This window comes from Acinetobacter sp. YH12096, from assembly GCF_013419215.1.
Lineage (GTDB): Bacteria > Pseudomonadota > Gammaproteobacteria > Pseudomonadales > Moraxellaceae > Acinetobacter > Acinetobacter amyesii.
The window spans coordinates 1-57,671 of sequence record NZ_VPAM01000009.1 but is presented as its reverse complement, the minus strand read 5'-3'; the positions used below and the strand labels follow the sequence as shown (position 1 = coordinate 57,671).

General features: G+C 41.2%; 58 protein-coding genes and 2 pseudogenes. 41 read left to right on the top strand and 19 right to left on the bottom strand.

Features of this window, described 5'->3' with window-relative positions:
- The first annotated feature begins 58 nt into the window (after window positions 1-58).
- The 13 genes and pseudogenes from FTU36_RS05765 (at window position 59) to FTU36_RS05705 (ending at window position 10,943) form a co-directional block, all read left to right on the top strand.
- Window positions 59-517, top strand: a complete 459-nt coding sequence (locus tag FTU36_RS05765; RefSeq protein ID WP_180117041.1) for a GIY-YIG nuclease family protein — start codon at window positions 59-61, stop codon at window positions 515-517.
- 85 nt (window positions 518-602) lie between these two features.
- Window positions 603-1,268, top strand: a complete 666-nt coding sequence (locus FTU36_RS05760; protein WP_078191125.1) for a pseudouridine synthase — start codon at window positions 603-605, stop codon at window positions 1,266-1,268.
- 497 nt (window positions 1,269-1,765) lie between these two features.
- Window positions 1,766-2,701 carry a hypothetical protein gene (locus tag FTU36_RS05755; protein WP_180117039.1) on the top strand — a complete coding sequence of 312 codons (936 nt, stop codon included), beginning with the start codon at window positions 1,766-1,768 and terminating at the stop codon, window positions 2,699-2,701.
- Window positions 2,702-2,834: 133 nt separating this feature from the next.
- Complete coding sequence (locus tag FTU36_RS05750; RefSeq protein WP_111884820.1) at window positions 2,835-3,221, top strand: ribonuclease E inhibitor RraB; 387 nt, start codon at window positions 2,835-2,837, stop codon at window positions 3,219-3,221.
- A gap of 341 nt (window positions 3,222-3,562) precedes the next feature.
- Window positions 3,563-3,850: pseudogene (locus tag FTU36_RS05745) on the top strand (SRPBCC domain-containing protein); the annotation flags it as partial.
- 45 nt (window positions 3,851-3,895) lie between these two features.
- Window positions 3,896-4,264: a DUF488 domain-containing protein gene (locus tag FTU36_RS05740; RefSeq protein ID WP_180117035.1), complete on the top strand. Its 369-nt coding sequence runs from the start codon at window positions 3,896-3,898 to the stop codon at window positions 4,262-4,264.
- A gap of 156 nt (window positions 4,265-4,420) precedes the next feature.
- Window positions 4,421-4,762, top strand: a complete 342-nt coding sequence (locus tag FTU36_RS05735; RefSeq protein WP_180041515.1) for a zinc ribbon domain-containing protein YjdM — start codon at window positions 4,421-4,423, stop codon at window positions 4,760-4,762.
- A 162-nt stretch (window positions 4,763-4,924) separates the two neighbouring features.
- Window positions 4,925-5,287, top strand: a complete 363-nt coding sequence (locus FTU36_RS05730; RefSeq protein WP_180117033.1) for a 5-carboxymethyl-2-hydroxymuconate Delta-isomerase — start codon at window positions 4,925-4,927, stop codon at window positions 5,285-5,287.
- Between the two features lie 265 nt (window positions 5,288-5,552).
- On the top strand, window positions 5,553-5,888 hold the full coding sequence (locus FTU36_RS05725; RefSeq protein ID WP_180009306.1) for a YegP family protein: 336 nt from the start codon (window positions 5,553-5,555) through the stop codon (window positions 5,886-5,888).
- Window positions 5,889-6,071: 183 nt separating this feature from the next.
- On the top strand, window positions 6,072-6,755 hold the full coding sequence (locus FTU36_RS05720; protein ID WP_180004734.1) for a DUF2939 domain-containing protein: 684 nt from the start codon (window positions 6,072-6,074) through the stop codon (window positions 6,753-6,755).
- 25 nt (window positions 6,756-6,780) lie between these two features.
- Window positions 6,781-7,227, top strand: a complete 447-nt coding sequence (locus tag FTU36_RS05715) for a nuclear transport factor 2 family protein (protein WP_218946117.1) — start codon at window positions 6,781-6,783, stop codon at window positions 7,225-7,227.
- 137 nt (window positions 7,228-7,364) lie between these two features.
- Entirely contained in the window at window positions 7,365-9,800 is a 2,436-nt protein-coding gene (locus FTU36_RS05710; RefSeq protein ID WP_257220771.1) for an AI-2E family transporter, read from the top strand.
- Window positions 9,801-9,890: 90 nt separating this feature from the next.
- Complete coding sequence (locus tag FTU36_RS05705; RefSeq protein ID WP_180117031.1) at window positions 9,891-10,943, top strand: DUF1176 domain-containing protein; 1,053 nt, start codon at window positions 9,891-9,893, stop codon at window positions 10,941-10,943.
- Window positions 10,944-11,022: 79 nt separating this feature from the next.
- Here the strand turns inward: FTU36_RS05705 and FTU36_RS05700 are convergent, their stop codons facing one another.
- Window positions 11,023-11,790 carry a hydroxymethylpyrimidine/phosphomethylpyrimidine kinase gene (locus FTU36_RS05700; RefSeq protein ID WP_078191115.1) on the bottom strand — a complete coding sequence of 256 codons (768 nt, stop codon included), beginning with the start codon at window positions 11,788-11,790 and terminating at the stop codon, window positions 11,023-11,025.
- Between the two features lie 98 nt (window positions 11,791-11,888).
- On the opposite strand from FTU36_RS05700, the gene FTU36_RS05695 reads away from it, so the two are divergent.
- Window positions 11,889-12,560, top strand: coding sequence for an HAD-IA family hydrolase (locus tag FTU36_RS05695; protein WP_180117086.1), 672 nt, complete (start codon window positions 11,889-11,891; stop codon window positions 12,558-12,560).
- A gap of 28 nt (window positions 12,561-12,588) precedes the next feature.
- Here FTU36_RS05695 and FTU36_RS05690 read toward each other — a convergent pair whose 3' ends face one another.
- A complete protein-coding gene (locus FTU36_RS05690) occupies window positions 12,589-13,038 on the bottom strand; it encodes a hypothetical protein (protein ID WP_180113807.1) in 450 nt (149 codons plus the stop codon).
- Between the two features lie 300 nt (window positions 13,039-13,338).
- On the opposite strand from FTU36_RS05690, the pseudogene FTU36_RS05685 reads away from it, so the two are divergent.
- Window positions 13,339-14,509, top strand: a pseudogene (locus FTU36_RS05685) (low temperature requirement protein A).
- Between the two features lie 93 nt (window positions 14,510-14,602).
- Window positions 14,603-15,016, top strand: coding sequence for a TM2 domain-containing protein (locus FTU36_RS16705; RefSeq protein ID WP_257220987.1), 414 nt, complete (start codon window positions 14,603-14,605; stop codon window positions 15,014-15,016).
- Between the two features lie 40 nt (window positions 15,017-15,056).
- On the opposite strand, the gene FTU36_RS05675 is transcribed toward FTU36_RS16705, so the two are convergent.
- From FTU36_RS05675 to FTU36_RS05655, 6 genes are all read right to left on the bottom strand, one after another.
- Window positions 15,057-15,656, bottom strand: coding sequence for a DUF805 domain-containing protein (locus FTU36_RS05675; protein WP_168378560.1), 600 nt, complete (start codon window positions 15,654-15,656; stop codon window positions 15,057-15,059).
- Window positions 15,657-15,720: 64 nt separating this feature from the next.
- Window positions 15,721-16,329 carry a DUF805 domain-containing protein gene (locus FTU36_RS05670; protein WP_078192309.1) on the bottom strand — a complete coding sequence of 203 codons (609 nt, stop codon included), beginning with the start codon at window positions 16,327-16,329 and terminating at the stop codon, window positions 15,721-15,723.
- A 169-nt stretch (window positions 16,330-16,498) separates the two neighbouring features.
- Window positions 16,499-17,782, bottom strand: coding sequence for a ribonucleotide-diphosphate reductase subunit beta (locus tag FTU36_RS05665; RefSeq protein WP_078191110.1), 1,284 nt, complete (start codon window positions 17,780-17,782; stop codon window positions 16,499-16,501).
- Between the two features lie 396 nt (window positions 17,783-18,178).
- Window positions 18,179-18,307 (bottom strand): hypothetical protein, encoded by a 129-nt coding sequence (locus FTU36_RS16700; protein ID WP_257220656.1) that lies wholly within the window; start codon window positions 18,305-18,307, stop codon window positions 18,179-18,181.
- Window positions 18,308-18,453: 146 nt separating this feature from the next.
- The gene (locus FTU36_RS05660) at window positions 18,454-18,648 is read right to left on the bottom strand and encodes a hypothetical protein (protein ID WP_180004740.1); all 195 of its coding nucleotides are present in this window, start codon (window positions 18,646-18,648) and stop codon (window positions 18,454-18,456) included.
- A 131-nt stretch (window positions 18,649-18,779) separates the two neighbouring features.
- Window positions 18,780-21,611 carry a ribonucleoside-diphosphate reductase subunit alpha gene (locus FTU36_RS05655; RefSeq protein ID WP_180117029.1) on the bottom strand — a complete coding sequence of 944 codons (2,832 nt, stop codon included), beginning with the start codon at window positions 21,609-21,611 and terminating at the stop codon, window positions 18,780-18,782.
- Window positions 21,612-22,199: 588 nt separating this feature from the next.
- On the opposite strand from FTU36_RS05655, the gene bfmR reads away from it, so the two are divergent.
- On the top strand, window positions 22,200-22,916 hold the full coding sequence (gene bfmR / locus FTU36_RS05650) for a response regulator transcription factor BfmR (RefSeq protein ID WP_067764711.1): 717 nt from the start codon (window positions 22,200-22,202) through the stop codon (window positions 22,914-22,916).
- A gap of 44 nt (window positions 22,917-22,960) precedes the next feature.
- Window positions 22,961-24,622 carry a sensor histidine kinase BfmS gene (bfmS, locus tag FTU36_RS05645; protein ID WP_180039654.1) on the top strand — a complete coding sequence of 554 codons (1,662 nt, stop codon included), beginning with the start codon at window positions 22,961-22,963 and terminating at the stop codon, window positions 24,620-24,622.
- A 92-nt stretch (window positions 24,623-24,714) separates the two neighbouring features.
- Here bfmS and FTU36_RS05640 read toward each other — a convergent pair whose 3' ends face one another.
- The gene (locus FTU36_RS05640) at window positions 24,715-25,071 is read right to left on the bottom strand and encodes a hypothetical protein (protein WP_180009319.1); all 357 of its coding nucleotides are present in this window, start codon (window positions 25,069-25,071) and stop codon (window positions 24,715-24,717) included.
- 567 nt (window positions 25,072-25,638) lie between these two features.
- Here FTU36_RS05640 and ndhC point away from each other — a divergent pair.
- From ndhC to FTU36_RS05560, 16 genes are all read left to right on the top strand, one after another.
- A complete protein-coding gene (gene ndhC, locus FTU36_RS05635; protein WP_078191106.1) occupies window positions 25,639-26,187 on the top strand; it encodes an NADH-quinone oxidoreductase subunit A in 549 nt (182 codons plus the stop codon).
- A gap of 6 nt (window positions 26,188-26,193) precedes the next feature.
- A complete protein-coding gene (locus FTU36_RS05630; RefSeq protein ID WP_078191105.1) occupies window positions 26,194-26,871 on the top strand; it encodes an NADH-quinone oxidoreductase subunit B family protein in 678 nt (225 codons plus the stop codon).
- Between the two features lie 87 nt (window positions 26,872-26,958).
- A complete protein-coding gene (gene nuoC / locus FTU36_RS05625) occupies window positions 26,959-28,746 on the top strand; it encodes an NADH-quinone oxidoreductase subunit C/D (protein WP_078191104.1) in 1,788 nt (595 codons plus the stop codon).
- Between the two features lie 14 nt (window positions 28,747-28,760).
- The gene (gene nuoE / locus FTU36_RS05620) at window positions 28,761-29,270 is read left to right on the top strand and encodes an NADH-quinone oxidoreductase subunit NuoE (protein ID WP_078191103.1); all 510 of its coding nucleotides are present in this window, start codon (window positions 28,761-28,763) and stop codon (window positions 29,268-29,270) included.
- The gene (gene nuoF / locus FTU36_RS05615) at window positions 29,267-30,598 is read left to right on the top strand and encodes an NADH-quinone oxidoreductase subunit NuoF (RefSeq protein ID WP_168378564.1); all 1,332 of its coding nucleotides are present in this window, start codon (window positions 29,267-29,269) and stop codon (window positions 30,596-30,598) included. The genes nuoE and nuoF overlap by 4 nt, the downstream gene beginning before the upstream one ends.
- Before the next feature lie 11 nt (window positions 30,599-30,609).
- Window positions 30,610-33,288 carry an NADH-quinone oxidoreductase subunit NuoG gene (gene nuoG / locus FTU36_RS05610; protein ID WP_180117027.1) on the top strand — a complete coding sequence of 893 codons (2,679 nt, stop codon included), beginning with the start codon at window positions 30,610-30,612 and terminating at the stop codon, window positions 33,286-33,288.
- A 3-nt stretch (window positions 33,289-33,291) separates the two neighbouring features.
- Window positions 33,292-34,308: an NADH-quinone oxidoreductase subunit NuoH gene (gene nuoH, locus FTU36_RS05605; RefSeq protein WP_078191100.1), complete on the top strand. Its 1,017-nt coding sequence runs from the start codon at window positions 33,292-33,294 to the stop codon at window positions 34,306-34,308.
- 18 nt (window positions 34,309-34,326) lie between these two features.
- Entirely contained in the window at window positions 34,327-34,869 is a 543-nt protein-coding gene (gene nuoI / locus FTU36_RS05600; RefSeq protein WP_078191099.1) for an NADH-quinone oxidoreductase subunit NuoI, read from the top strand.
- Window positions 34,869-35,387 (top strand): NADH-quinone oxidoreductase subunit J, encoded by a 519-nt coding sequence (nuoJ, locus tag FTU36_RS05595; protein ID WP_171262661.1) that lies wholly within the window; start codon window positions 34,869-34,871, stop codon window positions 35,385-35,387. The genes nuoI and nuoJ overlap by 1 nt, the downstream gene beginning before the upstream one ends.
- Window positions 35,387-35,695, top strand: a complete 309-nt coding sequence (gene nuoK, locus FTU36_RS05590; RefSeq protein WP_067665227.1) for an NADH-quinone oxidoreductase subunit NuoK — start codon at window positions 35,387-35,389, stop codon at window positions 35,693-35,695. The genes nuoJ and nuoK overlap by 1 nt, the downstream gene beginning before the upstream one ends.
- Complete coding sequence (nuoL, locus tag FTU36_RS05585; protein ID WP_180059312.1) at window positions 35,692-37,581, top strand: NADH-quinone oxidoreductase subunit L; 1,890 nt, start codon at window positions 35,692-35,694, stop codon at window positions 37,579-37,581. Before nuoK ends, nuoL begins: the two co-directional genes overlap by 4 nt.
- 1 nt (window position 37,582) lies before the next feature.
- A complete protein-coding gene (gene nuoM / locus FTU36_RS05580; RefSeq protein ID WP_078192291.1) occupies window positions 37,583-39,196 on the top strand; it encodes an NADH-quinone oxidoreductase subunit M in 1,614 nt (537 codons plus the stop codon).
- 3 nt (window positions 39,197-39,199) lie between these two features.
- Window positions 39,200-40,744 (top strand): NADH-quinone oxidoreductase subunit NuoN, encoded by a 1,545-nt coding sequence (nuoN, locus tag FTU36_RS05575; RefSeq protein ID WP_078191095.1) that lies wholly within the window; start codon window positions 39,200-39,202, stop codon window positions 40,742-40,744.
- 126 nt (window positions 40,745-40,870) lie between these two features.
- A complete protein-coding gene (upp, locus tag FTU36_RS05570) occupies window positions 40,871-41,506 on the top strand; it encodes a uracil phosphoribosyltransferase (protein WP_180117025.1) in 636 nt (211 codons plus the stop codon).
- Between the two features lie 85 nt (window positions 41,507-41,591).
- On the top strand, window positions 41,592-41,885 hold the full coding sequence (locus FTU36_RS05565; RefSeq protein WP_078192288.1) for a cold shock domain-containing protein: 294 nt from the start codon (window positions 41,592-41,594) through the stop codon (window positions 41,883-41,885).
- Between the two features lie 108 nt (window positions 41,886-41,993).
- A complete protein-coding gene (locus tag FTU36_RS05560) occupies window positions 41,994-42,746 on the top strand; it encodes a cold shock domain-containing protein (protein WP_180117023.1) in 753 nt (250 codons plus the stop codon).
- A gap of 29 nt (window positions 42,747-42,775) precedes the next feature.
- On the opposite strand, the gene gigC is transcribed toward FTU36_RS05560, so the two are convergent.
- Window positions 42,776-43,660 (bottom strand): LysR family transcriptional regulator GigC, encoded by an 885-nt coding sequence (gigC, locus tag FTU36_RS05555; RefSeq protein WP_180117021.1) that lies wholly within the window; start codon window positions 43,658-43,660, stop codon window positions 42,776-42,778.
- An 85-nt stretch (window positions 43,661-43,745) separates the two neighbouring features.
- On the opposite strand from gigC, the gene FTU36_RS05550 reads away from it, so the two are divergent.
- Window positions 43,746-44,507, top strand: a complete 762-nt coding sequence (locus tag FTU36_RS05550) for a ferredoxin--NADP reductase (RefSeq protein ID WP_180064027.1) — start codon at window positions 43,746-43,748, stop codon at window positions 44,505-44,507.
- A 430-nt stretch (window positions 44,508-44,937) separates the two neighbouring features.
- Here the strand turns inward: FTU36_RS05550 and FTU36_RS05545 are convergent, their stop codons facing one another.
- The 5 genes from FTU36_RS05545 to FTU36_RS05525 all read right to left on the bottom strand — a co-directional run bounded on the left by FTU36_RS05545 (window position 44,938) and on the right by FTU36_RS05525 (window position 48,882).
- Window positions 44,938-45,681, bottom strand: coding sequence for an amino acid ABC transporter ATP-binding protein (locus FTU36_RS05545; protein WP_078191089.1), 744 nt, complete (start codon window positions 45,679-45,681; stop codon window positions 44,938-44,940).
- The gene (locus FTU36_RS05540) at window positions 45,678-46,361 is read right to left on the bottom strand and encodes an ABC transporter permease subunit (RefSeq protein WP_078191088.1); all 684 of its coding nucleotides are present in this window, start codon (window positions 46,359-46,361) and stop codon (window positions 45,678-45,680) included. Before FTU36_RS05540 ends, FTU36_RS05545 begins: the two co-directional genes overlap by 4 nt.
- Entirely contained in the window at window positions 46,361-47,104 is a 744-nt protein-coding gene (locus tag FTU36_RS05535; protein ID WP_168378571.1) for an amino acid ABC transporter permease, read from the bottom strand. Before FTU36_RS05535 ends, FTU36_RS05540 begins: the two co-directional genes overlap by 1 nt.
- Window positions 47,105-47,174: 70 nt before the next feature.
- Complete coding sequence (locus FTU36_RS05530; protein WP_180004747.1) at window positions 47,175-48,122, bottom strand: transporter substrate-binding domain-containing protein; 948 nt, start codon at window positions 48,120-48,122, stop codon at window positions 47,175-47,177.
- Between the two features lie 337 nt (window positions 48,123-48,459).
- Entirely contained in the window at window positions 48,460-48,882 is a 423-nt protein-coding gene (locus tag FTU36_RS05525) for a hypothetical protein (protein WP_078191199.1), read from the bottom strand.
- A 348-nt stretch (window positions 48,883-49,230) separates the two neighbouring features.
- Here FTU36_RS05525 and FTU36_RS05520 point away from each other — a divergent pair, with 348 nt between their 5' ends.
- The 3 genes from FTU36_RS05520 (at window position 49,231) to FTU36_RS05510 (ending at window position 51,814) form a co-directional block, all read left to right on the top strand.
- Window positions 49,231-49,509 (top strand): hypothetical protein, encoded by a 279-nt coding sequence (locus FTU36_RS05520; protein ID WP_078191085.1) that lies wholly within the window; start codon window positions 49,231-49,233, stop codon window positions 49,507-49,509.
- A gap of 274 nt (window positions 49,510-49,783) precedes the next feature.
- Window positions 49,784-51,562 (top strand): mechanosensitive ion channel, encoded by a 1,779-nt coding sequence (locus FTU36_RS05515; protein WP_180117019.1) that lies wholly within the window; start codon window positions 49,784-49,786, stop codon window positions 51,560-51,562.
- 69 nt (window positions 51,563-51,631) lie between these two features.
- Window positions 51,632-51,814 carry a hypothetical protein gene (locus FTU36_RS05510; RefSeq protein ID WP_180117017.1) on the top strand — a complete coding sequence of 61 codons (183 nt, stop codon included), beginning with the start codon at window positions 51,632-51,634 and terminating at the stop codon, window positions 51,812-51,814.
- 380 nt (window positions 51,815-52,194) lie between these two features.
- Here FTU36_RS05510 and FTU36_RS05505 read toward each other — a convergent pair whose 3' ends face one another.
- Together FTU36_RS05505 and FTU36_RS05500 are read right to left on the bottom strand one after the other, a co-directional pair.
- Window positions 52,195-53,394 (bottom strand): NAD(P)/FAD-dependent oxidoreductase, encoded by a 1,200-nt coding sequence (locus FTU36_RS05505; RefSeq protein WP_180064031.1) that lies wholly within the window; start codon window positions 53,392-53,394, stop codon window positions 52,195-52,197.
- Window positions 53,395-53,427: 33 nt separating this feature from the next.
- Complete coding sequence (locus FTU36_RS05500) at window positions 53,428-54,318, bottom strand: 1-aminocyclopropane-1-carboxylate deaminase/D-cysteine desulfhydrase (RefSeq protein ID WP_180117015.1); 891 nt, start codon at window positions 54,316-54,318, stop codon at window positions 53,428-53,430.
- Window positions 54,319-54,598: 280 nt separating this feature from the next.
- On the opposite strand from FTU36_RS05500, the gene FTU36_RS05495 reads away from it, so the two are divergent.
- On the top strand, window positions 54,599-54,802 hold the full coding sequence (locus FTU36_RS05495; protein ID WP_180009849.1) for an NF038215 family lipoprotein: 204 nt from the start codon (window positions 54,599-54,601) through the stop codon (window positions 54,800-54,802).
- A 236-nt stretch (window positions 54,803-55,038) separates the two neighbouring features.
- On the opposite strand, the gene FTU36_RS05490 is transcribed toward FTU36_RS05495, so the two are convergent.
- Entirely contained in the window at window positions 55,039-55,497 is a 459-nt protein-coding gene (locus FTU36_RS05490) for a DIP1984 family protein (RefSeq protein ID WP_180117013.1), read from the bottom strand.
- A gap of 171 nt (window positions 55,498-55,668) precedes the next feature.
- Here FTU36_RS05490 and FTU36_RS05485 point away from each other — a divergent pair, with 171 nt between their 5' ends.
- Entirely contained in the window at window positions 55,669-56,292 is a 624-nt protein-coding gene (locus tag FTU36_RS05485; RefSeq protein ID WP_180117011.1) for a LysE family translocator, read from the top strand.
- A gap of 48 nt (window positions 56,293-56,340) precedes the next feature.
- On the opposite strand, the gene FTU36_RS05480 is transcribed toward FTU36_RS05485, so the two are convergent.
- Window positions 56,341-56,697, bottom strand: coding sequence for a hypothetical protein (locus FTU36_RS05480; RefSeq protein WP_067764607.1), 357 nt, complete (start codon window positions 56,695-56,697; stop codon window positions 56,341-56,343).
- A gap of 333 nt (window positions 56,698-57,030) precedes the next feature.
- Between FTU36_RS05480 and FTU36_RS05475 the strand changes: the two genes are divergently transcribed.
- A complete protein-coding gene (locus tag FTU36_RS05475; protein ID WP_180117010.1) occupies window positions 57,031-57,588 on the top strand; it encodes a restriction endonuclease in 558 nt (185 codons plus the stop codon).
- Window positions 57,589-57,671: the final 83 nt, after the last annotated feature.

Here is a 57,671-nt window from a genome sequence, read left to right as displayed (position 1 = left end):
ATTGTCCTTTTTCACAAAGTTGTTATGCTTAACTATCTAAATTTTAAATAATTTTGTTATGGGTTATCTTGATCAATTGATACAGGATTGTCTGCAGGCACAGCAGACTAAAGCTGAGCGTATATTTGAGTTTTCAAGTTTTGATGATCTTACTCAACACGCACATTATATTTATGTGATACAGCAGGTTGGTGGCGATATACAGCAGACATATCAGGACTATGCTGCATTTAAGGCATTGAAAACCCATGCTTGCGCCAAGTTAAATCAACCCAATCACATTCTGTATGTTGGATCATCACGGACAGGTATAAAGAGTCGTTTAAAACAGCATTTAGGTTTTGGGCCTAAACGAACCTATGCCTTGCATTTGTCACAGTGGTTTCAGGGCGAATATCGCATCACACTACATCAGTATCCTTCAACCACGAGTGCAAGCATCTTACAGTTACTGGAGGATGATTTATCTCATTCATTAGCACCAGCCTTTGGTAAATTGGGGACCAATAATCGTTAGGGTTAGACCTGATCGGTTAAAGTCGATTGACAGCGAATTAGTCAGTTGTTATTTTGCCGACATTCTCCCAGTACACAGTCTGTCCATGCCTTTAGATCCCAACTTTGTCTATGCGCCGCCTCAAGGTCCTCTACGTATTTTGTATGAAGATGCAGACTTGGTTGTCATCGAAAAACCAGCGGAATTGTTGTCGGTTCCGGGACGTTTGCCTGAGCATCATGACAGTGCCTATCTTCGTGTTTTGGAGCAGTATCCTGCTGCAAAAATTACCCATCGTTTAGACATGGCAACATCAGGCATTTTGATGTTTGCGAAACACCGCGATGCAGAAGTGGCGGTGAGTAAAATGTTCCAAGCGAGGACGGTTCAAAAGCAATATGTGGCTTTGGTTCAAGGCAAACTCGAAGGTGAGGGTAGTGTTGAAGTGCCCCTCATTACGGACTGGGAAAATCGCCCACGACAGATGGTGCATTTTGAATTGGGCAAACCCTCAAAAACCTTGTATCAAGCCATTAGCTATGACGCAAGCAAGGACATTAGCCGAGTATTATTAACACCAGTGACAGGGCGTTCACATCAGCTACGTGTACACATGATGCATATTGGGCACCCAATTACAGGGGATCAACTGTATCACCCGAATGCAAAACAGAGCTCACTCGGACGGATGGCGTTACATGCTTGCGATCTGGCATTTACCCAGCCTTTAACTCAACAAGCTGTTCATATTCATTGTGCGGCAGAATTTTAAAGCATATTCATGTGAATGCTCATTGTTCATAAAAACTGCTGCATTGAATTAAAACCTTTGGGACTCGTAAAAAGCGCAGAATATCTACAGCTTTAAATAGGTTTTTCTGCTTAAAAATGATTCATGATATACACTATATCCCCAATTCTGGGGATATATAAATAATTTAAATATCTCTATAAAGTATGTGAAAAATTTAAAAATATTGATATTAAATTTCTTTGTAGCTTTTAGTAAATAAACGCCATTTTTAAGGTTTTATTATATTTTCTAATGAATATTGAATGATTACTTTTTTAATATAAAAATATTTTATTAAAATGATTTAAAACAGCATTTTAGTTAAATTGTGTGCAAGTGTGTATTTGGTCAGATAAATACAGTTTTTTGCATTTATTCTGCTAATATGAAATAAATTATTGATTTTAATTTTTATAAATTAGGTTTGTTTTGGGGAATAAACTTAAATTATTGAAGCTTATTTTGAGGATTGGCAAATGATCAATATTGCTTTAATCGTCCTTATCATCCTATTAATTGTGGCTCTCCTTTTTGTTTATAACCGCAAATTGAAAAATGATAAAACCCTACGTTCACTGCAGGAAAACTTCGATCGTGCGCGGTTAAAACTGGCTGAAACAGAGTCGCAGCAAGATGAACTGAATTATGAAATCAGTCAATTACGCATTCAAAACAGTGGCTTAAAAATCCAAGTCGATAAAGTAGCGAAATATCAACATATTGTGGATATTGAACAATATGTTGAGTATCGAACTTTACAGGCTGATGGTTTGGTGGAAGTCACCAAAGCCAATGCAGATATCATGTTGAATGATATTCGCGCACAGATTGAACAAGTGCGTCAGTATTTGAGCAAATATCAAGAAAGAGCTAAATCACAAATACAGGAACAAGCCCGTGCCGAGTTAAAGGGTTTGTATAGCCAAGCGCTGGATCAGCAGCATTTGGAAAACATCAACCGTGCTTTGGACAACAAAATACGGGGCTATCAGTCAGCATTCTTTTTGCCTTTACAGAGTATTTTAGATCAGCTGATGGATGGCATGAATGAATCTGCGGCAAACCAAAATTTGACTGCGGTACGTTGCAAAATGATTGATGCAATGGAGCAGCAATCGACTGCAAACTGTAATTATGTCGATGAAGAGCGTCGTTTGGCTGCGATGCAATTATTTACATTGGTGTTTAATAGTCGTGCTGATTTGTATTTAGCCCAATTAAATACCAAAAACTTAGGTGAGCTATTGCAGGCTTTGGCGGATGATTTCACCTTGCTCAATGCGCATGGTGTACATTTTAGTCAGGCACGGGTACTCGACAGTTATCTACAATTACGCTTAGAAGAATTGAAAATGGCAGCTTTGGTTTTACATCTTAAAGAAACTCAGGCCCACATGGATGTTGTGGTTTAATTTGAATTGTTATCAGAAAGATCACCTCGGCGGTCTATTTCTGATTAAAGAGATTTAGCTAATGCAAATTGCAACAATTATCCGTTAATCTAAGTCAACAGAATAAAATTCATAAACGATAAGGGAAAGTACAATGACTCGTGATTTTAAACAATTTCCAGATGATGATAATGGCAATGTGCTGTGGCAGATGCAGCAAGATGGTGACGATCTATCTGTGCCGCACGAAATCGAATATTCAATTGCCTTTTCGAACGAAGCGCAGGCTGAACAGTGTGCATTGTATTTATTGAAAGAAGAGCAAAAAATTTCATTGTTCCAAGATGAAGAATCAGATCGCGTGGAATGGATTATCACGGTCTATGTTTATATGGAACCTGATTATGAAGATATCGTTGATTTAGAGCAGTGGTTTATTAAAATTGCGGAACAACATTCGGGCGAATATGACGGCTGGGGTTGTATGGCTTATATCTATGAAGATGATGATCTGGATGAAGATGAAGCACAATTGAGTTAAGTCTCACTATTGCATCTTTAGCAACAAGAACCCAGTGATTCAACTGGGTTTTTTATTATTTAAATTTTAGAGAAATTGTGTAAAATTTTGATTTTTAAATATTTTTATAAAAAAATCAATATGAATGCAGCTCACAAAACATAACACGGCATTGCGTTAAAGTGATGGGATCAATCTGTAGGATTCACTATAGTATTGAACAGCAATGACCTTTCTCGCACGACTCAAAGCTGTTTCATTTAGAACGTTTCAGTATGATAAAAATGGACGATAAAGCGAGGGTGAATGCATGTGGATGATTCAGTGAAAACAATGACAAAAGGACATCATCATGAGCAATCATGTCATTTCAATATTTTTCAACCGGAACCATGCACGCTTTCCATGGTGATTATCATGATGTCGTGCCCAATCATCTACTGCGCTATACAGACCAATTTGATATGCCTAAGTTGGCCGGTGAAATCGAAATCACTGTTGAGTTTAAAGCGGTATCAGTAGGGGCCGAAGTGACGATTGTACAGGCAGGTTTGCCGAGCGTTATTCCACCTGATGCCTGTTATTTGGGTTGGCAGGAGTCTTTACAGTTACTGGCTTTTTTAGTAAATCCAGCGATCCCCGATGAATAATCTGAAGAATGATCGAAAAACTGCAAATAGATGAGGGAGGGCTTAATGACCGTACACATTAAACGTATTTATGATGAGATCAGCCCAGATGACGGTAAACGCATTTTGGTCGATCGCTTGTGGCCGCGTGGTATCAGTAAAGTGAGCGCAGCGCTAGATTTGTGGCCGAAGGCATTGACTCCATCGACAGATTTACGTCGTTGGTACCATCAAGACGAAGAAATGGTTTCTCGATGGGACGAGTTTAAGCAGCGCTATTTGCAAGAAATACAGACCCATCAAGCTGAGTTAGAACAACTGCGCACATGGGAAAAAGAGGAGCCCCTGACCTTACTTACAGCGGCCAAACATATGGATAAAAATCATGCGCATATCTTAAAAGCGTTGATATTAAACACCTCATTAGAGATCTAAAATTTAAACCGATTAGTGCTGTGGCGTTGTGTTATTTACATCGTCATAACTTCACTAAACCATACGATATTTATGGTTTTTAAGTTTATGAAATACATAAAAATGTTATATTAAGTTTTTATGGATTTTTGCGTCCATCTTTTTTTGAGGTCTTTTATGTCTTTACCCAATTGTCCCCAATGTAATTCTGAATATACCTATAATGATGGCGATTTATTGATTTGTCCTGAATGCTCACATGAGTGGCGTGAGGGCGAAAGCGCTGCAGATGAACAGGTGCTGATTAAAGATGCCAATGGCAATGTATTGACCGATGGTGACACGGTTACTGTGGTGAAAGATCTTAAAATTAAAGGTTCATCTTCAGTGGTGAAAGTTGGCACCAAAGTTAAAAATATTCGCCTTTTAGTCGATGCAACAGATGGTCATGACATTGATTGTAAAATTGATGGTATCGGGGCTATGAAGCTCAAATCTGAATACGTGAAAAAAGTTTAAGTTTCGTTTTTGTTCGCTCCAAAGCAAATTTCAATCATCCTAAGCGAAGGCCACACTTGGCTTAGAATGTCTACTTAAACATGAAATTGATATCTAATCCGCTATAGATTTTACTTTTCAGCCTGCATAATAGACGCATTACAGGTTTGAAATGTCTTTACTATGCCGCATATTCATTTGGAATATTCCAATAACCTTGACGTCGAAGCTCGACCTTTACTTAAAGCGCTAAACGCTGCCTTATTTGAATCGGGTCATGTGAGTGCCATCAATGATATTAAGAGCCGTGCCGTAGCTCAGCAAGATTTTGTTGTGGGCTTGAATGAACACGCTCAACATGCGTATATGCATGCCAAAGTTTCATTATTGACGGGTCGAACGGTCGAAGTGCAAAAGCAAATTTCATTGTTGTTATTGGACGTGCTGAAACAACATGTCACAGCTTCAGTAGTAGAAGTGCAACTTTGTGTGGAAATTTTAGAAATGAATAAAGCGACGTATTCAAAGCAGATCGTGAGTTCTTAAGACATTCATTACATGCAGAAACGCGCATATATTTTGAAATACATCATGCTGTAAAAATGATGAAATCTGACTTCGGTCGGATTATTTTTTATTGGAATTATTTATTAAAAAATCCCTTTTTGATTAAATTTTGAGCTTTATACTGATCAAAAAAGACATTGAAAAATGTGACCGAGTTCATTTATATTCTGTAGATCAGGTTGAATTTCCAACAACAAATCCTGATCGAATAATAGATAAAACAATGAAAATGAAGGGGTAACCTATGTCGGGATGGTACGAGATCAGTCACTCTAATGATCAGCAGTTCCGTTTTGTATTAAAAGCAGGGAACGGTGAAATCATTTTAACGAGTGAATTATACAAAGCGAAAGCATCAGCACAAAACGGGATTGAGTCTGTACAAAAGAACAGTGCAGATGACAGCCGTTTTGAACGACTGACAGCCAAAAATGGCAAACCTTATTTCAATTTGAAAGCGGCAAACCATCAAATTATTGGAACTAGCCAATTTTATGCCAGTGAGCAATCGCGAGATAAAGGCATTGAATCAGTTAAAACCAATGGTGCAAGTACCCAAATTAAAGATCTAACAGTTTAAATTTGCAATAACCTGATAGAGATAGTTGAAAGGGAATAAACCCTGATGGCTCATCAAAATCACTAGGTCAAAAGCAATATGGTTCTCAGATAAGTGCTGTTGGGTTGGACGCTATTCAATCAGATCAGGCTTATTTGACGGTACAAGGAAGTACCACAACTTCACTGGCTAGAGTGGTGAACGATGAATAAGCAGAATCATATTTTGTATTATGGGCTCATTACGATTTTGATCATCGTCATGGGTTGGATGATTGCGTCTCCGTATTGGGTGTTGTATCAAATACGTCAAGCCTATGAGCACAATCAACCTGAAAAAATTGCTCAATATATCGATTTTGCGGCAGTCAAATCGAGTCTAAAACCACAAGTTGAAGACCTCATTCAACAGAAAACTGGGCTACAGCATTTACCCGAATTTGCCCAGTCTTGGGGTGGGCAGCTCAGCACAGTCCTCAGTGCAACGCTAGTCGATAGTCTGGTCAATCCAACCAGTATCATGCTGCTTTTACAAGGCAAAGCATTAAAAGAGTCGATCCAACTACCAGAAATAACCAAACTGACCAATCCGAGCATGATTAGCCCAGGGATTGAACTATTCACGCATGCTGAAAATAAGGTCGCAGAACAACCTTATGCGTCAACACTATCCAAAAATGACGAAACTGCAACCGCTGTTGCTTTAAAGCAAAGCCAGCCACTTGAACCCAAAGCCAGCTATAGCGCTTGGAATCGATTTGATCTGTATGTGCCGCTCCAAGGCCTAAGCGAAGAAAAATATACCGTATTTAGTATGCAACGCCGCGGTTGGAGCTGGAAGATCGTTAAAATTCAACTTCCAAACGCCGCCCAGAACAATGCTTCATAAAAAATAAAATAAATAGGTGCCAGAGATGCAAGATAAAATCAAAATAGTTGGTGACCAACAGGCCGCTGACGAAATTCTGCAATTTTTAGCCAATTGGGATGAGGTCATCTGCCAATTGAAAATTGAAAATATTGCTGAATCCTGCGCAGCAGATGTGTACTTTTTTGATGCCAGTTGTGAAATGCGTGGCTTAATGGCATATCAAAAAATGTGGGAATTTTATCGGGAGTATTTTCGTGAAGGCTTAAAGGTATTTAGGCGGGAATTGGTCATCCATGCAGATCCTGATATTGCCTTTCTGCACTGTTATTCCAAAATTGATGATCAGAGCGGGATACCGACGCCGGGGATCTCGTGGTGTCGTAATACCATTGGGATGAAAAAAACGCAGTCTCAATGGAAGATCGTTCATCAACATATTTCTGTTCCCGTGGATATTGTGACTCATCAAAGTAAAGTGATTACCTTTTAATTCCTCTCGAAACGCAGTATGAAAACAGAGCTATAAAGCTCTGTTTTTTTCTTTGCAAATCATTACATGAAATGCGTATGCAGCCCTAAAACTTCAGCCTAAATTAAAAAATAATGACCATCGTTCAGGATAAGAAAATGGATCATAAAAATAATAAATTAGCGCAAGAATTTGAATCATCACCATCAGGTCAAAAGCAAGGCTTGCAAGACCTGAACGCATCGAAGCAAATGCCCCCTGCAGATTTACATAAAGTGATTCGAATCACAGCAGGGTTTATCATCGGCAGTTTGCTGATTGCCGCCTTATATCTTGGCAAAGATATTTTTATTCCATTGGCACTCGCAATTTTATTGGCTTTTTTAGTTGATCCTTTGGTGATGAAACTACGCGGTTGGGGACTTCCGCAGATGCCATCTATATTTATTGTGGTCGGTTTGGCTTTGGCGATTTTATCCGGCGCGGCCTCTTATTTGGGTTATCAACTGGGGCAATTAAGCCAAGAATTACCGCAATATCAGGGCACGATTCAAAAGAAAATGGATTCTATTCGTCAATTTGCACGCGGCCCGAGTGTTTGGGATGGCGCAAAAACCACCATAGATACCGTTGAAAATTCGATAGATGATGTGGTGCCAGAAGAGAAAAATCCTAAAGTGCAACAAGTGAAAGTGGTGGGGCAACAACAAACCACGGCTGAAGCGGTCATGGCTTGGAGCGAGCGGGTGCTCAATCCCTTGGCAACTGCGGGTATTGTTTTTTTGTTTGTGATTCTGATTTTGGTCAATCGGAAAGATTTGCATGATCGTTTCCTTAAGCTGCTGGGCGGTAATTTAAATATTGGAACTGACGCACTAGATGAAGCGGCCAATCGTATCGGTAAATATTTACGTATGCAGCTGATGGTGAATGTGACCTACGGTATTCCGATGGCTTTGGGACTTTGGTTTATTGGGGTGCCGGCAGCAATTATGTGGGGAATGGTGGCGATTGTGATGCGCTTTGTTCCCTATGTCGGCCCGATGATTTCTGCGATTTTCCCCATTGCACTGGCTTTTGCGGTAGATCCCACATGGAATATGGTGCTGTGGACAGTCGGCTTAATCCTGCTCTTAGAGTTGGTCAGTAATAATATTATTGAGCCTTGGTTGTATGGGGAAAGTACTGGACTTTCAACTTTAGCCATTATCATCGCAGCCATGTTTTGGACGGCGGTGTGGGGGCCAATTGGTTTAATTTTATCGACGCCTTTAACCGCGTGTTTATTGGTGCTTTCAAGCTATGTACCATCCTTAGGTTTTATTAAAACCCTGATCGGTAGTACACCTGCATTGGAGCCGCATGAGCGCTTTTATCAGCGATTGGTCGCTGATGATGTGCAAGATGCCATGGATGTAGCACAGACTTTTATTGCTGAAAAGTTACCGAAAGATGCCACGGATGAAATCAAGGCACGTCGGGTCAATGCGTTTTATGCCAAAGTGGCGATTCCAGCCATACGGATTTTTTCGAGCGGACACAACACCGAGGCCAGTGCAGAGCATCGACTACGCTTACATCAAGGCTTAAAACTGTTTAATCATAGTTTTCAACGGGCATATCCAGTGGCACAGCAGGATCAGAAAGCAGCGGTGTTATGTATCGGCGCACGTTGGGAAATTGATGTTCAAGTATCGGCTATGTTGGCGCATGGGCTAAGTTTAAGCGGTATTCCGGCTCAGGCATTTAGCGACGTATTGATTCAAAATCAGCATCAAAGTATGGATGATATCCAAGAGGATATTCAGATCGTATGTATTTCGATTTTCCATACAGTACCAGAAGCTCAAATTCGCCTTTTAAGCCATGTTTTTAAGGCACAGTTTCCAGATATAAAACTGATTTTTGCACTGTGGAGCTGTGATGAGATATCCCAATTAGATGCGATCAAAGAAAATTTCACCGTCGATGCAGTGGTCAATAATATGAATGACTTGTTATTAACCATTGAAGCTTTTCAATTGAAGCATGGTGAATCTTGGTTGGATGAGCCTGATCCTAGCGTTGAAGCGCAGCGCTTAAAAGCATTAGAAGAACTGAATGTTTTGGATGAGCGGAATTTACCGATCTATGAACAATATATTGAAGAAGCTCGACAAGCCTTCGATGTGAAATATGCGCAAATTTCTTGGGTCAAGCAAGATTGGGTTTATACCCCAGGTAGCCCTTTGGCTGAGGCTACCGAGCAACCGATGCAGGTGCGCCAGTCGAAGCAAGACTCGATCTGTAGCCATTTGGTGTATCAAAATGAACGATTGATAATTGAAGACCTACAACGTGACCCACGCTTTGCGCATTTACCTGAATTGATGCATAACCGCATTCGCTTTTATGCAGGCGTTGCACTTAGAGACCGTAATGGGGTGGCGTTGGGAAGTTTCTGTGTTTTAGATCGGCAGCCGAATCAAATGACCGATGATGATATGAGTCTGTTAAAAGGCCTTGCGGCAGATTTGATGAATACGCTCAGTGATGAAAATGTGAAGCGAAAAAAATGTGAGGAGATACAGCAACTAAATGATTCGTCTTCATAATTTCAAATGATGCAGCAGATCTTTTTAGGCTGGAGTTTCAGTGAAAAGCATTTTAAGATAGTTCTAATATAATTATTTTGAGCCAAAGACATGAACAAAAATAATGTCATCTGGCAACTTCTATTGGGCTACGTTGCTGCATTGGGTTGTAGTATGAGCTTTGCTCAAATTCAAGGAAACTATTTTTCACATAAGGATTGGGAAATCGCTTGTGATAATACGGGGACTTGTCGCGTTGCAGGTTATCAAGCGGAGGGCAATCAGCCCGCTATTTCTGTGTTATTACAACGTGCCGCGGGCGCTCAAGCGCAAGTCAGCGCACGAGTAAAACTCGATCCTGAAACCTTCAATGCGGCAAATCAACCACTTCAACTTTATATTTTAGGTAAAAATCAGGGAACTGTGCAGCTTGATGCCAAGACTGCGGAAGGTCAGTTAAGTGCAGCTCAAACTCAAAAACTGATTCAAGCCTTACAAGCCAATCAACCGATTGTGTGGAAAGGCAACAACAAAACATGGTTATTGTCCGTACAAGGTGCTAGTGCGGTTTTGCTCCGTATGGATGATTTTCAAAAGCGAATAGGGACAAATTCAGCATTATTACGTAAAGCCAATAGTAGTTCGGCCAATGTACTCAAACCGAAAAGTATTCCGAAAGTGAATATTCAAAATTACAGTAAAGGCTTACAAACACGGTATGCCGTCAATGCGCCCACCGCCAAACAATTATTTGGATTGATAAAGAAGAAAACGACAGTGGAAGATTGTCCTCAACTCTTTGATGCAAATTTTTTAGAGGATGATCGGGTCGTGGTGTTTCCAATCAATGGGAAAAATGCCTTGGTCGAAGTGCCATGTTGGCGTGGGGCATATAATAGTGGTAATGGTTATTGGTTGATGGATCGCAACTTAAAGCAAATCAAACAATCCGTGACCTTTTCTGGAAGTGGTTTTAGCGAAGGGCAAATTTTTTCCAATCAACGTGGGCGAGGCATTGGTGACTGTCATAGTACGGGGGAGTGGTCTTGGAATGGTCAGCGTTTTATCCAAACCTATATGGCAAAAACCACACAGTGCAAAGGATTTGCTGGTGGTGCATGGGAAATTCCAACCTTAGTATATCGCGTTCAACTCGACTCTTAATTTGAAAAAGCCCTGATATTCAGGGCTTTAAATGATGCAGCGTTTTATTCTATCGGGTTTAAATAAATAACCGAGTACTTTAAAAACGTTTTGGTATTTTTTGTCCACCGACAACCGGTGATTCAGCGATTTTCAACACACCAAATAACCATGTTTCGGCATGATGAACAGCCGTTTTGAGCTCATCACCTAAGGCTAAACGCCCTGCAATAAAACTCGCCAATGAACAGCCCGAACCATGATATTCCCCATCCAGTCGTGGACAACGGGTTTCAGAGACTAATTCACCCTGAACATATAACGAGTTTTGAATATAGTCAGGCGTATTTTCATGCCCACCTTTTACTAATACCGCTTGAGCACCCATCGCAAAAAGTTGCGCAGTTGCTTTAGAAATATCCTCTTCACCTGTGAGCGCACGTAATTCTACGGTATTGGGTGTAAGCACAGTGGCAAGTGGAATTAGTTCTGCAAAGGCTTTGACCAAAGTTGCTTGATCGCCCAAAGAGCCACCACTATTGGCAACTAAAACGGGGTCGAGAACATAATGATATTCGGGATGTTCACGTAAAAACTCAGCGAGAGCCGCGATATTTTCAGTCGTTCCTAACATTCCTGATTTTACACAGCGAATAGGGAGGTCACCGACGACAGCATGTGCTTGAGCCAGCAATAACTCACGTGAGGTTGCTTCAAATGAATACACTTGTTGTGAGTTTTGAACGGTTAATGCTGTACACGCAATGGCAGCATGTGCGCCACTTTGACCAATGGCTTCAATGTCCGCTTGCAGTCCTGCACCACCTGAAGGGTCAAGACCTGAAAAGCACAGTACAGTAGGGCGCACAATGATGTCCTTATTACACAAAATTTGCGATAGTATAGGCAACTTTGAGCGAACACTCGATAGTATTTTTGCAGAAGTGAATGGATAAGGTAAAAGCTGTGATTAAGAATATATTGATCGATCTCGATGGAACATTAACAGATCCAAAAGTTGGCATTACCACTTCAGCACGCTATGGACTGGCGAAAATTGGACATCCCATTTCGGATGAGACCAATATCGATTGGATCATTGGACCACCTTTGAAAGCCTCTTTGGCCAAAATCCTCAATGTCGATTTGCATAATGTACTTGCAGATCAGGCTTTACTTGGTTATCGCGAGCGCTTTGCCGTTACGGGCTTATTTGAAAATAAAGTGTATCCTGCGGTTGCCGACACTCTAGCAACTTTACAACAGCAAGGCTTTCACTTGTACGTCGCTACAGCAAAGCCGACGGTCTATGCCCGCCAAATTTTAGAACATTTTGATTTGGCAAAATATTTTACTGTGATCTATGGCAGTGAACTGAACGGTGAGCGAACCAACAAAGGCGATTTAATTGAATACATTTTGCAGCAAGAACAGTTGGATGCGAAGGAATGTGTGATGGTGGGAGACCGTGAGTACGATATTTTAGGCGCACGCCGTAATGCAGTGCAGAGTATTGCTGTGAGCTATGGTTATGGTAGTGCAGAAGAAATTCAAATGGCTGCACCAGCGCTAGTAATTGACGGTTTTAACGATTTGATTTCGAGTATTGAGCAATTGCAGCAGCAGAAAGTGTCGTAGTTGCACCGAACCTAATGAATGATGCTGATTATTTAAAGATAATCAGCAAAATGAGCAAGATCACCCCACAGAAAAGCCATTTGAGCAAAGGAGACTCATCATTTTTGATGGTTTCTGCTTCGAGTGCGATACCATGTTTGTCGTAAACAAATACAAAATGTGCATTTGCGCTTAGAGCCATTTCTTGAATGGCTTGTAGCTCGAGTGCGCTGACTTCTTCACTTAAGCGTTCTTTTAACTGAATAAAAATAACCGGCTGTCCAAACTCATACCACTTGAAGTGGATCTGTTGTATGAGTTGGTTGAAGCACTGTTCTGCAACATGATAGTTTCGGACAAAACTTCCACGTTCTATAAAAGCCAGAGGGCAGTTTTGTTCAGCTACAATTTGATGATCACGCGTTAAAACTTGCATTTGATCATAATGAATCTGTACCCAAACTGCGTCAGGAAAAGACGCTAATTTTTCTTTTAACATCACTTTTAGGTTTCATTATTATTTTAGTGGATAGCAGTATGTCATTAAAATTTAGAGAAAAATATAGCTGAGATATAAAAAACACATCGATCTATCGAGTTTTTATCTTAAAACGTCTTTCGCAGTTTTGTCACTTTGAATTTTTAACTTCTACAATTGAAATATCTAAATCTTAAGTGTGTTTTTAAAGCCATTATCCTTTTTCTAGAAAACTGTTTCTCATCTGATTTATGTAATCGATCTTGTAACTGTTTCAGGCTTTTGAAAAAATTCAGACAGAAAACAATAAAGCTGAATGCTATGTCCAAATCATTTTTATTCCCTAGTCAGTGGCTCAAACCTTTGCACCCACGTGATCCACATGAGCATCATCGTGTCGCGACCTCTTTAGAATTGCTTTTTGACTTGATCTTTGTCGTGGCGATCGCAACAGCAGGGCAGCAACTGCATCATGCCATTGTTGAAAATCATTTAGCTCAGGGTTTAACGCTGTATGGCATGGTGTTTTTTGCCTTGTGGTGGGCGTGGATGAACTTTAGTTGGTTTGCTTCGGCGTATGATAATGATGATGCGCTCTATCGAATCTTAACTTTCGTACAGATCATTGGTTCTTTGGTCATTGCTGCAGGTATTCCAAGCGCTTTTCAAAAGCAGGATTTTGACGTAATTGTGATTGGTTATGCCATTATGCGTCTGGGCTTAGTTACAGCAGTGGTTTCGCGTTGCAAAGCATGATCTGTCCCGTCGGAAAACAGCATTACGCTATGCTTTTGGCATCATACTGGTGCAAGTGGGGTGGCTGTTCTTTCATTTTTCACCGCTGCATTTCACCGTTTATCTTTTCATTTTGCTCGCAATTGCTGAACTGTCTATCCCAGTTTTTGCAGAAGCTGCAAGCCGTACACCTTGGCATGCGCATCATATTGCAGAGCGATATTCACTGCTTACCATTATCGTTTTAGGCGAATCTATTGTCGGATGCTCGATTGCCATAACCGATGCATTAACAAATCAGCGTTTTAGTACTGAACTGATTTTTCTGATGGTGGGCGGCCTGATGATGATGTTCACCATGTGGTGGTCTTATTTTGATACCAGTATTGCAGAGCGTCTAAATAGCCGAAAAATGGCATTTACTTGGGGTTATGGACATTTCTTTGTCTTTATTAGTATTGCGGCGATTGGTGCTAGTTTAGCTGCCGCAGTCGATGTGGTTTCGCATGAGGTACTGATTAGTTCTGAAAAAGAAAGCTACTTTGTGGCGATCAGCCTCGTGATTTATACGACAAGTTTATATTTACTCCATGAATTGCATCATCAAAGTGGCTTTAGAAAACTTTTATATCCTTTAACCGTGGTGATTGTTTTGTGTATTCCGTTGTTTATTACTCCTGCGGGTTATGCAATATTTGCGATGGCAGTGGTATATGCATTGAGATTGATGTTTACAAAATGCTATTTGGCAAGATAAGTTAATGATATGATATTCATCAATAATTCGTTATATTGCTGATGAAAATAACGTCCAAGAATCATCAAATAAAGATAAAACATAGAGGATTATATGAAAGGGCAAATACTCGATTTTTCTGTTCAAAATAATACAGGCATCATCAGTGGAGATGATCAGAATCGTTATCAATTTTCTGGAAGTGATTGGAAAGGACAAACTGTTCCTGCTCGTGGACAATTTGTTGATTTTGAGACAAGTGGATTGGGTTACGCAACCGATATTTACTTAGTCGCTGTGCCGAATGCTTTAGGCACGCAATACGGTCAAAAGAGTCGTATTGTTGCTGCACTCTTAGCATTCTTCCTTGGTGGATTTGGTATACATAAATTCTATTTGGGCCGTATTGGATGGGGGATTGTGTATCTGCTATTCTGTTGGACCTTTATTCCATCCATTGTTGCTTTTATTGAATTTATTATTTATCTATGCACTTCAGATGAAGATTTTGCGCGTAAATATGGCTAAAGTTTTTTGTTAAAAGATAAGGCGCATTGTGCGCCTTATTTTATTGTTGCAGATCTCTAGCGGGTTGACCCCATTGGTTGTTCTCGGCTTTGGTGTCTGTAGCCCACCATATAATCAGTGGGATGATCCCAATGATTGTGAGCATTAAAAGTTGCCACCAACCTGAACGTCCCGTGTCATGTAGTCGACGTGCGCCAACAGCTAAGCTAGGAATAAGTAAAACGATATTGGTAATATTTTCTAGCCAAGGTTCACTGCCAATAACGAAATCGCAAATAGAGGCAAGTATAGTGACCAATATACAAAATAGCCAAAAGAACCAGAACTCTTTACGTCGAGCACGTCCTTCAAATTCAGCAAACTTTTTCAGTGGTTTGAATGACCACGCGAAAAAGTCATAGTTTTCCTCTTCTTCACTGTAGTTTGCTCGCGTATTCGTGGAAAAACTTTGTTGGTGTAATGCAATATAGACTTGAATCGCTTGCCCACTTTCATCCAAAGCAAAATCAACCTGTTCTCCACGTGTAGGTGGTCTTTGACCGCGCCATTCATGACCAGCAAATTGATAGTGTTTTCCATCTTCAGCACTAATCACCCCAGTATTAGTTTGAATCGAAAAATCTAGTATTTGTCCTTTCATATTTTTCCTGAGTTAATGTGCTGTAGATAGGGTGGCTACATAAATAGTAGCCACGATTTTTTATTTATTTGGCAGGTTGTCCCCATTGGTTTACTTCAGGTTTAGTTTCTGTTGCAAGCCAAATTAGAACCAGAATTGGTCCAACGAGCGGAATCATTTGTATTAACCAATACCAACCAGATTTATTAATATCATGTAAACGACGTACTGCAACAGAAAGGGACGGAATAACCATTGCTAAGATGAAAATACCTGTGAATATTCCTCTGGTTCTAAGCACTGAATCGACAATCAGAGTAATAATCATTGCGATAAGATAGACCAAAACAAAAAACCAATATTCTTTACGGCGTGCACGTCCAGTAAAGTTGGCATAATTTTTTAGACATTTGACAAACCAATCAATCATGTTGAATTTTGATTCAGCTTGGTCTTGGTTTGAAATTTTATCGAGCTGCTGTGAAATTTGTTGAATAGGATTACTGCTGCCAAGTGCATTGAATACTTGAACCGCTTGACCTTCGGGACTGATATCGAAATCTACATGATCGCCACGTTTAGGTGAGTTCTGGCCACGCCATTCTGCACCTGTAAACTCATAACGGTTTTGATCATCTCCACTGATGATGCCTGAATTGGTTTGTACTGAATAATCTAATATCTGACCTTTCATTCTGTCCTCTTTTTTTATGTGATTTTTATTAATTGATGTATTTTTATACCGTTTTATATTAGCAGAATATGAATTAAATTAAATGCATAGATTTGCTTGGGTGAATGAAATTCTTCATAAAAAAAGCGGAACACTTGGTTCCGCTTTTGATATTTCGCTGAAAAATTTATTACCAGCTTAACGCACCACCAGTTTGGTAGTCAGTTACGCGAGTTTCAAAGAAGTTCTTCTCTTTACGTAAGTCCATCATTTCTGACATCCACTGGAATGGGTTATTAACACCAGCAAATTGTTCAGGCAAGCCCAATTGGCTCAAACGACGGTTACAGATGAACTTCAAGTATTCTTCCATCATGCCTGCATTCATACCCAATACACCGCGTGGCATCGTGTCACGTGCATATTCGATTTCAAGCATTGTGCCTTCAAGAATCATTTGAATGATTTCTTCTTGGAACTCAGCAGTCCATAGGTGAGGGTTCTCGATCTTGATTTGGTTGATCATGTCGATACCAAAGTTCAAGTGCATAGATTCATCACGTAAGATGTATTGGAATTGCTCAGCAACACCATTCATCTTGTTACGACGACCCATAGACAAGATTTGGCTGAAACCACAGTAGAAGAAGATACCTTCAAGGACGCAGTAGAACGCGATCAAGTTGCGAAGCAAGATTTGGTCGTTTTCAGGTGTACCTGTTTTGAACGTAGGATCACTTAAAGATTGTGTATATTTCAGACCCCAAGCTGCTTTACGAGCCACTGAAGGAATTTCACGGTACATGTTGAAGACTTCGCCTTCGTCCATACCTAAAGATTCGATACAGTATTGGTAAGCGTGCGTGTGAATCGCTTCTTCAAATGATTGACGTAAGATGTACTGACGGCATTCAGGGTTTGTGATGTGACGGTAGATTGCAAGAACCAAGTTATTTGCAACCAATGAATCCGCAGTCGAGAAGAAACCTAAAGAACGCATAACAATGGTACGCTCATCTTCGGTCAAGCCATTTTCAGACTTCCAAAGTGCGATGTCATGGTTCATGTTCACTTCTTGCGGCATCCAGTGGTTTGCACAACCGTCTAGATATTTTTGCCAAGCCCATTCGTATTTGAACGGTACAAGTTGGTTTAAGTCAGCGCGGCAGTTGATCATCGCTTTATCGTCAACTTGAACACGCTGAGCACCCATTTCTAACTCTTCTAAGCCAGGTGCAACGTCTAGATTTTCTAGAGCGTTAGATGCTCTTGCCAACGGATCGGTTGGATCTGTTGGTCGATTTGTACTGGTTCGAGCGGGTTGTGCAGCTGCCAAATTCGGCGATGAGTGCTGTGCATTAGATACCACTTGCGAATCAGTCGTTTTTTGCGGTTCGACGGGCGCAGGCTGGTGAGCTTGTGCAGCTTGTTTCGGTTCATCATCTTCGAAATCGTCCCAACTTAGGATAGACATATCAATTCTCACAAATTATACGCTTCACTTATTTACAAAGCATGAATGAGTGTGTGAAAAACAATCAAGCATTTGTAAAGTTAGGCGATTTAGTTATTTAATAAATTTGGGAGCTATTGTAGTTTTTATTGGCCTAATTTGATAGATGAAATAGTTGTTTAATTAACCATTGAGGTAGTAATTGTCATCTAATTTTTTGATTTTAATAATATTAATATTTGTTAATAATTAATTGAAAAAAACAATAAAAATCATTTGGTTATATATTTTAAATACGATTAAAAACCTCGGAATTAGAGGCCTTGTTTTAAATGTAGACTGTGATGAAATGGTCTGTTTTATCAGTTTTTGGACACTTAGCAGGTTTTTTTAAATTTAAATAAATGGACAAAAATATTATTTATTTTGATTACGCGATTTATATGCCTTGAACCAGAAATAGGCGATCGGGACATAAAAAGTCAAAATAAAGGAAACCACCAAGGCAATTAACCCTAACTGATAGTTATGCGTCATATGTGGCATGGTGGTGTCCTTGATTGTTAAATATTAAATCCTCCCCAAACCCCTCCTTTAATAAAGGAGGGGATTTCCGTGAATTATTTTGTTTTCACGGAAGTCCCCCTTTGGAAAAGGGGGATTTAGGGGGATTAGAAATATAATTTGTTGAATTATATTTCCTTGTGAGATTTAGCAACTTGAGTCACTAATGTCTCTTCAATATCTTGAGCTTGAATATCTGAGGAGTGTCCAGCGCTTCCACTTGTCATTAAGTAACAAACTAGAAGTACTCGGTATATAACTCTTTCAGACTCTTCAATAACTACGCGCACTTTCTTCCGAAAATCTTTCAACTTCTTCGACATGTTCGCTCCTAAACGGAATCAATCAATACGAAGTAGCAAGAGTGAGTTCTTATGCTAACCACTCATAAGAATCAACCATTGCTAGATCGCAATGATGAGATAAATCCCGGTTGATTCCTAATTCAGTTAACTTACTGACAAGCCTCACAATCAGGGTTGTCAATTGAACATGCCATTGGCACTGGAGCTGCTTGACTAAAACCTTCTTCTTCAGCAGCAACTTCAGCTTTAGGTTCTTCTTTCGCAACAGCTGTTACAGGTGCTGCAACAGTAGCAGGCTTAACTGCGTTCAATGCGCCAGTGTTAATGGTTGATTTCTCAGCAGAAGTCGCACCCAATGCACGTAGGTAATAAGTCGTTTTTAGACCACGTAACCATGCCATTTTGTACGTCATGTCGAGTTTCTTACCGTTTGCACCAGAGATGTAAAGGTTAAGAGACTGAGCTTGGTCGATCCATTTTTGACGACGTGATGCAGCATCAACAATCCAACGTGGCTCAACTTCGAACGCAGTCGCGAAGATTGCTTTAAGCTCTTCAGGAATACGTGCAATTTTTTGAACCGAACCTTCGAAGTGTTTCAGGTCGTTGACCATTACAGAATCCCAAAGACCGCGATCTTTTAACGCACGTACTAGGTACGGGTTGATCACTGTGAATTCACCAGAAAGGTTAGATTTCACATACAAGTTTTGGAAAGTTGGTTCGATTGACTGTGATACGCCACAAATGTTCGAAATGGTTGCAGTCGGTGCAATCGCCATCACGTTTGAGTTACGCATACCGTCTTTTTGAACTTTAGTACGTAAAGTATCCCAGTCCAAACGGGTTGTACGGTCAACTTCGAACATACGGTCAGGACGTGCTTTTTGTACGATATCTAAAGAGTCAATTGGCAAGATACCTTGATCCCAAAGTGAACCTTTAAATGTCTCGTAAGTACCACGTTCAAGTGCCAAATCGCTAGATGTTTGAATCGCGTAGTAAGAAATCACTTCCATAGATTCGTCAGCGAACTCAACCGCAGCATCAGAACCATAAGCCAATTTCATTTCGTATAAAGCATCTTGGAAGCCCATGATACCCATACCGACTGGACGGTGTTTCAAGTTCGAGTTACGAGCTTGAGGAACAGCGTAGTAGTTGATGTCAATTACGTTATCGAGCATTCGAACAGCAGTTTTAACTGTACGAGCAAGCTTTTCACGATCTAACACACCACCTTGAACGTGTTGTACAAGGTTGATTGAACCTAAGTTACATACTGCGATTTCATCTTCGTTCGTGTTCAGCGTAATTTCTGTACACAAGTTAGAAGAGTGAACTACACCAACGTGTTGTTGTGGTGAACGTAAGTTACATACGTCTTTGAATGTGATCCAAGGGTGACCAGTTTCAAACAACATAGATAACATTTTGCGCCATAAGTCTTTCGCACGGACTTTCTTATGTAGCATGTTGGTTTCTTTCGCAATGCCTTCATAGTAAGCATAGCGTTCAGCAAATTCTGCACCTGTTAGGTCATGCAAATCAGGTGTTTCAGATGGTGTGAACAGAGTCCATTCAGCATCTTCGAATACACGTTGCATAAACAAGTCAGGAACCCAGTTCGCTGTGTTCATGTCATGGGTACGACGACGGTCATCACCTGTGTTCTTACGAAGTTCTAGGAATTCTTCGATGTCCAAGTGCCAAGTTTCAAGGTATGCACATACTGCACCTTTACGTTTACCACCTTGGTTAACTGCAACAGCAGTATCGTTGGCAACTTTAAGGAACGGTACAACACCTTGTGACTTACCATTCGTACCTTTGATGTACGAGTTAAGCGCACGAACAGGCGTCCAGTCATTACCTAAACCACCCGCCCATTTAGACAACATTGCGTTATCACGCATTGCACCATAAATGTTGTAAAGGTCATCTGAAATCGTTGTTAAGTAACAGCTAGATAACTGTGGACGTAAAGTACCCGAGTTAAATAGAGTAGGCGTAGACGCCATGTAATCGAAGCTAGATAATAAGTTATAGAATTCGATTGCACGTTCTTCACGGTTTGCTTCGTTCAATGAAAGACCCATTGAAACACGCATGAAGAATAATTGTGGTAATTCGAAACGTACACCATCTGAGTGGATGAAGTAACGGTCAAATAAGGTTTGTAGACCTAAATAAGTAAATTGGTTTGAGCGTTCTGGTTGAATCGCAGCAGCCAATTTTGCCAAGTCAAAGTTAAGTAATTCTGGAGAAAGAAGATCAAGCTCGATACCTTTCTTCAAGAAAGTTTCTAAAGCATCGCCTTCATTCGTGTCAGTATCTAAACCTAAGAACTCTAACCCTGTAGCAACAAGGTCGTTACGCAATAAACGCGCAGTCACATATGTATAGTTTGGTTCTTGTTCGATACGTGTACGAGTAGCCATCATCATGGTCGTTGAGATGTCTGACTCTTTTACGCCGTTATAAAGGTTTTTTACAGTCTCATCGATAATCGCTCGAACATCGATGCCTTCTAAACCTTCAGCTGCTTTAACAATATTTGCCTCAAGTGCGCCAAGATCAAGCGGTTTAAGCTGACCGTTTGAACCTGTCACTTGTAAAGTAGGGTGGTGGTGAGCACCAGTTTGTTTACGAGCTTCGGCACGTTGTTCGCGGTAAATCACGTAAGAGCGAGCAACTTTTTGCTCACCTGTACGCATAAGCGCAAGTTCAACCTGATCCTGAATTTCTTCAATATGAATGGTACCGCCAGAAGGTAAGCGACGGTTAAAGGTATTCAATACCATCTCAGTTAATTGAGAGATACGGTCATGAATACGGCTGGAGTCAGCGCTTTGCTGGCCTTCAACGGCCAAGAACGCTTTACCAATCGCCACAGAGATTTTTTCTGCATCAAAAGGTGCAACGTCACCGGTGCGTTTAATCACCTGAATTTGACCAGGGGTTGAATTCGTTACGCTCATGCTAGCATAGCTCCATTTGTCATCTATTTTTATGTTAGGACCGTTTGAACTGGGCAATTTTTATGCCACAGTGTTTGAGGTTTAAACACAAGACCTAGTGGTTTAAAAATTTATTGAACACAAGATACGGGAAAATTCAGGGTATATCAATATTGACATTTTACTAAATGCTTTGAACTTTTCTGGCAGAAATCCATCTCAAAAAATCCCTATTTTTTATCTTTGTTATATATGCCTTATCCGACAAGGGCATAGCATAGCAAAGTCGAAAAAGAGTGCTTATAGATAACATTGTGGATAACTTCAGAAAGCCTAAAAAGTTGTGAATTAATCAGTCAGTTTTTATTCGATGAAAATGTATCCAAATTTATAATTGTTGGTATTGTGAGCAATAGGGCATGGAAATGATTGGTAAATACGGCTGCAAAAATGTAGCAGGTTAAAATTTATTACAAAATACGATATTGATGTATCAGTTTGGTGAATGCCATCTTGTTTACAATGTAAACGTGTGTATATTGCAAATTATGTTTAAGCGTATCTATCGGATTTCAAATAGGATACGCCCAATCAAATAAGGGGCAATCAATGAGCCAAGAAGAAAAGTTACCTAAAATTTTAATTGTTGAAGACGATGAGCGTCTTGCTCGTTTAACTCAAGAATACTTAATCCGTAACGGACTTGAAGTTGGGGTAGAACCAGACGGTAATCGTGCGATTCGCCGTATTATCGCTGAACAACCAGATATGGTATTACTCGACGTGATGCTTCCGGGTGCAGATGGTTTAACCATTTGTCGTGAAGTTCGTCCACACTACCATCAACCAATTTTAATGTTGACTGCACGTACCGAAGACATGGACCAAGTGTTGGGTCTAGAAATGGGTGCAGATGACTATGTTGCAAAACCTGTTCAACCTCGCGTTTTACTTGCGCGTATTCGTGCATTATTACGTCGTACAGACAAAGCACCAGAAGATGAGGTTGCACAGCGCATCGAATTTGATGATCTTGTAATTGATAATGGTGGTCGTTCTGTCACACTCAATAATGAGTTGGTTGACTTTACCAGTGCAGAATATGACCTTTTATGGTTGTTGGCATCTAATGCAGGTCGCATTCTTTCTCGTGAAGATATTTTTGAGCGTCTGCGTGGTATTGAATACGATGGTCAAGATCGTTCAATTGACGTGCGTATCTCGCGAATTCGTCCAAAAATTGGCGATGATCCAGAAAACCCGAAACGCATTAAGACCGTACGTAGTAAAGGTTATTTATTCGTAAAAGAAACCAACGGCATTTAATGTAAAATACCGTCCCTTAGTTTGGCAAAGTAGGACACTTTTACGTGTTTAAACACAGTATATTTTTGCGCGTTTATGCGGGGCTACTGATTTTAGTCTTTTTAGTCGCTACATTTGGCTATTTGCTGGTGCAAATCATTAACTACCAGCGCGCGCAAGAATATCGTGAATCGCTTACTGACGGTTTGGCTTTCATTATAAGTGAAGGTATTGCACGTCAGCCAAATGAACAACAAAAGTCAGATTGGGTGTCAGATGCATCTGATCTACTTGAGTTGCCTATTTATTATGTAAAAGCTAATCAGGTTGATTTAACCCGAGCGGAAACAAAACGTATAGAAGAGCGTAAAGCTGTAGTGCGTTGGGACGCACAAACCACAGCAGCTTATATTATTATTGGTTTAAAAGATGATCCTGCACATCTACTGTATATAAAAGCTGATAATATTTCAGAACGCCAAATGAAGGCGTTGCCTGTCTTTATACTGGATTATTTGGTTTATTACCCAGGTCAAGAAAAACAATATCTTGAAAAAATTCAGCATCATTTTTCATATCCAATTTCAATTCAAAATGTTCAGAGTTTGCCTTTAGATTCTGAGCAAATCGGCCGGCTACGTTTAGATCACAGTATTATTTTGTATCGTGACAGTGCGACGGAACGCGGTACAACTATTTCGATCGTATCGCCAATTCCAAGCTCAACTTCAGAAGTCTTGGTTATGGGGCCGGTACCGCTATTCAATTGGATGCCTTTTCAGTTGGCAGCCGGTATTACGCTACTGAGCTTGTTTGTCTTGAGCTTGGGTGTTTATGGTCTATTGGTGCCGATGCAACGTAAGCTGCGTGCTGTAAATTATGCGTTAAATAAAATGAAGGGCGGGGACTTATCTGTACGTCTGCCTGTCGAAAGTACCGATGAATTTGGTACCTTGGCATCGAGCTATAACTCAATGTCAGATCATATTGAACGTTTAATTGAAGCACAGCGTGAGTTGATGCGCGCGGTATCGCATGAACTGCGAACACCTGTGGCGCGGATTCGCTTTGGTGTAGAAATGATGGCGGATGAAGACGACTACGACTACCGTCAGCAGCAAGTTGAACAAATCGACAAAGATATCGAAGCTCTCAATACCTTGATTGATGAGATCATGACTTATGCCAAGCTCGAACAGGGCATGCCATCTTTAGAGTTTGAAGATGTCAGCTTGTTTGAAGTTTTAGATCAGGTCTTGATTGAAACCGAAGCCTTAAAGACAGGGAAAACCTTGGAATTGCAAGCACCACCGATTGGGGTGATTGTGGAAACCGAGCGTCGCTATTTACATCGCGTTGTACAAAACTTGGTGGGTAATGCAGTGCGTTATTGTGATGATAAAGTGCTGATCAGTGGTGGTGTGAATGATGAAGGCATGGCCTATATCTGTGTTGAAGATGATGGCCCCGGCATTCCAGAAGAAGATCGTAAGCGTATTTTTGATGCCTTTGCACGCTTAGATGATAGTCGTACCCGTGCTTCAGGGGGCTATGGTTTAGGTTTATCGATTGTTAGCCGTATTGCTTATTGGTTTGGTGGAACAGTTGGTATTGATGGAAGTCCAACATTGGGTGGGGCGCGTTTTACCATGACATGGCCTGCGACACGTTTTAAGAAGAATAAGCCGAAGCTAGATGGTAAAGAGCTTAGTGCCAATGAAAGCTAAACAGCCTAAGAAATCTAACTCAGCTGTATTTAGCGAGTGGTACATATAAAAAGCCATTCAATTTGAATGGCTTTTTTACATCAGGTTTTTATTTATTCGGTAATCGTTGCATCAGGTTCAATAATGGGTTTGCCATTTTTCAGAGCAGCAAGGGCATCTGCATTGAAATCGATGAGTAAAGAGTTGTTTTTAGCATCGATAGAATAATTGCTAATGAGTTTTTGGTCGCCGTTTAGAGTCTCAATTTTATATTCATCTACAATATTCATAATCCCGCTAAGGTTGGTGGTTGCAGAAGCTAAATCTTGACGTAATAACTCATAGATATCACGTAAATCAAAAATGGCATTTTGAGCATCAGGGTGCTTATCTAAGTAGTTTTTAATATGGTGAATCACCAATTGCGCAGATAGAAAATAATCAGGTTTATGCGTAAATTCTAAAGTCATTATTGTCTCTCCGTTGTGATTGCTTTTTGTGTTTTAACTACAAATATCACACTCTTTATAGGTCGTGTCAAAGAATTGCAAAAAAGCCACAAGAAGCTAAAAAAATGTCTTTTTACATAGAACCAATACAGCTGGCTTTTCATTTGAAGAAAAGATCAAAAGCAAAAGAAGTGAATAAAGAAACAACAAAGTTGAGGTGGGGGAGTATTTATTTAATAAATGACACAGTTGATAAAAATACGCCAATTTGAACGTGTATGCTGAGAAATGAAGGGTTTGTTGATGAAACTGAACAGTCATAATTTTCTGATAAAATCACATAAATGTAATAATTAATAAAAAAATGCAATCTAATCTAATTAAGCGATTAATCCTAATTTTAAGGGAGTAAACCCAATTTAAATGCTGAAATGATTAAAAAATCATCCTAAAGACGAATACCGATAAGCTAGCAAGAAGCCTCCTCAATCAGGTACAATTGGCGGGATTAATTTTGTGTTTGGTGTATTTGAAGGCCAATACATACATTCTTTGTTAATAAATAGGCCTGCCAGGAGTTATCCCCGCATGAGTGCCATTACTCCATACGATTGGGCAATTATTGCCTTCGTGATCGGCGTTACATTCCTTTGCGTCTTTATGCTGACCGTCCCTTTACTCCTTGGGGGTAAATCATGGGGTCGTGCTAAGCAAGAGCAGTTTGAGTCAGGTGTAGTAGGTGCTGGTGGTGCACGTATTCGCTTGTCTGCGAAATTCTATTTAGTTGCAATTTTCTTCGTCGTGTTTGATATCGAAGCACTTTATCTATATGCATGGTCTACTTCTGTTCGTGAAGCAGGCTGGTTTGGTTTTACTACCGTGGTTATTTTTGTGGTCGATTTATTGATTGCTTTAATTTACGCGGTAAAAGTAGGTGCATTAGATTGGGCGCCTTCTGATAAGCGTAAAGCTGCAGGTAAAGCGTTGAAAATTGGTTCACCAAATATGGACATCGCAGAAATCACACGCTTTAACTCTATTGAAGAGTTGGTTATGGACCCTACAGGTCAAATTCCAGCGCAATCATCTGGTCGTGTGAAATCTAAGTCACCGACTGCATCATCTGACAAGGAGTAAGACGGGATGAAATATACATTAACCCGTGCGAATCCGGATGCTGATCAATATCCACTTCAAGAGCGTCAAATCGTTACCGATCCGCTTGAAGAAGAAGTGAATAAAAATGTGTTCATGACTCGTTTAGAGGATGTTGCACATACAGCAGTAAACTGGGGTCGTAAAAACTCAGTTTGGCCGTTTAACTTTGGTACATCTTGCTGCTACGTAGAGTATGCAACGACTTTAACAGGCGTGCATGACTTGTCACGTTTCGGTGCCGAGGTTATTCGTGCTTCACCACGTCAGGCTGACTTGATGATTGTTGCAGGTACATGCTTCATGAAAATGGCGCCAGTAATTCAACGTTTGTACGAGCAAATGCTTGAGCCTAAATGGGTAATCTCAATGGGCGCATGTGCAAACTCTGGTGGTATGTACGACATTTATTCAGTTGTACAAGGTGTGGATAAAATCATCCCAGTCGATGTGTATATCCCGGGTTGCCCACCACGTCCTGAAGCTTTAATTCAGGCATTGATGTTATTGCAAGACCAGATTCAACTTGAGCGCCGTCCTTTATCGGCCGTGATTGGTGATGATCTTAAGCCAGTGTATAAGCCAAAGATGATGCCAGAACGTGACCGTAAGAACGCACAGCGTATTGCAGTGAAAAACTTACGCTCAATGGATGAAATTAAATAATCACTGCGACGAAATATTGATACACCCGGACTGGGTGTAATTGTCGTTTTGATTGACTGAATTTGTATTAAATAGGAAGCCAAGCCAATGGCTGAAACTGACATTGCTATGCCAGAATCAACTCCAGTTGATTCCCGCCCTGCATTTGCAATTGTAGAAGAGCTCAAAACCAAATTTGGTGAGAACTTCTACGTGCAAACGACTTTTGAAGACTTTCCAACAGTCTGGGTTGAGCGCGCACGTGTACAAGAAGTTTTAATGTTCTTGCGTACGGTGTCACGTCCATACGTGATGCTTTTTGACTTGTCTGCGGTTGATGAGCGTTTACGTACACACCGCGATGGTCTGCCTGCATCTGACTTCACTGTGTTCTATCACTTGTTATCGTTAGAGCGTAACAGTGATATTCGTATCAAGGTTGCATTAGCTGAGAATGATGTAAACATTCCAACGGCAACCAATATTTGGCCGAATGCCAACTGGTACGAACGTGAAGCTTACGACATGTTTGGTATCAACTTCGAAGGGCATCCAATGCTCCGTCGTATCTTGTTGCCAACATATTGGGAAGGTCACCCGTTACGTAAAGAATATTCTGCACGTGCGACCGAATACACGCCTTATCGCCAAAACCAAGCGAAACAGGATTACGAACAAGAACATCTTCGTTTCGTACCTGAAGATTGGGGTATGAAGCGTGGGAACGATGATGAAGACTTCATGTTCCTAAACTTGGGTCCTAACCATCCATCTGCGCACGGTGCCTTCCGTGTGATCTTGCAGTTGGACGGTGAAGAAGTGAAAGACTGTGTTCCTGACATCGGCTATCACCACCGTGGTGTGGAAAAAATGGCTGAGCGTCAAACATGGCACTCATTCATTCCGTATACAGACCGTGTTGACTACTTAGGTGGTTGTGCGCAAAACATGCCTTACGTTCTTGGCGTAGAGCAAATGGCAGGGATTACCGTTCCTGACCGTGCACAATGTATCCGTGTCATGATGTCTGAATTGTTCCGTATCAATAACCACTTGTTGTTCATTGGTACTGCGATTCAGGATGCCGGCGGTATGACCCCTGTATTCTATATGTTCGCTGACCGTCAAAAAATCTATGACGCGATCGAAGCGATCACGGGTTACCGTATGCACCCAGCATGGTTCCGTATCGGTGGTACAGCGCACGACTTGCCAAACAACTGGCAGCACCTCATTCGCGAAATCCTAGATTGGATGCCGAAGCGTATGAACGAGTACTACACTGCGGCACTGAAAAACTCAGTGTTTATCGGTCGTACCCGTAATGTTGCTCAGTATGATGCAAAATCAGCATTGGCTTGGGGTGTAACAGGTACAGGCCTACGTGCTACAGGTATCGACTTCGACGTTCGTAAATATCGTCCGTATAGCGGCTACGAAAACTACGACTTCGATGTGCCTTTAGAGTACGAAGGCGATGCTTATGCACGTGTTCTTGTTCACTTCCGTGAAATTGAAGAATCACTGAAAATCATCAAACAATGTTTAGACAACATGCCTTCTGGTGCATACAAAGCAGACCATCCATTGGCTGTTCCACCACCAAAAGATAAAACTTTACAAGACATCGAAACATTGATTACGCACTTCTTGAGCGTGTCATGGGGTCCTGTAATGCCAGCAGGCGAAAGCTCTGTAATGGCGGAAGTGGTAAAAGGTGCGTCGAACTACTACTTGACTTCAGATAAGTCAACGATGAGTTACCGTACACGTATCCGTACACCAACCTTCACGCACTTACAGCAAATGCCTTCTGTGATTAACGGCAGCTTAATGTCTGACTTAATCATTTATTTAGCGACAATTGACGTCGTAATGGCTGACGTGGATCGCTAAGGGGTAATCGCATTATGATGATTTTGACTGACAAAAAACCACGTGTGAACGTTGAAGGGATTTTAACTGCGGAAGAAATCCACGATATCGAACATCACATTGGTCACTATCCGTACCCACGCGCAGCATGTCTTGATGCGTTGAAGTGTGTACAACGCCGTAATGGCTGGGTAGATGATGCACAGATGAATGCTATTGCTCAATTGCTTAGCATGAGCCTTGCAGACTTAGAAGGTGTTGCTACTTTCTATAACCGTATTTACCGTCAACCAGTTGGTCGCCACGTAATTTTATTATGTGACTCGATTGCTTGTTTCTTGATGGGTGCGGAAACACTTGCTGAAGCATTCCAGCGTGAATTAGGCATTTCATTTGGTCAAACGACTGCAGATGGTCGCTTTACTTTATTGCCAATTTGCTGCCTAGGTAACTGTGACAAAGGTCCGACGTTAATGATTGACGAAGACACTCACGGTTTAGTTGAAGTGACTTCAATTAAACAGTTATTGGAGAAGTATGTATGAATACTGAACCAAAACCAATTTATGGCGACGGTAACCCAGAAACTCACCCATTAACTTGGCGTTTGAGCAAACAGGAACACGTTCGCAGTGCAGATGATTACGAAGCACTTGAAGGTTATGCCGGCTTTAAGAAAGCTGTTGGCATGCAACCGAAAGAAGTGCTTGAAGTGATCAAAGCTGCGACTGTAAAAGGTCGTGGTGGTGCGGGCTTCCCAGCAGGGATCAAATGGTCGCTTATGGCACCAAATGATAACTCAGGTCCTCGTTACCTCATCTGTAATGCCGATGAAATGGAACCAGGTACCTTTAAAGACCGTCTGTTGATGGAAAAACTTCCTCATCAGTTGATTGAAGGTATGTTGATTGCTGCTTATACATTAGAAGCAACACAAGGTTATATCTTCATCCGTGGTGAATATATCGAAGCGGCTCAATACTTAAATGAAGCATTGGACCAAATTCGTGCCAAAGGTTACTTAGGCGAAAACATCCTAGGTACTGGTTGGAACTTTGAGTTACACGTGCATACCGGTGCGGGTCGTTATATCTGTGGTGAAGAAACTGCATTGATTAACTCGCTTGAAGGTCGCCGTGCGAACCCACGTACTAAACCGCCATTCCCACAAGTTGCAGGTGCTTGGGGTCGTCCTACGATTGTTAACAACGTAGAGACTTACAACAACTTACCCGCAATTATGCTTCGTGGCCCTGAATGGTATATCGGTTTATCTGAAGGTAAGTCGAAAGATCCAGGTACTAAAATCTACGGTGCATCAGGTAAGGTAACTTTCCCAGGTCTTTGGGAACTTCCATTTGGTACAACTGCGCGTGAAGTGATTGAAGATCATGCCGGTGGTATGCGTGATGGTTTAAAACTCAAAGCATGGTTACCGGGTGGTGCATCAACTGACTTCCTGGCTGCCGAGCATATCGATCTTCCGATGGATGCGGAAAGCATCATGAAAGCAGGTTCACGTTTAGGTACCTGTCTATTGATGGTGGTTGATGAAACTCAATGTATGGTTTCAGCGACTCGTAACCTCGAAGAATTCTTTGCGCGTGAATCATGTGGCTGGTGTACACCTTGCCGTGATGGCTTACCTTGGGCGGTGAAAGCGCTTAAAGCCTTGGAAGATGGCACAGGTAAGAAAGAAGATATCGATCACTTACAAGAACTTACTCGTAAGCTTTGGATTGGTAAAACTTTCTGTGCGCATGCTCCAGGTGCGATGGAACCGTTAATGGGCGCACTCAAACATTTCCGTGGCGAGTTTGAAGCTAAAGTCGTAAATGCGGCAGCTCAAACTAGCAACGTAGAACAAGCTTAAGGAATTCGACTATGGCTACAATTCATGTCGATGGAAAATCGTATGAAGTCAACGGCTCAGAGAACTTGCTACAAGCATGTCTTAGCCTTGGCATCGACATCCCATACTTTTGTTGGCATCCATCCTTAGGTTCTGTCGGTTCTTGCCGTCAATGTGCTGTGACTCAATACGCGAATCCTGAAGATACTCGCGGTCGTTTAGTTATGTCATGTATGACGCCTGCATCTGACAATACCTACATCTCGATTGAAGATGACGAAGCAAAAAATTTCCGTGCTTCTGTTGTTGAATTCTTGATGACCAACCACCCACACGACTGCCCAGTCTGTGAAGAGGGTGGTCATTGTCATTTACAAGATATGACTGTAATGACTCAGCATGACCGTCGTCGTTACCGCTTCACAAAACGTACGCATTACAACCAAGAGCTAGGCTCTTTCATTTCTCATGAAATGAACCGTTGTATTGCGTGCTACCGTTGTGTGCGTTACTACAAAGATTATGCAGGTGGTACAGACTTTGGTGTGTATGCAAACGCTTCGCGTGTTTACTTTGGTCGTCCAGAATCAGGTACTTTAGAATCTGAATTCTCTGGTAACTTGACTGAAGTGTGCCCAACAGGTGTATTCACAGATAAAACTCACTCTGAACGCTATAACCGTAAATGGGACATGCAGTATGCGCCAAGCGTATGCCAAGGCTGTTCTTCAGGTTGTAACATCTCTCCAGGTGAACGTTATGGCGAACTACGTCGTGTAGAAAACCGCTTTAACGGTGACGTGAACCAATACTTCCTTTGCGATAAAGGTCGTTTCGGTACAGGTTATGTGAACCGTGAAGATCGTCCACGTCAACCACAATTCCGTTCTGGTGCAAATGTAACTACAGTTTCTGTAGACCAAGCATTGGATACCGTAATTGAAAATATCCAAGGCAAAAAAGTATTGGGTATCGGTTCACCACGTGCGTCACTTGAATCAAACTTCGCGCTTCGCGAACTTGTAGGTCAAGACAACTTCTCAACAGGTATGTCTCAAAAAGAGCAAAAACTTGTTGAACTTGCAGCTTCTATTATGCAAACCGAAGGTGTTTATAACCCTGGTATGCGTGAAATCGAAAGCTACGATGCTGTGTTGATTTTGGGTGAAGATCTGACTCAAACTGCGCCTCGTATGGCTCTATCTGTTCGCCAAGCTGCGAAAAATAAAGCTAAAGAAATGGCTGCAGAGCGCCGTACGCAAGAGTGGTTGGCTGAACCTGTACAACGTATTGCTCAAGATGCCAAATCTCCGATTTACATCCTTGCTGCAACTCAAACACGTTTAGCTGATGTTGCAACAGGTGAAGTTGTTGCATCACCTAACGACATTGCACGTTTAGGTTTTGCGGTCGCTGCTGCTGTCAAAGGTGAAGTGATCTTAGGTTTGGATGACGATGCAAAAGCATTTGCACAAACCATTGCTGACACTTTAAAAGCTGCGAAAAAACCATTAATCATCTCTGGTACAAGCTTGCAAGACGCATCAATCATGGAAGCTGCTGCACAAGTTGCACAGAACCTTGGTAATGCGGGCTTAACATTGACTGTTCCTGAAGTGAACTCAATGGGCTTAGCGATCTTTGGTGGTCAAAGCCTAGAACAAGCATTTGCACAAGATTACGATACCGTGATCGTGGTGGAAAATGACCTTTATCGTCGTTTACCAGCCGCTCAGGTGAATGCTGCACTTTCTGGTAAAGAAGTGATTGTACTTGATCATTCTGAAACTGAAACTGTGAAGAAAGCCAACATCGTACTTTCTGCTGCTTCATTTGCTGAAGGTGACGGTACTGTTGTCTCTCAAGAAGGCCGTGCACAACGTTTCTACCAAGTGTATGACCCAAGCTACTATAAACCTGAACTTGCGATCAAAGAATCTTGGCGCTGGTTACATGCCATTGAAACTGGCGTGAAAGGCAAAGCCATTTCTTGGACACTTCTTGATGATGTTATCGAGTCAGTGGCGAAAAACGTTCCTGCACTTGAAGCGATTCAAGATGTCGCACCAGATGCTGGCTTCCGTGTACATGGTCTGAAAGTGGCACGTGAACCACGTCGTTACTCAGGTCGTACTGCGATGCGCGCACCACTTTCTATTCATGAACCAAAACAACCAGTCGATAAAGACTCTGCGTTGACGTTCTCTATGGAAGGTTATGTAGGTAACCAAACTCCAGCTTCACTTGTACCATTTGCTTGGTCTGCAGGTTGGAACTCTCCACAAGCTTGGAACAAATTCCAAGACAACGTGGGTGGTCACTTAAAAGGTGGTGATGCAGGCGTTCGTTTATTTGATCGTTTAGCGAAACGTCCAGCACGTACTTTCGTTGCACCTGCACCTGTTGCGGTTAATGGTGAAAGCTTCCGTCTTGTACCGATGCATCACATCTTCGCTTCTGGTGAATTTACAGTGAAAACACCTGCGATGGAATCACGTATTCCTGAAGCAATGTTTGCTGTGGGTGAGCAAGATGCAGCACGCTTAAATGTTCAAGATGGTCAACGTATCGCTGTGAAAGCAGGGGATGTTGAAATCGTCCTTCCAGTTCAAGTGATTGAATACTTACCTACAGGTTATATCGGTTACCCAGTGGGTCTAGCACCTACAGTATCGCTTGCAGAACCTGTTTCAGTCGCGGTAGGAGTGTAATTCATGGAACAAGAATTAATCCGTCAAACGCCGCTGTGGGCTGAAAACTGGCCAATCGCCTATTCAGTTCTTCAAGCAATTGTGATCTTACTGGTTGTGGTATTGATCGCTGCGTTGATGTCTTTTATTGAACGTCGTTTACTCGGCTTGTGGCAAGACCGTTACGGTCCGAACCGTGTAGGTCCGGGCGGTATGTTCCAGATTGTTGCCGACATGCTGAAAATCATGTTCAAAGAAGACTGGACACCAAAATTTGCTGACAAATTGACTTTCCGTATGGCTCCAGCAGTTGCGATGGCAACTGCGGTGCTATCGTTCATGGTTATTCCTGTTTCACCTTATCTAGGTGTTTCAGACATGAGCATCGGTCTATTGTTCTTTATGGCAATGGCTGGTATTGCGGTATACGCAGTATTGTTCGGTGGTTGGTCATCAAATAACAAATACGCATTACTTGGTGGTTTACGTTCTGCTGCTCAAACCATTTCTTATGAAGTGTTCTTGGGTATTTCACTGATGGGTGTGGTTGCGATTGCAGGCTCATTCAACATGCGTGAAATTGTTGAAGCTCAACGTGATGTTTGGTTTGTTATTCCTCAGTTCTTAGGTTTCTTGATCTTCGTGGTTGCGGGTGTCGCGGTAACTCACCGTCATCCATTTGACCAACCAGAAGCAGAACAAGAATTGGCGGAAGGTTACCATGTCGAATACGGCGGTATGAAATGGGGTATGTTCTTCGTTGCGGAATACGTCAACGTAGTACTGATCTCTGCATTAATCGTGACTTTATTCTTCGGTGGTTGGTTAGCGCCTTTCAACCTAGATATTCCATTCATTCCAGCTGCGTTCTGGTTCATTATTAAAACAGCATTCTTTGTAATGATGTTTGTCTTGGCTCGTGGTTCTTTAATGCGTCCACGTTATGACCAAGTTATGAACTTTGGTTGGAAAATTTGCTTGCCATTGGCGTTGGTTAACCTTCTGGTAACTGGTGCTGTGATTCTGATGAATCAGGCCTAAGACAGCAAGGAGAATAAAATGTTTAAATTTCTAGCTGGATTTGGGTCAATTGTACGTTCGTTGTGGATGGTATTCTCACACGCGACACGTAAACGTGACACCATTTTATATCCAGAGGTTAAAGCGGAAGACATCGTACCACCACGTTTCCGTGGTCGTATCGTGTTAACGCGTGACCCTGATGGCGAAGAGCGCTGTGTAGCATGTAACCTTTGTGCGGTTGCATGTCCAGTCGGCTGTATTTCACTACAAAAAGCTGAAAAAGAAGATGGTCGTTGGTATCCGGAATTTTTCCGTATCAACTTCTCACGTTGTATTTTCTGCGGTATGTGTGAAGAAGCATGTCCTACGACTGCGATTCAAATGACACCTGACTTTGAGTTAGGTGAGTATGTTCGTCAGGACTTAGTTTATGAGAAAGAAAACCTTCTTATCTCAGGTCCTGGTAAATACCCAGACTATAACTTCTACCGCGTAACAGGTATGGCTGTTGCTGGTAAAGATAAAGGTCAGGCTCAACGCGAAAGCACACCAGTTGATGTACGGAGTCTATTACCATGATGTGGCCATTTTATTTGATGGCGCTTGTGGCCATCGTCTCTACCGTTCGTGTTGTAACTAACACGAACCCAGTACATGCTTTATTAAGCTTGATTATCTCTTTACTTGCAGTTGCAGGTATCTTCATGATCGTGGGTGCGCCGTTTGCCGGTGCCCTCGAAATTATCGTTTACGCTGGCGCAATCATGGTGCTATTCGTATTCGTCGTGATGATGCTGAATCTTGGTCAAAATACAGTTGAACAAGAAAGCAAATGGCTGACTTCTTCAGCGTGGGCATATCCTGCGTTGATGAGCTTTCTAATGGGTCTAATCCTTGTTTGGATGTTGAAGTCAGACTACACAACTGCTGGCACTGTCATGGGTGCTCAAGTTGTCGGTCCGAAAGAAGTGGGTACTTCACTCTTTACTCAGTACTTATTGCTGGTTGAAGTTGCTGCGATGTTATTGCTTGGCGCACTTGTCGCTGCATTCCATCTTGGCAAACGTGAGCCAGGTGCAGAAGAGGACAAAGAATAATGGGCAACATCCCTTTAGAACATGGTTTGATCGTTGCAACCATTCTTTTTGCACTGGGTTTTTACGGTGTGATGGTTCGACGCAACCTACTATTTATTTTAATGAGCCTTGAAATCATGATGAACGCAGCTGCTTTAGCGTTCGTTTTGGCAGGAAGTGCATGGGCACAGCCAGATGGTCAAGTGATGTTTATCTTGATCTTAACGCTTGCTGCAGCAGAGGCTTGTATCGGTCTTGCGATCGTCCTTCAGTTCTATCATCGCTTCCATCATCTGGATGTGGATGCTGCTAGTGAGATGCGCGGATGAGTTATTTATATTTAACAGTACTTTTCCCGCTAATTGGTTTTATCCTGTTGGCGGCAGGTCGTAAAAATCTTCCTGAATCAGTTGCTGCAATTATTGGTGCAGGTTCAGTGGGTCTTTCAGCTTTATTTGCATTAATTGCCGGTATCGACTTTGTTAATAATGGTTCAGTTGCAACAACTCAGCATCTTTGGACTTGGTTCAGTGCAGGTAACTTAGCACCGGGCTTCACGCTTCATTTAGATGGCTTATCATTATTGATGATGGGCATGATCACAGGTGTGGGTTTCTTAATTCACATCTTTGCAACGTGGTACATGCGTGGCGAAGAAGACTTTGCACGTTTCTTCTCATACTTCAACCTATTCGTGGCAAGCATGCTGCTTTTAGTGTTGGGTGACAACTTAGCGTTGTTATTCCTCGGTTGGGAAGGTGTAGGTCTATGTTCATACCTATTGATTGGTTACTACTACCAAACACCTGCAAACGGTTTTGCTGCAATTAAAGCATTCACTGTGACACGTGTGGGTGACGTATTCCTACTAATCGCATTGTTCTTGATTTACCAACAATTCGGCACTTTAAACATTGCAGAAGTTGTAGCTGCTGCGCCAACAGTTTTGGCTCAGAGTTCTTCGATTGCAATTTGGACTGCATTGATGTTGTTCTTGGGGGCTGCAGGTAAATCTGCTCAGATCCCATTACAAACATGGTTGGCAGATGCGATGGCTGGTCCTACACCAGTATCTGCATTGATCCACGCAGCAACAATGGTAACAGCGGGTGTTTACCTATGTAGCCGTATGTTCAGCGTGTTTGAACAAGCGCCAGAAGTGATGATGTTCATCTCAATCACGGGTGCAGTGACATTGTTGGTAGCAGGCTTTGCTGCATTGGTACAAACAGACATCAAACGTATTCTTGCTTACTCAACTATGAGTCAGTTGGGTTATATGTTTATGGCTGTAGGTGCTGAAGCTTACCAAGCTGGTCTATTCCACATGCTGACTCACGCATTCTTCAAGGCATTATTATTCTTGTCTTCTGGTGCAGTGATTTTGGCTTACCATCATGAACAAAACATCTTCAAGATGGGTGGTCTATTCCACAAAAACAAATTCTTGTTTGCTTGTTTCGCGATTGGTGGCGGTGCATTGGCTGCGATTCCATTCATCACGATCGGCTTCTTCTCGAAAGATGCGATTCTTGGTGCGGTATGGGTGAAAGGTCAAGCAATAGCAGTTTATGACTGCTTGTACTGGACTGGTGTAGCAGGTGCGTTCTTAACTTCAATTTATACATTCCGTCTTATTTGGGTTGTATTCTTTGGTAAAGAAAACACGCCTTACCATGAAATCAAAGGTGTTACTTACTGGGGGCCATTGGCGATTCTTGCAGTGCTTTCAACTGGTTTAGCTTATGTATTAAAAGCACCAGTAACGAATATTTTAAATGCTGCACAAATCCCAGCGTTTAATATTCCAGAAGCGCTAGAACATGGTATGCATAGCGCTGAATACACAGCTGTTGGTATTGCACTTGCAGGTCTTGTAGTCGGTGTTGTTTTATTTGCATTTGCTTATGGTGCAGTGAAATCGTTCGCGAAAACTTCACTGGGCGCGGGTCTTGCAAATATCTGTCGTAATGCACTTGGTTTCGATGCTTTGTATAACATTGTTTTCGTTAAGCCTTATTTGCTACTGGCTAAAATCTTTGGTCGTGATCCAATTGACGGCTTATGGCTTGTATTGCCTGCACTTGTTAAAGGCGGTAATAGCTTTACAAGTTCACGTCAAACAGGTTCATTGCGTGAATACGCATCTAGTATGGCATTCGGTACGTTTGCATTACTATTGATCCTGGTCGTGATTCAGGTCGTGGGGAAATAAAATGGAAACTCCAAACAATTTAATTCTACCCGCTCTGATCCTTATTCCGTTCATTGCAGGTTTTGTATGCTGGCTTGTCGATAAACTCGACAAGCACTTACCACGCTATATTGCCTTAATTGGTATGCTATTAACGTTGGTGTTAACCGTCGTTTTATGGCAAAGCGGTACTTATAACTACGAGTTGGGTACACAAGCTCCACAGTGGGCCGCTCAATTTAACCTACCGTGGATTACCACTTTAGGGATTAACATTCACCTTGCGGTGGATGGTCTTTCACTGCTTATGGTAGGTTTAACTGCATTACTGGGTGTACTTGCGGTCGGCTGTTCATGGGGTGAGATTCAAAAGAACGTTGGTTTCTTCCACTTAAACCTACTGTGGTCTTTAGGTGGTGTGATCGGTGTATTCTTAGCGATTGACATGTTCCTATTCTTCTTCTTCTGGGAGATGATGCTGGTACCAATCTACTTCTTGATCGCACTTTGGGGTCATAAAGGGGCAGAAGGTAAGTCACGCGTTTACGCTGCAACTAAATTCTTTATCTATACTCAGGTTGCGGGTCTGATCATGTTGATCGGTATCTTGGGTCTAGTGGTTGTTGGCTTCCAACTTCACGGTCAAATCAGCTTTAACTATGACTTCTTGATGAGTGTTGCACACACTGTTGAGGCGAAAGCTCCAGCACTTGCCTATGCATTCATGATCTGTATGTTCATTGGTTTTGCGGTAAAACTTCCAGTTTTCCCATTACACGGCTGGTTACCAGATGCACATGCGCAAGCACCTACAGCGGGTTCTGTCGACCTTGCAGGTATCTTGATTAAAACTGCGGCTTATGGTCTTTTACGTTTCGTAATACCATTCTTCCCAGTAGCATCTGCTCAGTTTGCTGACATCGCGATCATTCTTGGTCTAATCGGTATTTTCTACGGTGCATGGTGTGCATTCCAACAAACAGACATGAAACGTCTGCTTGCGTACACATCTATTTCGCACATGGGCTTCGTACTTCTTGCCTTGTATGCAGGTAACATCCTGACATTCCAAGGCTTGATGATTATGATGCTGGCTCACGGTCTATCTTCTGCTGCATTGTTCATTATGTGTGGTCAGGTTTACGAACGTCTGCATACACGTGACATGCGTTTGATGGGCGGTATTCGTGGTCAGTTCCAATACCTTTCATTCTTCTTAATGTTCTTTGTTGCGGCACTTGTAGGTATTCCGGGTCTAGGTAACTTCATCGGTGAATTCCTGATCTTGATGGGTTCTTATGACAAGTTCCCTGTGTATACAATCCTTGCTGCAGTAAGCTTAGTATTTGCCGGTCTTTACGGTTTAATCCTGATCCACAAAGCGTTGTTTGGTACACCAAACGAAGAACAAAAACAGCATTACGCAAATCCGTTGAAAGACTTAAATGCGCGTGAAGTTGTGATTCTTTTAATCTGTGCTCTTGGTCTAGTATGGCTTGGTCTATTCCCACAAAGCTTCCTTGATATTTCAAATTCAAGCATGGCGTGGATTGCAAATAGCTATATCCCAGTTCAAGAAGTCGTTGATGTTGTGCAGCAGATTGCTGTACAACCTGAAAATGTGGAGATGCAATAAGCCATGGACTTCACAATGTCATTTTCTGAGCTTATGCCATTAGCTCCTGTGATGATCGTGGCTTTAACTGCGATCGTCGTGATGTTGCTAATTGCAATCAAGCGTAACCACAATTTAGTTGCAACGACTTCCGTTATCGGTCTGAACCTTGCAGCCTTTTATATTATTTTTGTTTTCGTTGCAGGGCAGTATGCACCTGCAAACGTAATGAATTTGTTCATCGTAGATCCATTTACGATGTTGTACCAATTCGTGATTTTGATTGCAGCACTTGCTTGCTGCACATTGTCACATGCGTATATCGAAACCTATAAAGATAACCGTGAAGAACTTTATATCTTGATGCTGTGCTCTGTAACAGGTGCATTGTTAATGGTTGCAAGTTCTCACTATGCGTCATTCTTTATCAGCCTTGAACTAATGTCGATTCCTGTATACGGCCTATTGGCTTATACACACCAACGTTCACAGTCGCTTGAAGCGGGTGTGAAATACTTGGTGCTTTCAGCAACTGCTTCTGCGATGTTGTTGATGGGTATGGCTTATGTATATGCGTACACAGGTACAATGGCATTCGTTGCTGAACCAGGCAAAATGTTCACAACATTCAGCCAACCGGGTGTAGTCCTTGGTCTTGCACTGATTGTCTTTGCTGTTGCATTTAAATTGTCTCTTGCGCCATTCCACAAATGGACACCAGACGTGTATGCAGGTGCGCCAGCGCCAATCGCGACATTCTTAGCGACTGTGGCTAAAGTGGCAATGATCGGTCTATTCGTTCGTTACTTCTTGGCTTCTGGCTTAATCCTTTCTGACAGCTTCATCACGATCGTGACCATCATTGCAGTATTGTCTATCCTTGCGGGTAACTTACTAGCAGTACGTCAAGTGAACTTGAAACGTATCCTTGCATACTCTTCAATCGCTCACTTTGGTTACTTACTTGTTGCGATTGTCAGTGCACGTAATACTGACTTTGTTCAAGTACAAGGCTTTGCAACATTCAGCAGCGTCAACGTTTATGTGATTACTTATGTATTAACAACGATTGGTGCGTTCGGTGTTGTGACACTGATGTCTAGCCCTTACAACAACAAAGACGAAGCAGGTAGTCTTGCTGAGTACCGTGGTTTGTTCTGGCGTCGTCCAGTGTTGACTGCAACACTCACTGTCATGATGTTATCTCTTGCAGGTATCCCATTAACAGCTGGCTTTATTGGTAAGTTCCTTGTGATCAAAACAGCAGTTGCTGGTGGTTCATGGTTCTTAGCTGCAATGGTGATCCTTGGTTCAGGTATCGGTTTGTACTACTACCTACGTGTGATGATTGTGATGTACATGACTCCACCAGAAAACCCACGTATCGACGCTGTTGATCATTGGGGTCAAAAAGTGGGTGGTATTATGGTGCTTGGCGCAGCTGCACTTGTGTTGTTGATCGGTGTATATCCAGATCCAATCATTGCAGTATCTCAAGTGGCATACTTTGCGATCTCACCTGAATTACAACAGTTCATTTTTAGCTTAATTCAAAGTGGATTTAACTAATGAATTAAGCAATTAATTTGCTTATTACAAAAAAGCCTCCTGTAAAGGGGGCTTTTTTATTTTTATCATTTGTTAAATAGCTTTATAATGGTTGAAATTTTATCTTAACCTTTTAGGTGTTCTCCCGTGGCTATCCATGAAATCCGTCATCCTTTAATCCGACATAAACTCGGCTTACTTCGTCGTGCAGATATTAGTACTAAAAACTTCCGTGAGCTTGCTCAAGAAGTGACTATGCTTCTGACTTATGAAGCAACGAAAGATTTACCAATGGTCGATCATGAAATTGATGGTTGGAATGGTAAAGTAATTGTAGATCGTATTGCCGGTAAAAAAATAACAGTCGTACCGATTTTACGTGCAGGTATTGGTATGTTGGATGGTTTCTTAAACCTGATTCCAAGTGCGAAAGTATCTGTATTGGGTTTAGAGCGTGATGAAGAAACTTTAGAAGCGCGTACTTACTACAAAAAATTAGTACCAGACGTACAAAACCGTTTAGCCATGATTATTGACCCAATGCTTGCAACAGGTTCATCGCTCGTCGCTGCTATTGACGTTCTAAAAGCCAGTGGTTGTAAAGATATTCGTGTCATGGTGCTTGTAGCAGCTCCAGAAGGCATTAAACGTGTGAATGAAGCTCACCCAGATGTGACCATTTATACAGCATCTGTAGACCAAGGTTTAAATGAAAACGGTTATATCGTTCCTGGTCTTGGCGATGCAGGCGATAAAATTTTCGGTTCAGTTCAAAAAGAATAATTTTTGCATCATGAACAGAAAAGAGGCTTTTATAGCCTCTTTTTTATATACTAAAGACATTGGAATAAATGGAATAGGGTACTTTATGAAGTCCGAACAATATAAAGGTAAAGTGAAGCAGTACAATCCTGAAAAGGGCTTTGGCTTTCTTTCATGTGAAGAAGGTGATGTATTTTTCCATATCTCTGACTTTCCCGCAGATGGTGTCGAGCCAAAACGTAATGATCGTGTGAAATTTAATGTGGTGAAAAATGGTGATCGTTATAAAGCCATAAACATTGAGCGTGAAGAAGACAAATCTGCAAAAGCTAAAAAATCTAAAGTAGTGGCAAATAACCAGTCAATTACTTCAGCTTTGCTTTCGAATTTGCGTAAATAATGTGATTGTAAGATTTCATGGAAATCTTTGAAATTGAAAAAGAGGTCTATAGGGTCTCTTTTTTTATTATCATAAGAGTATTAAAAGAAAAGATGAGAGACAATTTTTATGTTTAAAGAGGGGAAAATCAAAAGCTATAACGTTGAGCGCGGCTTTGGATTTATACAACAAGATCAAGCAAAGGACTTATTTTTTCATATTCGTGATTTTCCTAGCCGACACATCGAACCACGTGTTGGAGAAAATCTCAAATACAGGATTGAAGCAGATCAAGGTAAATTTAAAGCGGTAAATATCATCCGTTTAGATTTGAAAAAAGAGCAGTCCACTCATGAACAGATAAATCCGTCATTTGAATCAATGCTAGATCGAGTGAACGACCAAGTTACGCCTCACGATACAGCCAAAGGCACAGTCTGGGGCAGTAAAATCATCAGCATGATTGGACTTATTGTAATTGTGGTATTCGCTGTGGCTGTTTATGGGAAATATCAGCAGTACCAAGAACAGAAGCAACTACATTTACAACAGCTCATGCAAGAAAATGAAAATATTGTAAAAGAACAACGTAAAGCACAGGGGAATTTACCCGATCGGGTGCTGTCGGAGCAAGGTGAAAAAAATCTATACGGCACAGCTTCAACGCAAGCTCAGTCAGTTGTTCGAGACACTGTGCCAGCTCATGCTTCAAGTGATACGCCAAGGGCGGCAGAGAAAGCACAATTTAGTTGTGATGGGCGTACACATTGTAGTCAGATGAAATCTTATGAAGAAGCGGTCTATTTTCTTCAACATTGTCCAGGCACAAAAATGGACGGAAACAACGACGGAATACCTTGCGAACGACAATTTAATAAATAAAAAAAAAGCGCCATTAGGCGCTTTTTTATTTATACAGATTTTTCACAAAATTGCATAAAGGCTTTGAGCCCTGGTCCTTGGTATTTCTGACGATGTACCAACATGAATAATGGACGGGCAAGTTGCCAGAACGGCGTATCTAAAACCACCAATTGACCTTTTTCACGTAAAGGCTCAATCGCCAGTTTAGAAATACATGACATACCAAGACCACCCGCCACGATTTTTAAAATGGCTTCGTTATGACCTAAAGTTAAACGAATATTGGCATCTGGCAGGTCTTTTAAAATTGCGTTATCAAATACTTCACGTGTGCCTGACCCTTCTTCTCGTAAGATCCATTCCACGTTATCAAAGTCAGCCGCAGTGAGTGTACGATCCAGCTTCGCTAAAGGGTGCTCTGGTGAACAGCACACCGCAAGTTCATCGTCACGCCAGTGAATACATTGTAGCTGTGGCAGGTGGCATGAACCTTCAATTAAGGCCAAATCCAACTGAAATTGGTTTACCGCTTCAATCATTTGGCGGGTATTGCCGACTTGAAGTTGTAAATGTGCTTGAGGCTGAATTTGTAAGAAATCTGCCATGAGGTCTGGCATCAAGTAGTCACTGATGGTTAGGGTCGCACCTAAACGCAGATCAATACTTTGTAGTTCGCCTTTGGCTGCTTGTTCAAAAGCTTCGCAGCGCCCTAAAATTTCCAAAGCTTGTGGCAATAAAAAACGACCCAAGTCATTCAATTGCAAGCGTTTACCAAGTCGGTCAAACAGTGGAGCACCGAGACCATCTTCGAGGTCTGCCAATGCCATACTTGCTGCACTTTGAGTAAGTTTGACAGCATCACTGGCTTTGGTAACGGTACCTTCTTGAGCGACTGCTACAAAAACAGCCAACTGGCGTAAAGTCATGCGCATGAATCAGGCCTTAACATTTAAAAAATATTAATAAATTATGCTGTCATGCTAACATGAGCACAGTCTGTCACGCCACGTTCAAATCATGTCAATTGAAAAATTTAGCTTAGAAAAGGTTTTATCTGTACATCGTTGGACCAATACTTTGTTCAGTTTTACCATGACACGCCCAGCACATTTTAAATTTACCGCTGGTCAATTCGCACGAATTGGCTTGAAAGTGGGCGATGAATTGGTGGTTCGTGCCTATTCTGTGGTGTCGTCACCCTTTGATGAAACTTTAGAATTTTTCTCTATCGTCGTTCCAGATGGTGCGTTTACTTCAAATTTGCAGCATCTACAAGTGGGCGATGAGCTGTATTTAGAAAAAGTTCCATATGGTTTCCTTACCTTGGCGCGTTATCAGTTGCCATTGCCAAAGGACTTATGGCTGTTGGGAACAGGAACGGGTCTAGCACCATTTTTATCGATGCTACAAGACTTTGAAACGTGGTCTAAATACGAAAAAATTAATTTAGTCTACAGTGTGCGCACCGTATCAGAACTGGCTTATGTAGAGCGGATTCAAGAAATCGCTGAGACCTTTGGCGAAGGGCATACGGGTTTTAAATTTATACCTATTGTGACACGTGATCCAAATGCACTGCTGCATGATCGTTTACCAGTTTTAATTGAAAATGGCGAGTTAGAACAGGCGGCAGGCTTAGCGTTTAATGTGGAAACGACGCATGTCATGTTGTGTGGTAATCCACAAATGGTTGATGACACCAAGGCAGCATTAAAGGCGCGTGGTTTGACCATGAACCGCCGTGGTGAAGGTAATATTGCTGTAGAAAACTATTGGTAAGGTGCCATGAAAAAAAGCTCATCGATGGATGAGCTTTTTTATTTTCGGAAAATAAATAACTGATGTTATGCATGCAAAAGTAATTTTGCATTTTTAAAATGATTGTTAAGCCAATTCGACGGAGTCTTACATCAAGGGAATGAATAAAGTGATTAGCCTTCGGCTGGAGGTACTCTTACGAAGCACGCTTCTCATTAGGCAAAATGAGAAGCGAAGCTTCGCAAGGAAACCATCTTGCGGAGCAGTGCTCCTCACCGCAAAACTCGTTCACTAGCGTCTAATTATCTAAAGTATCGCAAAAACATTTTTGATTAGAAGAATTCCTATCTCAAACACTTGCGGATGACGTTACCGCGTATCGTACTTTTATTTGAATCAAATTACGCTTCTGATGTTACTTCGTAACATCAGTTAAATAAACGTTTTGATGTTAATGCAGAATTTTATTTAAGAACTGCTGCGCTCGTTCACCACGAGGAGCATTAAAGAAATCATCTTTGCTGCAGTCTTCTACAATTTTTCCTTGATCCATAAAGATCACTCGGTCTGCAACCTGACGAGCAAAGCCCATCTCATGGGTTACACACATCATGGTCATACCTTCTTTGGCAAGACCCACCATGACATCAAGCACTTCGTTAATCATCTCTGGATCAAGTGCCGAAGTCGGCTCATCAAACAACATGGCAATCGGGTCCATACTGAGCGCACGTGCAATGGCAACACGTTGTTGCTGTCCACCTGATAATTGTGCAGGGAATTTAGCGGCATGCGCACTTAAACCCACACGGTCTAAATAAGCCAAACCTTTTTTCTTGGCTTCGGCTTCTGATCGACCCAAGACTTTAACCTGCGCAATAGTCAGGTTTTCGGTAATGGATAAATGTGGAAACAATTCAAAGTGCTGGAATACCATGCCGACACGACTACGCAATTTATTTAAATCGGTTTTTGGGTCATTAATGGAAATACCGTCGACTAAAATCGTACCGGCCTGAAAAGGCTCAAGTCCATTGACGGTTTTAATGAGCGTTGATTTACCTGAGCCAGAAGGCCCACACACCACAACCACTTCACCTTGTTTAATTTGAGTCGTGCAATCGGTAAGCACTTGAAAATCTTTATACCATTTACTGACATTTTGGAGGTCAATCATCGTTTTTTGATCGGTCATACACTTAACCTCCGTTGTAATTTTTTAACTGCATAGGTAGCGATCATACTAATAGTGAAATACACCAAACCAGCAAACAGAATGTATTGAGTTAACAATGACATAAGGTCGCCTCGAACATAGTTGGTGCGGAAAAAGTCTAACAGTCCGATGGCATAAACCATGGTTGAATCTTGGAACAGAATGATGGTTTGTTGTAAGAGAAGTGGCGTCATTTTGCGAAAAGATTGCGGCAAAATAATTAAGCGCATTGCTTGGCTATAACTCATACCGAGAGCATAAGCTGCAGAAGTTTGACCTTTAGGAATTGATTGAATCCCGGCACGGACAATCTCTGAAAAGTAAGCCGCTTCAAATAGCATGAAGGCCACGATACTCGAAACGAGGGCAGTATCAATCGTCAGATAGTTACCGGTGATCCCTGTGTAGATAAAGGGTACGGCAAAGTAGAACCACATCAGCACCAAGAGCAAAGGAATAGAACGAAAGAGGTTCACATAGCCTTTAGCAAAAATATTAAATGCCTTAATCGAGGACAGGCGCATCAACGCCAATAAAGTCCCAATAAAGACACCACCAATGGTTGCCGTGATCACCACTTTGAGTGTGATGCTGAAACCATGCCATAGCGCAGGGCCAGACGCTTGGAGGTCTTGAATAAAAGAACTGAGCCATTCCATTATTTATCTCCTGCAATTAAGCCAGGAACGCGTAGGCGTTTTTCCAGAAAATTCATGAAACCAATTAAACAGATGTTGATCACGATGAAAATAATGGTGACGTAGGTATAAATTTCGATGGTGTTTTGCGTGTATTCACTGATGGTTTTCATCTGTGAAATGATTTCTGCGACACCGACCAAAGACGCAACTGAGGTGTTTTTGACACAGTTGGTCAACTCAGAGCTCAGTGGTGGCAAAATCGTGCGGAACGACTGCGGTAAGATCACATAGCGATAAAGTTGAGTCGTGCTAAATCCCATGGCATAACCAGCATTGGTTTGCCCCAAAGGAAGCGCTTCAATACCTGTCCTGACTTGTTCACAGACCCGTGCAGCTGTAAAAAGACCCAAACCGACACTTGCAGAAATTAAGGCGGTCGTATTTGCTCCAAGGTCATTCATCCACCAGCTTTTAATCGCAGCAGGGAGGAAGTTAGGTACAACATAGAACCAAATAAACAGTTGAATCAATAAGGGTACATTTCGGAAAATAGTCACGTAGGCCGTACCAATACCTCGTGCTACAGGACTCGGTAGGGTACGCATAATACCCAAGATGCTGCCGAGCACCATCGCAATGCTCCATGCCACCAAAGCGATGACAAACAGCCAGCCGATTCCAATTAAAATCCAATTCAGGTAGGTCGAATCACCTACACCAGTAGATTGGAACAGCACACCCCAATTCCAGCTATAATTCATAGGAACTCCCTATAATGAGCTTAAGCCAAAATCCGTTTGGCTTAAGCATCTTTAGAATGTTTAGGGAAAGTTATTCGTCACGGTCATGTGGATTGCTAATCAATGCTTTTAATTGATCAGACATCGGGAAATTCAAATTGATATTTTTTGGTGGAATTGGCGTTTGGAACCATTTTTTATACATGTCATTGATTTCACCAGAGCTATAGGTCGCTTTGATTGCATCATCAACCACTTGTTTAAAGCCAGTATCGCCTTTACGTAGCATACAACCATAAATTTCTTGAATCGGTGCTGTACCCACGATTTCCCATTTATTTGGATCTTTGGCTTTCGATTTTTCACCCGCCAGCAAAATATCATCCATCATAAATGCCGCTGCACGACCATTTTGTAGCATGAGGAAAGACTCAGCGTGGTCTTTGGCAGAAATGACTTCACCAATACCTAACTCTTTTTCATGTTGACGAATATAACGCTCAGATGTAGTTCCTGCCGTGGTGACTAATTTTTTACCTTTAAGGTCAGCGAAGTCTTTAATCCCAGAGTCTTTTGCAGTAAGTAAGCGTGAACCCACTTCAAAGAAACCTGTTGAGAAATCAACTTGTTGTTGGCGTTCTTTATTGTTGGTGGTTGAACCACACTCTAAGTCGACGGTGCCATTAGAAACTAATGGAATTCGGTTTTGGCTGGTCACTAAGTTATAACGGATTTTTAAATCGGGAAGATTTAATTGTTTTTTTACTGCTTCAACTACTTTTAATTGAAGATCATGCGCATAACCCACAGGTTGGTTTGGATTATCTGCGATATATGAAAATGGAATCGATGAATCGCGATAGCCTAAAACAATCGTGCCCGATTTTTTGATCTTATCTAAAGTCCCTGAGTCGGAAACAGCAGCTTCACTTCCTGCAGCTTTATCCGTTGTAGGTGCTTTATTGTCACTACATGCGCTAAGCCCTAAAGTGAGCGCACTTGCACAGAACAAAGTTGCTAAATGTTTTTTTGACGTCATCGTTAAAACTCCTTTTACCCTGATTTAATATCCACTTTTTATGATCTTGTTACGTATTTAGTTTTATTGCTTTGTTTTTAAGAATGTTTCAACAATAAAAAAGAGATCATTTTCTACATCTTAGGTGATAAATCGAACAAGGCTCAAGCAAAATTTATTGCCGAATTGTTACTAAGAAATGGGATACGTTATGAACATTTTTTATAAGTAAATTTGTTGTAAGTTGTTGAATATCATTTAAATTAATTTGATTGTGAAATAAATCATTAAAATAAAAGGGCATAAAAAAACCTCCAGATGGAGGTTTTCGGGATTAAACTTTAGTTTAATCTCCGTGTTAATGCACAAACATATCCATAAATTCACGAATTTCTTGAATCGCTGTGTCTACGTCTGAAGTCAACCAAGTCGGTTCAAAAAAGCCAGCATAGTGCTCCAGTCGATCTTGGGGAACAACTAAGCGAATCGGGCATTCTTCTTCGAGCAAGCGCCAAGGAATAATAGGCACTTCATTATCTAAAAAAGCCGCAATATTTCGAATATCAATCACCATCGCATTGATGCATTCAGGGAATGGCATCACTGAAAACTCTTCAGTACGTCGGCGGAAATATTCCAAATCACCCCATTTCAACACATAACTTGGCTTACTAAATTCAATAATGCCAATAAGATGCTGATCACGAGTGTAATGAAGGGAACATTGATGAGTGACGTCAGTGTCAAGATCAAGCGTTACACCTTGTTGATGGTACGCCATAGATTTGATAACAGGTGAAAAATAAGGTGCATGATTATAGCTCATTTCATTCATCAAAAGCAGAGAATTCCATCTAGCTCAAAAAAGCATTTATTTTTGCAACACTTGATACTCTGAAAATGAATACGATTGAAATGGTACATTCATTTCATGCTCCGATATTTTTACCTTAGCGATTGATTTTAAATCTAAAATTAAGGGAACTATCTAAACAGAAAAACGGATGTAAATTGAACTGATCTTTTAAGTTACATGTTTTCACGGATTGTAATTGTTCTTCACACAACAAAGGATATTGTATTGCTAGTATAAAAAGTGAACGACGAACAACAAAATAGCGAGGGGAATATGACACACGATTTTAATAAACCGCCCCATACCACCAGCGCAGAAGAAACAACACAAAAAAAACGTATCCCAGTGTATATGCTAATTTTAGTGGGTATCTTCTTAATCGCGTTATTGTTTTATATGTTTGCAGATATGAAACCGTCTGCTTCGGATGCACCACCTGATCATCCTGCACCGAATGCACAAACTGCAACTGCCAATGATACGACTAGCGGTACAGCGGGGGATGAAGCTGTTGCCAATGATTCAAATACTGCAACTGCGACAGATCATTGATGATAAATACATGAGTCAGATTTACATGATTGCAAGATCTGAACCTTAAGCATCTCATCAGAATGACACAAATAAAGCCTTGGTTATGCCAAGGCTTTTTTACATTCAATTGTGAGCTTTTGTTGGAGTTATGCATACTTTGGTTGATTAAAAAATACGCAAAAACTAAGGTGGAAAAGAAAGCTCAAGTTTAAAGCACCAATGCTGTGTGATATCGCGGCATACGTAAAAATGCACATAACAACAGATCATGTATAACAATGAGGGCGAACGTATGAATGATTATCTGGGTGGTCCGCGTGGCCGTTTTGATGCCATGTATTATTGGGAACAGTTTCACCCCATTTTAAGTGCAGTAGCAATTCTCCTGATAGGTTGGGTCATTGCTTTATTGATTGCTGCTGGCGTCAAAAAAGTTCTGCAACAATTAGGTACAAATCAAAAACTTTCAAATGCAACTGGGCACCGTTCCAATGTTGAAAATATAGTCTCCAGAGTAGTGTTCTGGATTATTTTGATCATTGCCGTCATTGGTGCGCTCAATGTGCTGAATTTGACCAGTGTCAGTGGCCCATTCAGTAATATGATTCAGCAGTTCTTGTTATTTATTCCACAGCTCTTGGCTGCGGTAGCTGTAGGTTTTATTGGTTGGATCGTGGCGAGTTTGGTCAAAGTCGGTTCAAAGAAACTGCTTGATAAAACCCAACTCGATGAAAAACTTAGTTCTGAGGTTGGTGTCAGCCCTATCAGTCAAAATATCAGTGAAATTGTATATTGGCTGATTTTGTTACTTTTCCTACCGATTGTTTTATCGATCTTGGGTTTGAACGGTCTATTGTTCCCAATCCAAAATATGGTCACTGAAGTTGTTTCTTATCTTCCCAATATCTTTATTGCCGGTGTCATCGTCTTTGTGGGTTATATTTTGGCGAAGATTGTGCGAGGTATCGTGGAAGGCTTGGTGAACAGTTTGAGTTTGCAGCAGCAAGTCGAAAAAGTGGGCATGTTTAAAAACGCAAAACTTGCTCAAGTTTTGGGTAATTTTGTCTTTGCTATAGTCATTATCACTGCATTAATTGTGGCTTTCGAAGCACTTGGTATCGAGGCGATTTCTCAGCCTGCAACAGCCATGTTACATGAGATCATGTATGCGATACCGAACATCATTGCCGCAGGTTTAATCTTAATCTTGGCCTATGTGGTGTCACGCTTTGTAGCGCGTCTAGTTGTGGATGTGATCTCGGGTACAGGTGTTGATACTGTGCCAGAAAAATTAGACATTCAACGCTTTTTGGGCAAAACCAAAGTGTCGGATGTTGTCGGTTGCCTCATTGTATTTTTCACCATGTTGTTTGCGGTATCTGAAGCTGCTAACCGTTTAGGCTTTGAGCAAATCAGTGCCCTTATTGCTATGTTTATCCAGTTCGGTGCAAGTATTTTACTTGGTGCTGTAATCTTGGTGGTGGGTTTCTGGCTTGCCAATATTGTGGCAAATGTGGTGCAACGAGGGGAATATAACAGTTCACGTTGGTTAGGTAATTTGGTCCGTGTGCTGATTATGGGCTTGGTTGTAGCCATGGGCTTGCGTGCCATGGGTATTGCCGACTCGATCGTGAATTTGGCCTTTGGTTTAACGCTTGGTGCGGTTGCTGTTGCATTTGCTTTGGCCTTTGGTTTAGGCGGTCGCAATCCGGCGGAACGATTGTTATCAGATCTTATCGATAAAGCGAAACGTGAAGCCAACGAACCGAATCCAGTACAGGAACAGGCGAAGGCAAAAACCACCTTTAATACGCAAACATCGTCCGCAGCGAGTCCAACGCCATCAACATCTGTGATGACTTCTGAGGTGAAAACCGATGATGGCTATCCAAACATTCAGCAAGCTACTCCCGGCGTCAGTGAAAAAGAAACTGCGACGCCAGATCAGTTGGATGTAAACCCAAGTGATCAACCACAAAATAATCCATTTGGATCGACAGGCGAGGCTGAAAAACAGGTCGATGCACCTTCGGCACCTTTAACCCCGCCAAAACCAGATGATCCAAATTAAACTATTCTGTCTTTAAAAAAATCGGCCACGCTTAAGTGGTCGATTTTAATGCTTTATAAGGAATATTGTATGGCAAAAGCACCGAATAAATTTTTAGCCCCAGTGATTATTGCAGGGATCACGGTGGGTTTTTTGGCAAGCGCACGACGCTTTATTTTTGCAAAACCAAAACGCACTAATTTGGAGCAGGCAGAACAATCACCGCCAAAAAGTGAAAATAATGATACCAATCAGTCCAAAAATAATGATTGAAATTTACTCGAAAATTGGTATTTTAAGTAATAGTGATATATAGAATATTACTTAAAATATAAAAACTTAGGATTCATATTGCTGTCATGAATGACACTTATGATCCGTGCAAAGGGATGGCAAAATGGGGGTAATTTCAATGCTCAATACTTTAGTATCGACACTCAAACAAACCGCAAGCGTGCAACCACAACATATTTCAGTTGCCGTTGAAAAAATGGATATGACAATTCAACGAACTTCGTCGTCGTCAGTATCATTATTTAAAACCGACTATCTTGAATAAGTCAGATCGGGCATAAAAAAAGGGCTGAATGAATCAGCCCTTTTTTTATGCAGAGATCTTCTGCAGGTTATATTTAATTAATTCTATGTCGAGATCAGACGTATTCAGAAGCTGCATGCGCAGAAGCCCATGCCCATTGGAAATTGTATCCACCTAAATGACCCGTTACATCGAGTACTTCGCCAATAAAGTACAGGCCTTTCTGTTTTTTACTTTCCATGGTTTTTGATGAGACTTCAGTGGTATCGACACCACCCAGTGTAACTTCAGCAGTACGGTAACCTTCAGTGCCTGATGGTTTTACTTCAAAGCTTTCTAAACGGCTTGCAATGAGTTCTAGTTTTTCATCACTGATATTGCCAATGGCTAATTCAGCTTGTTCAGGCCAAATCAGATTTTGTAATTCCACAACCACGCTTTTCGGTAAGTGTTCATTGAACAGTGTGCGCAGTAACACTTTTGGTTGACTAGATTTCTTAGATTTGAGGAAATCTAAAACATCTAAAGTTGGCAGGAAATTGATGTTAAAACGTTGACCGACATCCCAGTAGTTTGAAAGCTGCAATGAGCTTGGGCCACTTAAACCACGGTGAGTAAAGAGTAGAGCCTCAGTAAAACTGTTTAACTCATTCGATAACGTGGCTTCAACAGCATTGCCGCTCAAGCGTGTGGTGACTTCTTTAAAACTATCGGAGAAAGTGAAGGGTACTAAGCCAGCGCGAGTGGGGTAGACAGAATGACCAAATTGTTTGGCAATCTCATAGCCAATTCCTGAACCACCTAAAGTAGGAATAGAAAGACCGCCACTGGCAATAACCACCGATTCTGCTTCAAAATAGCCTAGATTGGTTGCCACTTGAAAGCCTTGTTCTGGCAAGGCATTGACTGCTTTTACTTCACAGTTGGTTTTAATATCCACCAAGCCCGTTTTGTCACATTCTGCCAATAGCATGGCGAGAATTTCTTTTGCACCATTTTGGGTAAATAACTGCCCATGTTTGCGCTCTTCGTACTCAATGCCATATTCGCAGACCATACCAATGAAGTCCCAGTTGGTATAGCGAGTTAATGCCGAAATAACAAAGTGCGGATTATGTGAAATATAATTTTCTGGTTCGACATACAAATTGGTGAAATTGCATTTACCGCCGCCAGACATTAGGATCTTTTTGCCAACTTTATTGGCTTTTTCAACCACCAAAACTTTGCGTCCACGCTGCGCCGCTTTATATGCCGTCATTAAGCCTGATGCACCAGCACCTAAAACAAGGACATCATATTGATTTTGCGACATGGTAGGTTTCCGCGTGGAAGAAAGGACGCAGGATTATACGCTTTTTAGCGCTTCGGTTGAACCTTTCAAGCGACCTTGTAGGCCACCAGTATGGATCACTAAAACACGTTGATGGTTTGTAATCTGACCCCGCTCAATCATGCTGAAAATACCTCGCAGCATTTTAGCCGTATAAACTTGTTCTAATGGGATCGCATAGCGTTGTTCAAAGTCCTGCATAAATTGTAAAAGTTCCGGCGTTGTTTTGGCATAGCCACCACAGCAAAATTCATCACTGATGCTCCAATTGGTTTTCTGCGTCAATTGAGCAACATCGTCGCAAAGAAAATTACCTTTGAGCGCTGAAAAGCCAAGAACATGTTGATGTTCCGCACTGGCTTCGATCAAGCCCGTTATGGTTCCACCTGTACCGACGGCACAGCAGATGAGATCAAAATTTTGTTGATTTTCATGACTTAATATTTCCGTACAGCCACGGATAGCCAATGCATTGGTTCCACCTTCAGGAATGACATAATGTTCGGGATATTCCTGTCGTAATTGCGCTAAAGCGTCTACTTGTTTCATTTCCCGATACTGTTGGCGTGTGACAAAATTGAGCTGCATACCAAACTGTTCGGCGGTAGCTAAAGTAGGATTTCGGGCTTGATGTTGTAATTCTTCCCCACGGATGATGCCTAGACTACCGAATCCAAATAAATGTGCGGCAAATGCGGTGGCTGCAATGTGATTTGAATAAGCGCCCCCAAAGCTAAGCACGTGTTTAACCCCTAATTTCTGCGCCTCAATAAAATTGTATTTAAGTTTATAAAATTTATTGCCTGATATTTGTGGGTGTACTAAGTCCAAACGCTTAATACACAAATCAACCCCTTGATATTGAATAGTCTGCTCAGGAATGGCGTGGGCGATAGATTCAAACATGTTAGTGATCGTTATCTTGGCGGTTAGAGGTCAAATAGGTAGGCATTGTAAAACGGGAGGTGCGGAAGATGAAATCCTGTTGAGTATATTTAGTTTCCAAGAGAACGATTCCGTTTATATCAGCACATATCATATGATTCTATGATTAGTATAGGAAACGACATAGAGACATCATTCCTGACAATTGACCCTAAATCGGCAGATAAATAAGGTGAATATCTGCACAAAAATGCTATGCTGAATTTATAAGCAAGATAATTATAAAAATGGAGGGCATTCAATGAGCAAATTAAGTCGGGCTGTGTTGCCTATGCTATGCCTGTGCAGTTTTTGGATGGTGGGTTGTGATACGACAGACGAATTGCATCGTCCTCAAAATGAACATCGCACCATGATCATTGGTGGTGTCCCTGTAAATGACCATGACTATAAATTACCGCGTGACGATGTTGCGCTCAATGAAGCCGCTGCAGATGACGATTAGCACATAGGTGCATAAAAAATAGGGTGGACATACTGTCAGTACACGGTAGTGAGACGTGACATGTAAAGAGTCACAGATGCAGTGTGCTACGTCAGATGTGTGAACATTTTGAAGTAGACGTCTTACTTCTGCAGTTTAGTTTGTTGGATTAAAGCCTTACAAACATTTAAAAAGGCTCTGTACTCGCCCAGTATGCCCGAACTGGAATGAACCGTGGTTCAAATGCTTAAATCAGGTCAATCTATCAGGTCTATTTGCCAATTGGATGCCTGAATTTCTAAGTTATTTTGTCTAAGTTGCTGACTAATGCTATCGGCCTGTTTCTGTAAATCTGCCACTGCAATGGTTTTAATCCAACGGATTTCACTTGAGCTATAACGACCATTTTCACGGCGTGAGCTGTCAATCGCTTGTTGCAAGATACGATGCTGCTGGGTCAATAAATCACGTTCATTGAGCACTGAAAGCATGCAGCGTCCTGAACTGGTTTTAGCTTGTGCATTGGTGGCGTGAATTTTTTCAATTAAACCATAAAGTTCTGTATTTACTGCAAATGCTTCTTGAATTAAAGCATTCGGTTCTTCGCTAGGTACATCACCTTCTTGAATGAGCACGTTGTTATTGATTCGTTGTTGCAGCGATGCCAATTTAGTTTGTAAGTCACTGCGTAAAAGTAGGGCTTCGGCTAATTTCATTGTCTTGATATTAATTTGTACTTTTAGCGATGATGCGATGGATTAATGCGGTATTCAAGTTATTTATAGTGAAAAATTTGGTCAATTAAAATAAACACTGCAAATTATAGGGAGAAATTCAGAGATTCTATCTGTAAAATTGCCACGAATTTAAGTGAAAACGGTGTGACAGTGGAATCATTTTGGATATTAGGCTCGATTGCGGCAGCACTATTACTTGGTGCAATGAGCCCGGGGCCAACGTCAATATATGTGGCGAAAAATTCAATTGCGATTTCACGTCAGCACGGTTTATTTACTGCATTAGGTACAGGAACTGGTGCAGCAATTTTTGGTTTGCTTGCAGTCCTCGGTTTACAGGCATTTTTATTGGCATTGCCTTCGGCCTATTTGGCTTTAAAGATTTGCGGTGGTTTATATTTGCTTTGGATGGCATTTAAAATTATAAAACATGCCAAAGAACCGATTGAAGTTGGTGATGCCAGCAGCTCGCAGATGTCACTCCGTCGTGCATTTACCACTGGTTTAATTACTCAGTTGTCGAATCCTAAAATTGCAATTGTGTTAGCCAGTATTTTTACGGCACTTTTACCGAAAGACATTCCGACGTATTTCTACTTTGTATTGCCAGTTTTGTGTTTCTTTATCGATGCAGGGTGGTGCTCATTGGTCGCTGTGGCGTTGTCAGCAGAAAAACCACGTAAAGTCTATTTGAAGTTTAAAGCGGGTTTTGATCGGGCAGCTGGGGCAGTGATGACAGTGCTGGGTTTAAAGTTGATTTTTGGTATGAAGTGATTGAACGAAAAAAAAAGCCTCTACGAATAGAAGCTTTTTTATACAATTTTATTTGTTGCATTCTGGTTGTGAACGGTCAATAACTTGTGTACCTTCAACGCGATAGCCAATTTGACCAACAAGGAATGCTTGGTTTAGTTGAGTGATAACAACGTCTGAAAGTGCAACTGCACAGCGGTCTTTTTCGATAGCACGGTCAATTGCTGTTTTGAAATTTGGAATACCTAGTGGGAATAACACAACTGGTACTTTATCTTCACCAGTAACGCGCTGACCTTTTACGAATTGATTTGAGTTTAAATTATAGTTTTTTGTAGAAGCTACAGTCATATCCGCCATACGGATTGAACAGCCAGTGAAAGCCACTGTCGAAACTGCTAGTGCTGCAACCAATAATTTTTTCATGTTGTACCCCTAAGATTAATAAATTATAAAAAGCGAGCACATTTTATATAAAGATAGTGAAATATCAATAAATTAAATTTACTTTAATTTTAATAAGTAGTTTTTTTCATAGAGCGATTTGTCAATATTTTAGTTTTAGCTCTTTTTAGCATAGTGAATGCTTAAAGTTTTTAGTTGTTTGGAATGAATGGTTTCATTGGGGTCACAATGAATTTTCCCTCTCCTTTTAGGAGAGGGTTAGGGAGAGGTATATATTTGAAAGAGTTAAAATTTGTATGCGGGTTTGATTAAAAAATATAATCTATAGTAGTACATATTTAATAAATTGAAAAAATGGCGAAAGATTGGTTTGATTTTCAGGAAAAAATAGCACAGCATTTTCGTAGTCTAGGAGTAAAGGCTGTTACCAATGAGACTATTACTGGTGTTCGAACCGAACATGATATTGATGTTTATGTTACTTCTAAATATTTAGGTACAAATATCAAATGGGTGATAGAAGCAAAATATCGGAAAACAAAAGTTCCAAAAGAAAAAGTTTTAGCCCTACGCACTATAGTCGATGATATTGGAGCAGATAAGGGTTTTATTATCTCACAAATTGGTTTCCAATCTGGTGCAATAGAGGCTACTAAAAATACAAATATTGAACTCTACACTTTAGATGAATTAATTTTTAAAACTAAAAGTTATATTCAAAATGAAATTTTAGAAACATATATTCAAAGAGCAAGGCTACTTGAAATAAGGTATTTTTCACATGAAAAATCTATACGAAAAGAATATGGATTAAGAGAAGAAATTTATGACACTCCAAAGTTCTCAGTTGCTTGGTTATTGTTAACAATAGATCTCTTTCATAAATCAAAAAACGATCTTCTTTTTGGTTAATATTTGCACTCCGGATTTCTTAGCATTCGTGCATAATCTGCGGATGAAATACATCGATTCAAACAAGCTTTCTGATCCTCAGT

Coding starts and splice junctions, on each gene's coding strand:
- nuoI (WP_078191099.1), top strand. CDS start 34,327: ATGTTTAAATTTCTAGCTGGATTTGGGTCAATTGTACGTTCGTTGTGG.
- FTU36_RS05565 (WP_078192288.1), top strand. CDS start 41,592: ATGAAGTCCGAACAATATAAAGGTAAAGTGAAGCAGTACAATCCTGAA.
- FTU36_RS05755 (WP_180117039.1), top strand. CDS start 1,766: ATGATCAATATTGCTTTAATCGTCCTTATCATCCTATTAATTGTGGCT.
- FTU36_RS05715 (WP_218946117.1), top strand. CDS start 6,781: ATGCAAGATAAAATCAAAATAGTTGGTGACCAACAGGCCGCTGACGAA.
- FTU36_RS05670 (WP_078192309.1), bottom strand. CDS start 16,329: ATGAAAGGTCAGATATTAGATTATTCAGTACAAACCAATTCAGGCATC.
- nuoC (WP_078191104.1), top strand. CDS start 26,959: ATGGCTGAAACTGACATTGCTATGCCAGAATCAACTCCAGTTGATTCC.
- FTU36_RS05655 (WP_180117029.1), bottom strand. CDS start 21,611: ATGAGCGTAACGAATTCAACCCCTGGTCAAATTCAGGTGATTAAACGC.
- FTU36_RS05550 (WP_180064027.1), top strand. CDS start 43,746: ATGTCAATTGAAAAATTTAGCTTAGAAAAGGTTTTATCTGTACATCGT.
- nuoG (WP_180117027.1), top strand. CDS start 30,610: ATGGCTACAATTCATGTCGATGGAAAATCGTATGAAGTCAACGGCTCA.
- FTU36_RS05520 (WP_078191085.1), top strand. CDS start 49,231: ATGACACACGATTTTAATAAACCGCCCCATACCACCAGCGCAGAAGAA.
- FTU36_RS05705 (WP_180117031.1), top strand. CDS start 9,891: ATGAACAAAAATAATGTCATCTGGCAACTTCTATTGGGCTACGTTGCT.
- FTU36_RS05730 (WP_180117033.1), top strand. CDS start 4,925: ATGCCGCATATTCATTTGGAATATTCCAATAACCTTGACGTCGAAGCT.
- FTU36_RS05535 (WP_168378571.1), bottom strand. CDS start 47,104: ATGAATTATAGCTGGAATTGGGGTGTGCTGTTCCAATCTACTGGTGTA.
- FTU36_RS05710 (WP_257220771.1), top strand. CDS start 7,365: ATGGATCATAAAAATAATAAATTAGCGCAAGAATTTGAATCATCACCA.
- bfmR (WP_067764711.1), top strand. CDS start 22,200: ATGAGCCAAGAAGAAAAGTTACCTAAAATTTTAATTGTTGAAGACGAT.
- FTU36_RS05545 (WP_078191089.1), bottom strand. CDS start 45,681: ATGACCGATCAAAAAACGATGATTGACCTCCAAAATGTCAGTAAATGG.
- FTU36_RS05735 (WP_180041515.1), top strand. CDS start 4,421: ATGTCTTTACCCAATTGTCCCCAATGTAATTCTGAATATACCTATAAT.
- FTU36_RS05725 (WP_180009306.1), top strand. CDS start 5,553: ATGTCGGGATGGTACGAGATCAGTCACTCTAATGATCAGCAGTTCCGT.
- FTU36_RS05630 (WP_078191105.1), top strand. CDS start 26,194: ATGAAATATACATTAACCCGTGCGAATCCGGATGCTGATCAATATCCA.
- FTU36_RS05490 (WP_180117013.1), bottom strand. CDS start 55,497: ATGAAATTAGCCGAAGCCCTACTTTTACGCAGTGACTTACAAACTAAA.
- FTU36_RS05720 (WP_180004734.1), top strand. CDS start 6,072: ATGAATAAGCAGAATCATATTTTGTATTATGGGCTCATTACGATTTTG.
- FTU36_RS05765 (WP_180117041.1), top strand. CDS start 59: ATGGGTTATCTTGATCAATTGATACAGGATTGTCTGCAGGCACAGCAG.
- FTU36_RS05530 (WP_180004747.1), bottom strand. CDS start 48,122: ATGACGTCAAAAAAACATTTAGCAACTTTGTTCTGTGCAAGTGCGCTC.
- FTU36_RS05505 (WP_180064031.1), bottom strand. CDS start 53,394: ATGTCGCAAAATCAATATGATGTCCTTGTTTTAGGTGCTGGTGCATCA.
- FTU36_RS05525 (WP_078191199.1), bottom strand. CDS start 48,882: ATGGCGTACCATCAACAAGGTGTAACGCTTGATCTTGACACTGACGTC.
- nuoN (WP_078191095.1), top strand. CDS start 39,200: ATGGACTTCACAATGTCATTTTCTGAGCTTATGCCATTAGCTCCTGTG.
- FTU36_RS05660 (WP_180004740.1), bottom strand. CDS start 18,648: ATGTCGAAGAAGTTGAAAGATTTTCGGAAGAAAGTGCGCGTAGTTATT.
- gigC (WP_180117021.1), bottom strand. CDS start 43,660: ATGCGCATGACTTTACGCCAGTTGGCTGTTTTTGTAGCAGTCGCTCAA.
- FTU36_RS05475 (WP_180117010.1), top strand. CDS start 57,031: ATGGCGAAAGATTGGTTTGATTTTCAGGAAAAAATAGCACAGCATTTT.
- FTU36_RS05760 (WP_078191125.1), top strand. CDS start 603: ATGCCTTTAGATCCCAACTTTGTCTATGCGCCGCCTCAAGGTCCTCTA.
- FTU36_RS05495 (WP_180009849.1), top strand. CDS start 54,599: ATGAGCAAATTAAGTCGGGCTGTGTTGCCTATGCTATGCCTGTGCAGT.
- FTU36_RS05500 (WP_180117015.1), bottom strand. CDS start 54,318: ATGTTTGAATCTATCGCCCACGCCATTCCTGAGCAGACTATTCAATAT.
- FTU36_RS05640 (WP_180009319.1), bottom strand. CDS start 25,071: ATGACTTTAGAATTTACGCATAAACCTGATTATTTTCTATCTGCGCAA.
- nuoK (WP_067665227.1), top strand. CDS start 35,387: ATGGGCAACATCCCTTTAGAACATGGTTTGATCGTTGCAACCATTCTT.
- nuoL (WP_180059312.1), top strand. CDS start 35,692: ATGAGTTATTTATATTTAACAGTACTTTTCCCGCTAATTGGTTTTATC.
- FTU36_RS05540 (WP_078191088.1), bottom strand. CDS start 46,361: ATGGAATGGCTCAGTTCTTTTATTCAAGACCTCCAAGCGTCTGGCCCT.
- FTU36_RS05690 (WP_180113807.1), bottom strand. CDS start 13,038: ATGTTAAAAGAAAAATTAGCGTCTTTTCCTGACGCAGTTTGGGTACAG.
- nuoH (WP_078191100.1), top strand. CDS start 33,292: ATGGAACAAGAATTAATCCGTCAAACGCCGCTGTGGGCTGAAAACTGG.
- FTU36_RS05560 (WP_180117023.1), top strand. CDS start 41,994: ATGTTTAAAGAGGGGAAAATCAAAAGCTATAACGTTGAGCGCGGCTTT.
- FTU36_RS16700 (WP_257220656.1), bottom strand. CDS start 18,307: ATGCCACATATGACGCATAACTATCAGTTAGGGTTAATTGCCTTGGTG.
- nuoM (WP_078192291.1), top strand. CDS start 37,583: ATGGAAACTCCAAACAATTTAATTCTACCCGCTCTGATCCTTATTCCG.
- nuoE (WP_078191103.1), top strand. CDS start 28,761: ATGATGATTTTGACTGACAAAAAACCACGTGTGAACGTTGAAGGGATT.
- FTU36_RS05510 (WP_180117017.1), top strand. CDS start 51,632: ATGGCAAAAGCACCGAATAAATTTTTAGCCCCAGTGATTATTGCAGGG.
- FTU36_RS05515 (WP_180117019.1), top strand. CDS start 49,784: ATGAATGATTATCTGGGTGGTCCGCGTGGCCGTTTTGATGCCATGTAT.
- FTU36_RS05740 (WP_180117035.1), top strand. CDS start 3,896: ATGACCGTACACATTAAACGTATTTATGATGAGATCAGCCCAGATGAC.
- ndhC (WP_078191106.1), top strand. CDS start 25,639: ATGAGTGCCATTACTCCATACGATTGGGCAATTATTGCCTTCGTGATC.
- FTU36_RS05750 (WP_111884820.1), top strand. CDS start 2,835: ATGACTCGTGATTTTAAACAATTTCCAGATGATGATAATGGCAATGTG.
- nuoF (WP_168378564.1), top strand. CDS start 29,267: ATGAATACTGAACCAAAACCAATTTATGGCGACGGTAACCCAGAAACT.
- nuoJ (WP_171262661.1), top strand. CDS start 34,869: ATGTGGCCATTTTATTTGATGGCGCTTGTGGCCATCGTCTCTACCGTT.
- FTU36_RS05480 (WP_067764607.1), bottom strand. CDS start 56,697: ATGAAAAAATTATTGGTTGCAGCACTAGCAGTTTCGACAGTGGCTTTC.
- FTU36_RS16705 (WP_257220987.1), top strand. CDS start 14,603: ATGAAAGGGCAAATACTCGATTTTTCTGTTCAAAATAATACAGGCATC.
- FTU36_RS05665 (WP_078191110.1), bottom strand. CDS start 17,782: ATGTCTATCCTAAGTTGGGACGATTTCGAAGATGATGAACCGAAACAA.
- FTU36_RS05675 (WP_168378560.1), bottom strand. CDS start 15,656: ATGAAAGGACAAATACTAGATTTTTCGATTCAAACTAATACTGGGGTG.